Genomic DNA, 45446 nt, shown 5'->3' with positions numbered 1-45446 from the left:
CCCCCGTGGGGCCGCCACCCTCCTCGCTCGCCTGCCCGTATGTCTGCCAGTGGGCACGCCGTGCCGCCTTGCCCGGCGCAGGGTGTGCCGTGTCAGTCGTCGACGGCGTCGAGCACGTCACCCAGATCCACGAACTTGAAGTCCGTGGAAGGCCTTTCGGGATCGCCGGGCGCGTCGTGACCGTCCTGCACGACGAGCAGTCCGTGCGGGTACGTGGCGCCGAGCGGCTCGTTCAGTGCCGCGGCGCCGTCGCATTCCTCGGAGCCGTCGAGCGCGGAGGAGGCGGCGGTGACGCGGAAGCCGCCCTCGTACTCGTTGCGGTCGGACAGTTCACGGTCGTAGGCGGCGAAAGTGTTGTCACCCTGGCTGGAGGCCAGCAGATAGCCGTCGCCGTCGTCCTGGTTCAGCAGCGTCAGACCCTCGACGTCGGCCTTGAGATGCTTGCCGCCATAGCCGGGGTCGGCGCCCGCGACGCACTCCTCGGTCGATTCGTCGTACGTACCCGGCACGCCGAACTCGCGCACTTTGTCGGCCAGTTGTGGCTTGCCGGTCAGGTCGGCGCGGATCCGCCAGATGCCGACGTCCTCCTGGCCCGCGTACAGCGTGCCGTTGGCCGGATCCACGGCCATCCCCTCCACCTGCGGCAGTTCGCCGGGCTCGCCGCACGGCGACCACGAAGTGCCGTTCGGCAGGCGGAAGTCGGCGGGCAGGTCGAGCGTGCGGACCTTGCGGTAGCCGACCGTGCCGTTGCTCTTCGGGGTCAGCTCAAGAAGCGCTATGCGGGTCCGTTCCCGCTGGCTGACCAGGGCGTAGGACCGGCCCGTCGACGGGTCCGTCCACGTCGCGAGCCCGTACGCGGTGCGCTGTTCGTTGATCTCCTCCTGCGAGGACGAGAAGACGGGTGCCGCGGACGGGTCGGTGACATCGGCGAGCGGGCCGCCCGCGCGATTCCGGTCGATGCGGTAGACGCGCAGCCGGTCGCTGCCGCGGTCACTGGTCACCGCCAGGTCCGCGCGGCCCGACGGCAGGCGCAGACCGTGCACCAGGTCGACGTTGTTGAAGCGGCCTGGCGCGTCATCGGGGCCCGGCGCGGCTGGCGCCGGAACGGACTGCACCTCGCGCGCGTGGAGGTCGTACACGCGAAGGCCGCCCTGCTTGGCGGTGGCGACGACCAGGCTGCGGTCCGGGTCGGCGGGGTTGCGCCAGATCGCCGGATCGTCGGCGTCGGCGTCGCCGCCCGCTTCGTCGTCGTGCAGGGCGGGGGTCTCGGCGCGCGGCTCGACGGCGGGCAGTGCCGTGGCCGCGAGGGCGCCGGAGCTCAGGGGCACGGTCGCGGCGATGGCCGCGAGAGCCGTGACAAGGGCGAGTCGGCCGTAAGAGGGCCGTTTTCTGCGGGACTTGGCCATGGAGGGGATCCTCTCTGTCATGGGTCTGTCAGGTGCAGTGTTACGGGCGAGTAATGACAGAGAGCACTCTGTGATCTTGCCGTGAAGGGTTCCTGACCGGTATGGCGTCGCCCAGCGGGCCGCAAGGTGAACGGACGGTGTCGCCCCCTCACGGCTGTTTGCAGGCCGGGCGGCTGATTCGTTGCCCCGTCAACTGCCTGCTGCCGCGCCGCCGGGGTGACCGCCGCCACGGCCCGTTCGGGGGTGCCCGACCGCGTCCGCCCGAGTAGGGTCGGGGGCTGCGTGATGGCTGACGGCCGCACCCCGGCCTCCCGGCCCTTGTGAGGGCTCATGCGTACGTGGCTTTCCCGGCCCCACCCGGGAAGGGCGCACCGCATGCGCACGTACGGGAAATTCTCCGTACGCGCAGGGCACCGGGATGCGGCTCCGACGTCTCTCACGGGCAGTACGACCCACCAGCAGTGCAGTACGTCTCACCAGCAGTACAGCGGACCCCCGGGTCCGTACCCCCACACAAAGAGTCGCGCGTGCGCGGCCGCAGATCAGGAGCACCAGTGCAGGGCATCCCCCACATAGCCAGCACACCGCACGACGGGCGATTGTCGTCCACACCCCCGTGCCCGCCGAGCGCGCCCGGACGGGCACAGCACACGAGCCGGGACATGGCGCAGCGCATGCCGCACCGGGCGGCGGCGCCCCGCATGCCCCCGGTGGCACGGCGTCCCCGGCCCGCCGAACCCCAGATCCCGGTCTTCATCGATCATTCGGGCTGGCGCAGGCGGATGCTGCAAGGCATGGCACTGGTCGTCGGCGTCGCCTGCCTCGGGTATCTGGTGTTCGTCGGCACGCTGATCAGCGGACTGCAGCAGTCCGTGGGCACGCAGCCGCCGAGTACGAACGCACCTGCGCCTTCCGGCCCGGACGCCGGTCAGCCTCCGGCCGGCAGATCAGCCCCGCCGCCGGCCGGAGGCCTGAAGCAGTGAGCCGGCGCGCTGAGGGCGTCCGTCGCCCGCCGCGCGGACACTGGCTCGTGCTCCTCCTTGTCCTCCTGGTGGTCGCCGTCACCCTCCTCTTCGAGGGCTGGACGACCCACCAGGTCGACGCCGCACGCACCAAACCGCTCTGCACCCGGCCGATCCCGCGCCAGGCGGACGACGGGAAGCCGCTGCTGAGGTTCGGCCCGACGGGGGCGGCCGCCACCACGGCCATGCCGCCGAGGACCGTCGCGCTCACCTTCGACGGCGGGCCCGACCCCGAGTGGACGCCGCGCCTGCTCGACCTGCTGCGCAGGCACCACGCACGCGCGACCTTCTTCGTCTACGGGAAGGACGCGGCCCAGCACCCCAAGCTGTTGCGGCGGATCGTTCGCGAGGGCCACGAGATCGGCTCGTACACCTACAGCGGCGGCGACCTCGGTGTCGCGTCGCCGCTGCGCGCACGCCTCGAACTGTCGCTCACCCAGAGCGCTCTCGCGGGTGCGGCAGGCATCAACACCACCCTGCTGCGGCTGCCGCACACCACGGCCGCGGACACGCTCTGCGGCCCCGAGTGGACGGCCGCGCAGGACGCGGCGGGGCAGGGGTACCTGGTGGTCGCCTCCGACTACAAGGACCGCAAGCCGTGGCGTGGCCTCGTCTCGCAGCACAGCCAGACCGACCTGGGCTACCGCGAGGCCGAGGATCTGCTGCGGGACCGCAGCGTGAAGCGGTTCACCACCGTGAGCGGCGGCCTCGGCCGTCCCTCCTTCGTCGAGCAGGTCCCGGTCGCCCAGGAGGTCAAGGGCGTGGGCCTGCTCTGGTCGCAGCGGCTCGGGCAGGCCTTCCTCACCGTCATGGTGTGGACACTGACCCTCACCGGTGTGCTCGGCGTCCTGCGGATGCTCCTGTTCATGCTGTTCGCCCGGCTCCACGTGCGCAGGCTCCACCGGTACCGGCCCGGCGCACCACGCCTTCGCGAGGTGCGGGACCCGGTGACGGTCCTTGTGCCCGCGTACAACGAGGAGGCCGGCATCGCCTCCACCGTGTACTCGCTGCTCGCCTCCACCCACCCGCACTTTCAGATCATCGTGATCGACGACGGCTCGACCGACGCCACCGCCGACATCGCCGAGGGCATCGACGATCCGCGGGTGACGGTCATCCGGCAGCCCAACGGCGGCAAGCCGAGCGCCCTCAACACCGGTCTGGGGTACGCCAGGCACGACATCGTCGTCATGGTCGACGCGGACACCATCTTCGAGCCCGAGGCCCTTGCCCGCCTGATCCAGCCGCTCGCCCACCCGGCGGTCGGTGCCGTCAGCGGCAACACCAAGGTCGGCAACCGGCGCCGTCTGCTCGGCAAATGGCAGCACCTGGAGTACGTACTCGGCTTCAACCTCGACCGGCGGATGTTCGAGGTCCTTGAGTGCATGCCGACGGTGCCGGGGGCGATCGGCGCCTTCCGCAGGGACGCGCTGATGGGCGTCGGTGGGGTCAGCGACGAGACCCTGGCCGAGGACACCGACCTCACGATGGCGCTCTGGCGGGCAGGATGGCGCGTCGTCTACGCGGAGTCCGCGGTCGCCTGGACCGAAGTGCCCAGCTCGCTGCGGCAGTTGTGGCGTCAGCGCTACCGCTGGTGCTACGGCACCCTCCAGTCGATGTGGAAGCACCGTCACGCGGTGACGGAGGTCGGCCCCGCCGGACGCTTCGGCCGTCGCGTGCTGCTCTACGTCACGCTGTTCCAGATCGTTCTTCCGCTGTGCGCGCCGGTCGTGGACATGTTCGCCCTGTACGGGGCGCTGTTCCGTGACCCCTTGGAGGCAGGCCTCGTCTGGTTCGGTTTCCTCTCCGTCCAGTTGATCACCGCCGCGTACGCGCTGCGGCTCGACCGCGAGCGGCTGCGCGTGCTGTGGGTGCTGCCGCTCCAGCAGTTCGTCTACCGGCAGTTGATGTACCTGGTGGTCATCCACTCCGTGACCACGGCGCTGCTCGGCACCCGCCTGAAGTGGCACAGCATGCACCGCACCGGAACCGCCGATCCGTATCTGCTCGAAGCGCCGTCCGGAGAGATGTCCGGAGAGGCGTCCGTAGAGACGCCTGCAGAGATGCCCGTGGAGACCAAGGGAGTTGACCATGTCGGACGCGCTTGACCAGCGGGCCGAAGAGGGCCTCTACGCGGAGGCCCCGGAAGGCTCCTCCACCGCGCGTGAGCGTTTCGCCGACCGCCCGAGCTCCCACTACGGGCCCCGGCGCGCCCACGCCCGGCAGTCGAAGAAGCGAAAGCGGCTACGACGGGTGGTGCTCGTCCTGCTGGCCTCCGTGGTCGTCGCGGCGGGCGGCACGTACGGCTGGGCCGAGACGCGGCTCGACCGTGACGTCGACCTGGGCGCGTACGGGGACCGTCCGCCGCCCGGCGAGGGCACCAACTACCTCGTCGTGGGCTCGGACAGCCGCGACGGGCTTTCCGACGGCGACGTACAGGACCTGCACGCCGGAGGGGGCGGCGGGCGGCGCACCGACTCGATGATGCTGCTGCACACCGGGGCGAACGGAAGCAGCATGGTCAGCCTGCCGCGCGACTCCTGGGTCACTCTGCCCGGCCGCCTCGACACGACGACGGGCAAGACGAAGCGGCCCGAGGGAGACAAACTGAACGCCGCTTTCTCCTACGGCGGACCCGAACTCCTCGTGCACACCGTGGAGCAGAACACCGGCCTTCGCATCGACCACTACGCGGAGATCGGCTTCGCCGGGTTCGTGAACATCGTCGATGCCATCGGCGGCGTCCGGATGTGCCTGGACCGGGACATCAAGGACGAGAAGTCGGGCGCCGACCTGCGCAAGGGCTGTCACACCCTGAGCGGTAAGCAGGCGCTGGCCTTCGTCCGCCAGCGGCACCAGGAGAGGGAGGGCGATCTGGGCCGGTCGAAGAACCAGCAGAAGTTCCTGTCGACCCTCGCCCACCAGGCCGCCAGGCCAGGCACCCTCTTCGACCCGACGGAGATCGGCCCGGCCATGCAGGCCGGTCTTGACACGCTCATCGTCGACAAGGACATGAGCCTGCGCGATCTCAGCGAGATGTTCCGCGCCGTGCAGAGCGTCTCGGGCGGAGCCGGCAAGCGGATCAACGTGCCCGTGTCCGGCTTCGGCGTCCCCACCTCCAAGGGCAACGTACTGAAGTGGGACGCCAAGAGGTCGACCCGCCTCTTCGACGAGCTGCGGCACGATCGCCCCGTGACGGAGACGGGGAAGTCGGCCCGCTAGCGGCGATGGTGGACGAGTTCGCCCCGTTCAACCTCAAGTCCCGGCGGTCTTGGTCTCCGTCCCGTTCATGGCCTGGGTCTTGATGAGCGGCGCGTGGTGCCGCGGTCTTCCCTGTGCAGGCCTGACAGGCCTGCACAGGCGCGGTCTTCACCAGCTGATTCCGGCCGCCACCGGCCGGTGATCGCTGCCGGTGGCCGGCAGTACCCACGAGCTGTCCGGCTCCACGCCCCGGACCAGGATCTGGTCGATCCGCGCCACCGGGAACTTCGCCGGCCAGCTGAAGCCGAAGCCGTCCCCGGCCGAGTCCTGGGCCGAGCGCAGGTGCGAGGTGATACCGGCGAACGCGCGGTCGTCCATGGTGCCGTTGAGGTCACCGAGCAACACCACCCGCTCGTTGTGCTCGGCGGCGACGGCCTTGGCGAGCGCCTGCGCGCCGCGGTTCCGGTCGTCCGTCTCAAAGCCGTTTCTGGGAAACACCCGCACGGACCCCAGGTGGGCCACGTACACCGCCAGCGGACCCCGGTCCGTGGCCACCGTGGTGCGCAGCGCCCGGTTGCCGGCCATCTTGGCCTCGGTCGGCTTGGTGTCACCCAGCGGTCCGACGTCCTGCCCGGTGTCGACCGGCCGGGTGTCCGACAGCGGCAGCTTGCTCCACAGTCCGACCGTGCCCTGCACCGTGTGGTGCGGATACGCCTTCGCCAGTTCCTTCTCGTACAGCGGCTTCGCCTGCGGGGTGACCTCCTCCAGGCCCAGCACGTCCGCGCCGGACGCGGCCAGGTCGCGGGCGGTGCCTGCCGGGTCGGGGTTGTCGGCGTCGACGTTGTGACCGGCCACGGTGAGATCGCTGCCCGTGGAGTGGGACTTGTCGATGAGCAGCCCGCCGAAGAGGCTCAGCCACGCGACGACCGGTAGCAGCAGCGCGAGAACCGCGGAGGCGGAGCGGCGCCACAGAGCCCCGGCGAGCAGCACCGGGATGAACAGGCCGAACCACGGCAGGAAGGTCTCCACCAGGCTGCCGAGGCCCCCGCGGTCCGTGAACTGTGCGTGCAGCAGCATGAGCAGGCCGAGCAGCAGCGCAAGCGCCGCGAGCACCAGGCCGCGTTTCCAGGGCCCGGGACGGGCGGAGGCGCGGAGCGCCCGGCGGTCGGCGTCCTCCTGCCCGGTCTGCTCCGCCGTGTCGACCTGCACGATCGTCTGTCCTGGCTCACTACCGCTCACTTCTGCATCCTCGGGTCCTGGGTGGGGTCGGCGTACGTCTGCGGGCAGCCGTCATCGATCGCCTCGGAGCGCAGCTCGTAGTGCCAGGGTTCGTTCCGGTAGATCTGGCAGAGCCCGTGCTCGGTGCCGTGTTCGGAGAGCCACGCCGTCGCGTTGGAGCGCCCGATGTCGACCGCCTTCCCCGACACGTGAGGAGACGTCTTGGCGGTGGCCACCCACCGGGCTGCCTCGGCTTCGGACCCGTACTTGGAGACCGCCTCGCGAAGAAGCCGGCCCTGGTATTCCGGGGAACGCCAGCCGCTGTTGACGTAGAGGGGAAGCCCGTCGCCCTCGGCGTCCTTCGCAGCCTCGCGGAGGGCCTCGAGTAAATCCGGATCGAGGTTGGCGACAGCCGGAATGTCTTCGTCGAAGACTGTCGTGCCGTCGGGGACGGCACCGTCGGCCTTGCCCAGCGATGCGGCAGGGGAAGACGAGGAAGAAGAGGAGAACGAGGAAGACGGGGAATTCTGCGCCTGATAGCCGAGGGTCGCGGCCGTCGCCGCTGCGGCGGCCATGAGGCCGACAACGAGACGCCGTTGAATACGGGAAGTCGTTGTTCGCGCAGATGACAGGGTGGCAGATGACAGGGTGTTGGTGTGATTCATGCCGCCAGTCAAGGCAGCGCGGCGTTGCCGGCACGTATGGGAATTTCGATATGCCGACGATATGTGCAGGCTCGTAGCATCGAGAGCATGCGTGTGCTGATCGTCGAGGACGAGCCCTTTCTGGCAGAAGCAATTCGCGACGGTCTGCGCCTGGAAGCGATCGCGGCCGACATCGCGGGTGACGGCGACACCGCCTGGGAACTCCTGAGCGTCAACGCCTACGACATCGCCGTCCTCGACCGCGACGTCCCGGGGCCGTCCGGTGACGAGATCGCCCAACGCATCGTCGCCTCCGGCAGCGGCATGCCGATCCTCATGCTCACCGCGGCCGACCGTATCGACGACAAGGCGTCCGGGTTCGAACTCGGCGCCGACGACTACCTCACGAAGCCCTTCGAACTCCAAGAACTCGCGCTCAGGCTCAGAGCACTCGACCGCAGACGCGCCCACCACAGGCCGCCCGTACGAGAGATCGCGGGTCTGCGGCTCGACCCGTTCCGCCGCGAGGTCTACCGGGACGGCCGCTTTGTCGCGCTGACCAGGAAGCAGTTCGCCGTGCTGGAAGTCCTCGTCGCCGCCGAAGGCGGTGTCGTCAGCGCCGAGGAACTCCTGGAACGCGCGTGGGACGCGAACGCCGACCCGTTCACCAACGCCGTGCGCATCACCGTCTCGGCACTGCGCAAACGGCTCGGCGAGCCCTGGACCATCGCCACCGTGCCGGGCGTCGGCTACCGCATCGACTCCGGATGTGAGGGAGAGGAACGTGGATGAGCAGCCTGGTGTGAGCGTCCGCGTCAAACTGACCCTCAGCTACGCCGGATTTCTCATGCTGGCCGGCGCGCTGCTATTGGCGGCGGTATGGGTGTTCCTCCTGCGGTACGTCCCCGACCGGGCCATGCTCATCAACCCCGACGACAACCCCGACGGCGTCTTTCCCGTCAGGTACCAACTCCTGCGCGTCTTCGCCCCGAGGGCGGCCGGGGTCATGGCGATCCTGCTGGTTTTCGGCCTAGGGGGAGGGTGGCTCCTCGCCGGCCGCATGCTCGCCCCGCTGACCCGCATCACACACGCCACCCGCATGGCCACCGCCGGATCACTCTCGCACCGCATCCGTCTCGCCGACAGGAACGATGAGTTCCGAGAACTCGCCGACGCCTTTGACGCGATGCTCGCCCGGCTCGAATCGCACGTCGCAGGACAGCAGCGATTCGCAGCCAACGCCTCTCACGAGTTGCGCACCCCGCTGGCGATCTCGAAGGCCCTGCTCGACGTGGCCCGCACCGATCCGCACCACGACACCGGTGAACTCCTCGACCGCCTCCACGCCGTCAACACCCGGGCCATCGACCTCACCGAGGCGCTGCTCCTGCTCAGCCGCGCCGACCAGCGGTCCTTCACCCGCGAAGACGTCGACCTGTCCCTCATGGCGGAAGAAGCCACCGAGACACTCCTGCCCCTCGCGGAACAACACGGCGTAACCCTCGACACCAGCGGTGACATCGCCCCCACGAGCGGATCGCAGGCGCTCCTGCGGCAGCTGACCACGAACCTCGTGCACAACGCGATCATCCACAACCTGCCTGAACGGGGCGGCGTATGGATTCATACGGGCGTCCATACGGGCGTCCATACCGGCGTCCATATCGGCGTCCGCCCCAGGACAGTGGTGCTCACTGTCGAGAACACCGGCGAGAAGATCACCCCGGAGATGGCATCGACGCTCGCCGAACCGTTCAGGCGCGGCACCGAACGTCTCCACGCCGATCACGTGGGCGTCGGCCTCGGCCTGGCGATCGTCCAGACCATCACGCGAGCACACGACGGAACGCTCACCCTCACCCCGCGCCCCGCCGGCGGGCTCCGTATCACTGTGGAACTGCCCGCGACGGCCCCGCAGCGTTGAGGTCGTCCGTCCACCGGGCCGGGTCATAGTACTCCGCCGGTGGATGGCCGAAGTTGCCCCCTGTGAAGCCACGACTCCCGAGCGGCATGTTTGCATATGTCCATGATCATTAGCCCACAGCAAACATCCGAGCCGCAGACGTACCTGGACCGCATCCTGGAGCGCTGGCACAAGGACGAGGACGCCGAGGCGCTCGTCCAGGGTGCACAGCGGCTGACCCGGGGGGAGGCTCGGCGGCGGCTGTTCAGGTTGGGGCACGCACTGCGCGGACAGGGGCTCGAACCCGGCGACGGCGTGGGGCTGTTCCTGGCCAACCGTGTGGACTCCGTCCTGGTGCAGCTCGCTGTCCATCTCATCGGCTGCCGCGTCGTGTTCCTGCCGCCCGAGCCGGGACCCGGCGAGCTCGCCGCGCTGGTCGAGCAGTCCCGGGCGCGCGCCGTGGTCACCGACCCGCTCTTCGCCCAGCGGGCCGCCGACGCGGCCGGCCGCAGCGTCCACGCGCCTGTGCTGCTCAGCCTCGGGCCCTGCGAGCAGGCGTGCACGGACCTGCTGGCCCTGGAGGCCGAGTTCCCTGCGGTGCGCCCCGAGGGTGTGCCCGCCCCGGGAGCTGACGAGGCCGTCACCGTTCTCTACACCGGCGGCACCCTGGGCCGCCCCAAGCTGGCCGCGCACAGCCACCGGCTCTACGACGCGCTGGTGGACCTGGCGGAGAACGCCCCGCAGGACTCCCGCCCCGCCGTCTTCCCGACCATGAACCCGGGCACGGACAGGGTGCTCGCCTCCACGCTGCTCACTCACGGCAGCGGCCATCTCACCTCGGTCCAGGCCCTGGTGACAGGGGCCGTCCTCGTCGTGCTGCCCGAGTTCGAGGCGAGCGCGGCCCTTGCGGTGCTGCGCGAGGAGCGGATCACCGCCACCATGTTCGTACCGCCGATGCTGTACGCGCTTCTCGACCACCCGGAGTGCGTGCCGGGCGCCCTCCCCGCGCTGCGGCGGATCGTCGTCGGCGGCGCGGCCTCGTCGCCCAGCCGGCTGCAGCAGGCGGTCGAGGTCTTCGGGCCGGTGCTCAGTCAGGGCTACGGCCAGTCGGAGGCACTCGGTATCGCCGCGTTCGGCGCGGACGACCTCGCCTCCAAGGGGGCCCGGCGTCCCGAACTGTGGCGCAGCTGCGGCCGCGCGATATCCGACACCGAGATCGAGATCCGCGGCGAGGACAGCACGGCGGCGCTGCCCGCAAGGCAGGTCGGCGAGGTGTGTGTCCGGGGCGAGACGGTGATGCTCGGCTACTACGAGGACCCGGAGCGCACCGCGCAGGCGCTGCACGAGGGCTGGCTGCGCACCGGCGACATGGGCTATCTCGACGCCGAGGGGTACCTCTATCTCGTCGACCGGGCCAAGGACATCATCGTCACCGGCAGCACCAGCGACAACGTCTACTCCAGGGTCCTCGAGGACTTCCTGCTCACGCTGCCCGGTGTGCGCAACGCGGCGGCACTTGGCGTGCCGGACGAGGAGTTCGGGGAGGCCGTACAGATCTTCCTGGCCACGGCCGAGGGCACGGACGTGGACCCGGACACGGTCGGCGCGGCGGTGACCGCCGAGTTGGGAGAGCTGTACACGCCCCGCAAGACGGTGCTCCTCGACCGGCTGCCGACGACCAAGGTCGGCAAGGTGGACAAGAAGGCACTGCGCGCCGCGTGGACGAGCGAGGCTCTGGCCACGCCGTAAGCGCCGCTGTCGCCGCTACAGCCAGTCCCGCCGCTTGATGCCGTAGATCGTTCCCACCAGCGTGGGTGCAAGTGGGTGCAAAGGGAGTCTCCGCCCACGAGGAGATCTTCTTGAATTTGACGCCCTCCGTCGGGCTCCGCGCACCGTTTCCCTCGGGCGCTTTGGCTGATGGGCCAAACCCGTCCCCCGCTTTCTGGCGGATATTCTCACCCTCTTGCGATCGGCACTCAGCATCATCAGGTCGAACGAAAGCGTGTAGTGAGGGGAGCGGTGCCTTGAATGCGGTCCGAACAGTGCCGGGCGGCGGCCCCGGCACCGGCCCCGGCGGTGGCCTGAAGCACCGCCTGACCCGACGGCAGGACGTGTCCGCCGCGGAGCCGGCCGGCAGTGCGCTGCGGCGCACGATGGGCATGTGGCAGCTGACCCTGCTGTCCGTCGGCGCCACCCTCGGCACCGGCATCTTCGTCGTCCTCGGCGAGGCGGTGCCCGAGGCGGGCCCCGCGATCATCGTGTCCTTCGTCCTCGCCGGGGTCACCGCGCTCTTCTCGGCCCTGTCGTACGCCGAGCTCGCGGGCATGATCCCGCGCTCCGGGTCCTCGTACAGCTACGCGTACGCCACACTCGGAGAGCTCGTCGCCTGGGTGTGCGGCTGGTGCCTCATCCTGGAGTACGGGGTGTCGGTCGCGGCGGTCGCCGTCGGTTGGGGCCAGTACGTCAACGAGCTGCTCGACCTGGTCTTCGGCGTCACCCTGCCCGACACGCTCAGCGCCCCGCCCGGCGCAGGCGGGGTCGTCAACGTCCCCGCCGCGGTCATCGTCGTCCTCTCCATGATCGTGCTGCTGCGCGGCGCCAAGGAGAGCGCGGTCGCCAACGCCGTCATGGTCGGCGTGAAGGTGGCCGCCCTGGTGATGTTCTGCGCCGTCGCCTTCACCGCGTTCCGCGCGGGCAACTTCCAGCCGCTGTTTCCGCTCGGCGCGGCGGGGATGAGTGCGGGCGCCGCCTCGCTCTTCTTCTCGTACATCGGCTTCGACGCCGCCTCCACGGCGGGCGAAGAGGCGAAGAACCCGCAGCGGGACCTGCCGCGCGCCATCATCCTCTCGCTCGTCCTGGTCACCGTGCTGTACGTCCTGGTCGCCGTGGCCGCGCTCGGCGCCATGCCCTGGGGCGACTTCGAGGGGACCGAGGCCACGCTCAGCGAGGTCCTCGTGCGGGCCGTGGGCGGCGGCAGCCTCTGGCCGATCCTGCTGTCGATCGGCGCGGTCGTCGCGACCACCAGCGTCGTGCTCACCGTCCAGTACGGGCAGATCCGCATCCTGTTCGCCATGTCGCGCGACGGCCTGATGCCCGCCGTCTTCTCCAAGGTGCACGCGAAGAGCGGAGTGCCGCGCGCCAACACCGTGATCGTCTCCTCCTTCATCGCCGTGCTCGCCGCGCTCGTCCCGCTTGGCAGCCTCGCCGACGCCACCAGCATCGGCACCCTGTTCGCGTTCGCCCTGGTCAACATCGCCGTCATCCTGCTGCGCCGCCGCAACCCCGACGCGCCCCGCAGCTTCCGGGTACCGCTGTCGCCGCTGGTCCCGGTGCTCGGCGTGATCTGCTGCGTCTACATGCTCTTCAGCCTCGGCGCGGACACCTGGATCACGTTCGGCGTGTGGATGGCGGTCGGCCTCGCCGTGTACGCCCTGTACGGCATCAAGCACTCCCGGCTCGGCGCCACGAAGGAACACACGAAGAAGCACATGAACGACCACACGAAGGAGCAGCAGTCGTGACCCGCGTTCTCGATCTCGACGCCGACGTCGTCGAGCTGACCCGCGCACTCGTCGACATCCCCTCCGAGAGCGGGGAGGAGGGGCCCCTGGCGGACTCCGTCGAGGCGGCGCTGCGCGCCCTGCCGCACCTGACCGTCGAACGGATCGGCCACTCGGTCGTCGCCCGCACCATGCTCGGCCGCCCCGAGCGGGTCGTCGTCGCCGGCCACCTCGACACGGTGCCCGCCGCGGGCAACCTGCCCGCCCGGCTCGACGGCGAGCGGCTGTACGGCCTCGGCGCCTGCGACATGAAGGGCGGCGTCGCCGTGGCCCTGCGCCTGGCGGCGGCGCTCACCGGGCCCACCCGCGACGTCACGTACGTCTTCTACGAGTGCGAGGAGGTCGAGGGCGACCGCAACGGGCTGCACCGCATCGCCACCGAGCGGCCGGAGCTGCTGCTCGACGCAGGCCTCGCGATCCTGATGGAGCCGTCCGACGCGGGGGTCGAGGCCGGTTGCCAGGGCGTCCTGTGCGCCGACATCACGGTGCGCGGCGCCCGCGCCCACACCGCGCGGGCCTGGATGGGGACCAACGCCGTGCACCGCGCCGCCCCGGTGCTGCAACGGCTGGCCGACCACACGCCGGAGCGGGTCGTCATCGACGGTCTGGAGTACCGCGAAGGGCTGAGCGCCGTCTCCGTGCGCGCCGGGGTGGCCGGGAACGTCGTCCCCGACAGCTGCGTCATCTCCCTCAACGCCCGCTTCGCGCCCAGCCGTTCGCCGAAGGAAGCGGAGGAGTACGTGCGCGGCCTCTTCCCGGTGGAGCAGTTCCCGCCGGACGCGTACGAGTTCGCGGTCACGGAGGCCGTACCGGGTGCGCTGCCGGGCCTGGACCGGCCCGCGGTCGCCTCGCTGGTCGGTGTACTCGGCGCCGAACCCCGCCCCAAGCTGGGCTGGACCGACGTGGCCCGGTTCACCGGGCTGGGCGTGCCCGCACTCAACTTCGGTCCGGGCGACCCTTCCCTGGCGCACACACCGGGCGAGTTCGTCCCGGTGGCGCAGCTCGGCCGGTGCGAGGAGCAGCTCTCCGCCTGGCTGAGCTGAACCGCGCGCGGGTTTCAGACGCCGCCCGCCAGCCGGGCCTGGAGCCAGAGCACCAGCCGCTCGTCGGGATCGTCCAGCTCCAGTCCCACGTGTTCCCTGGCCTGCCGGAGGCGGTACCGGCAGGTGTTGGGATGCACCGCGAGCCGCTCCGCGGCACCCGCCATGTCGCAGCCCGCGTCGAGCCAGGCCCGTACCGTGCGGGCGTAGTCCGTGCCGTGCGCGGCGTCGTGCGTCAGAACCCGCGCCCAGGTTCCGCCCTCGAACTCCCTGCGCCCGGAGACCAGTTCACCCAGGCGCAGCAGGGCCACCCTGGCCTGGATGTCCTCCACGAGGGCGACCGGGCGCTCCGCGTCGACGCAGCGCAGGACCAGGTCGGCGTCGTCCCGGGAGTCCACCGCCCGCGCGAGTCCGGCGGCCAGCGCTCCGAGCCCGGCCCGCACGGGCACCCGCAGGGCCTGCCCGGCCCGGTCCACGATGTCCTGCGCGAGCTGCCGGTGCCGGGCCGCGCCGCGCTCGCCGACCGCCGGGAGCAGCGCGTACACGACCCCGTCGACGAGCACGCAGGCGTGGCGGCCGTAACGGGCATCGCACTGCAGACGTACCAGGTCGAGCAGGCGCAGTGCCGTCCGCTCGATGTCCGGCGCGGTGCTTGCGCCCGCCGGGACGAACGCCGCCACCCGCACCGGATCGGTGCCCGCGCCCAGTCCGAGGCGGTGCGCGGCGGTGGCCGGGTCGACCGTGCCGTCAAGGACCCGGCGCAGCAGGTCACCGCCGAGGTGCCGGCCCAGTTCCTGTGCGGCGCGGGACCGCAGCAGCAACAGGGCCGCCGTGGATGCGGCCTGGGCGAGGGCGTCCTCGGCGTCGGGGACAAGGCCGCCGTCGTCGACGACCCAGAGGGAACCGAGCGTCTCGCCGCCCGCACGCACGGCGACGGCGAGCCGGGGCAGGTTGTCGCCGTCGAGTGCGGGAAGCCGCAACGGCTCTCCGGCGGCGAACAGTGCCCGGTACTGCTCGGCGTTGTCCGGGCTTTCGGGGACCTGGAGGCCGAGAATGCCCTGCCTGCGGTCCTCGTCCACGGCCTGCCCGGGCACGGTCGAGTAGGCGAGGATGCGCTGACGCGGGTCCTCGATCGCGGTGGCCCCGCCGACCGCTGCGGCGATGGCGTCGGCAAGGGCGAAGAGGTCCCCGGCCGCGGAGGTCGCCGAGGAGGGGCCGCCGGCCCGCGCGCCGGCGGCCGAGGACAGCAGCAGGTGGACCCGGTGCCAGGCAGCGTCCTCGTCGACCGCGAGCAGCGCGATCCCGGCCTGCTCGGCTGCCGAGAGGGGCCCATCCGCACCGCGCACGACCACGGCCGCCATGCCGGCAGCGGCGGCGGCGTGCAGCAGGGGCCCCGCCGCCGGGGGACGTATCCCGACCGCGAGGAGCACCGCGCCCGGGGCGTTCGGCAGCGGAGCGTCGGCGTCGTACAGCAGTACCTCGCCGACCCGCACGCCGAGTCCGCCGGGCGAGGCGACGGCGCGCACGGACGACCCACCGAGTACGTCGAGCAGATCGCTGAGGGTGGGGGAGTCCATGGGACCTCTCGCTTCGCGGGTCGGGAACGGCCGACGGCGGGAACGGCCGACGGCGGGGGCGGTCAGCGTCCGCCGAACATCCGGCACGGCCCCTTTTGGTCGATCGTCACACGACTTTAGAACTCTCTTGTCCCGACGGACAACCGTTTCCAGGACCGGCCCGAAGAGACTCAAGGCATGACAGGAGCACCCTCTGTACGTGATCGCGCCGCGGCCGCCGCGCTCGCGGCCGGCGTCACCACCCGCACCGTCCACGACGTACCCGGCATCGCCGCCGTCACCGACTTCTTCAGCGACGTGTGGCAGACCCCGCACAGCACCCCGCCCTACCCGGCCGAGGTCCTGCACAGCCTCGTGCACGCGGGCGGCGCCGTGCACGCCGCGTACACCGGCCGGGGCGAGCTGTGCGGCGCGGCCGTCGCCGTGTTCGGGGAGCCCCGCGCCCAGGACGTGTACTCCTTCGTCGCCGCCGCCCGTACCAGCGACCGCGGAGTCGGGCTCGCCGTGAAGCAGGCGCAGCGGGTCTGGGCCCTCGACCGCGGGGCACGCGCCATGCGGTGGACGTTCGACCCTCTGGTGGGCCGCAACGCCCGTTTCAACCTGGTCAAGCTGGGGGCGGCCGGCACCGAGTACCTCGTCGACTTCTACGGGCCGATGACCGACGGCCTCAACGACGGTGACGAGAGCGACCGCCTCACCGTCACCTGGGACCTGGCCTCGGACCCGGCCCGCGACCGTACGCCCGCCCGGCCCGCCGAGCCCGCCGAACCTGTCGTGTCCTCCGCCGGTACGCCCCTTGCCACCGGCCCGGACGGCGCCCCGCTCGCCGTCCGGGCCGGGGACACCCTCCGCTGCCGCGTCCCCGATGACATCGTGGAGCTGCGCGCCACCGACCCCGCGCTCGCGCTGCGCTGGCGGCACGCCGTCCGCGAGGTCTTCACCCAAGCTTTCGCCGACGGATACACCGCCACGTCGATGTCCCGCGACGGCTGGTACACCCTCACCCCCGCCGACCCCGCGCCCCAGGAAGGCAACCCGGCATGAAGCTGGACCACGTCGAACTCCTCCACGTCGCCATCCCCCTGGTCACCCCGTTCCGTACCTCCTTCGGCACGATGACCACGAAGGACACCTTCCTGCTCCACGTCGTCACCGACGAGGCGGAGGGCTGGTCGGAGTTCGCCGCCGACCCCGAGCCCCTGTACTGCTCCGAGTACGTGTCGGGCGCGGAGACCGTGATCCGCGACTTCCTGCTGCCCCGCGTCACCGCCCTGCCGGAGCTGACGACGGCCGCCCTCGCCCCCGCCATGGCGAAGATCAAGGGCCACGAGCTGGCGAAGGCCGCGCTGGAGACGGCCGTCCTCGACGCCGAGCTGCGCGCCCACGAGATGTCCCTCGCCACCTACCTCGGCGCCGTCCGCGACCGGGTGCCCGCCGGGGTGTCCGTCGGCATCAAGGACTCGATCCCCGCCCTCCTGGACGACGTGGCGGGCTACCTCGCCGAGGGCTACGTCCGGATCAAGCTGAAGATCGAGCCCGGCTGGGACGTCGAGCCGGTCCGCGCCGTCCGCGAACGCTTCGGCGACGAACTGCCGCTCCAGGTGGACGCCAACACCGCCTACACCCTGGCCGACGCCGAACACCTGGGCCGCCTCGACGAGTTCGGCCTGCTGCTCATCGAGGAGCCGCTGGAGGAGAACAACCTCCACGCCCACGCCCTCCTCCAGCGCCGCATCGCCACCCCCGTCTGCCTCGACGAGTCGCTGCACAACGCCCGCGACACCGCCTCCGCCATCGCGATGGACGCCTGCCGCGTCGTCAACATCAAGCCCGCCCGGGTCGGTGGCTACCTGGAGGCCCGCCGCCTCCACGACGTCGCCGCCGCCCACGGCGTGCCCGCCTGGTGCGGCGGCATGCTGGAGACCGGCATCGGCCGTGCCCCCAACCTGGCCCTCGCCGCCCTCCCCGGCTGCACCCTCCCCGGTGACACATCCGCCTCCAGCCGCTACTTCGCCGAGGACATCACCGAACCGTTCGTCCTCCAGGACGGCCACCTCCCGGTCCCCCGCACTCCCGGCATCGGCATCACCCCCCTGCCCGAAGCCCTACGCCGCTTCACGACGGCCCGCCGGGACCTGTACGGGGGTGGGGCGGGGCGGTCGGCAGTGAGACCCGAGTAGGTGAGCCCGCCGTCGGGGTTGGGTGTCAGCCGGAGGTCGCCTCCGTGGACGTCGACGATGCTGGCGACGACGGAGAGTCCCGGTCAGCTGTGCGTGGCCCTGGCGGAGAGGGCCGGGCCGGGACGCCGTGGTTGATTGTTTCGATGACGGCGGTGAGGTCGGTCTTGCCGGCGCGGCGGTCAGGGTGTCGGCAGGCGGACACGATGCGCTGGTAGGTGCCCAGGTTGCCTCGGGCGCAACCGGCGGTCTTCCGGGAAACGGTGATCGTTGGTGGCGTTCGGCTTATCAGGCACGGTCGTGGAGAGTGACTTGGTAGCCGTCGGGGTCGGCGAAGGTGAATGTCCGGCCGAAGGGGCCGTCAATCGGTGCGGAGACGATGGTGTGACCGTCGGCGACGAGAGCATCGTGGATGGCCTGGACGTCGGTGGCGTGGAGCCAGATCGCGGCACCAATGCCGGGCTGGGCAATGGATGCGAGATCGGTGCCGGGAACGACGTCGCGGAGTGCGAACACGATCGGCTTCGTCTCGAAGACGACGGCGTGCGGAGGTCCGGCCTGCGAGCGGACGAGGCCGAGGTACTGCTCGTAGAACGCCTGCGAAGCGTCGAGGTCGCGCGCCTGGAGCGAGATGAAGTCGGGGCCGGTGGCGGGCATGATGATACTCCTTCTCTTCGTGTCAGATTCCTGACACGAGCCAATGTATGTCAGACTTCTGACATGAGTCAAAAAGGTGTCGGCGTCGACCTGGACAAATCACTGGGCTACCTGCTGAAAGAGGCTTCGAGCGCCCTGCGCGCAGCCATGGAGGAGGTGCTGCGGCCACTCGGGATGAGCGTGACGCACTACTCCTGCCTCGAGCTGCTGGCTCAACGGCCGGGCTTGTCGAACTCCGAGCTCGCGCGGGGCGCGTTCGTGACACGGCAGTCGATGAACGTGCTGCTCCAGGCCCTGGAACGAGACGGCTACGTGACCAGGCCCGCGGAGGCACCCGTCGGGAAGGTCCTTCCCACGCGGCTCACGCCCCGCGGCCGACGGAGCCTTGAGAAGGCGACCGTAGCGGTCCGGTCCGTCGAGGTCAGAATGCTGGCCGGCATGACCGAGACCGAGCAGTCAGGCGCGTTCCGAATCCTGCAGAGCATGATCCACTCTTTGCGCGATGGCAACGACGGTGCATAGCTCGTTCCTCGGCGCACGTCTCGCCGCGCCCGGACAGGAGTGCAGCCGCTATTCGTCGCCCGGCGCCGGGCGGCGAGGTAGGCACTCCAGTCGGGTGTGACTCGTCGGTGCCACTGTTCCGCCGTGATCACGTGCATGCCGGTGATGGAGGCCAGGACGGCCGGCGGCAGGTCCTGGGCGAGGTTCAGGCAGGCGGTGACTCGGGATGGTTTGGCTCTGATGCCATGGGAGTTGAGCCGTTGCTGGAGAGTGCTCACGGGTATGGTCCGGTCCGGGTAGCTGCCGCGGAAGAGCCATGTCGGTGTCGGCCCGGTTTCGGCCTTCTTGCCGTGCTCGGTGGCGAGCTGCTCGACAAGGGTGTCGAGCGGTGGGGGCAGAGGAACGGGCTGGCGGTCGAGGATCAGTCGGCGGCGATCCGGCTCAGCGGCTGGGCGTAGAGGTGGACCACGGCACCCGCGACTTTGACTTCGAGTGGCAGCTGGTCGTCGTGAAGGCACTGCTGGATGACGTCCCAGTGGACGTCTTCGCCGGGTTCAGCAGGATGAAGTGGGCGTGGCCCGTCGCAGCGCTCCAGGTGGCCGCGTCCGTGTGGCCTGAGGGGCGATTGCCGGACCCTAGAGCCAGTCCCGCCGCTTGAAAATCACATACAGACTGGCGCAAACAATCCCCATGAGGCCAACGGCGAAGGGGTATCCGAACCTCCAGTCCAGCTCCGGCATGCGGTCAAAGTTCATGCCGTAGATAGTTCCTACGAGTGTGGGAGCGAACAGAATTGCCGCCCAGGACGAGATCTTCTTGATCTCCTCGTTCTGCTCGAAGCCCGCCTCCGCGAGCGCCCGCATCTCCGCGTTCTGCTGCTGGGTGACCAGCGTGGAGTTGACCGTGAGGATGTCGGTGAGGGCCTGGCGGAAGCCGTCCACGCGTTCGCTGGTGTGCGTGACGTGGTCGGCGACGTCCCTCAGGTAACGCTGGAGTTCCTCGTCGGTGCGGTACTTCGCGAAGCCCGCCATCAGGGAGTGCAGCATGGCCACCAGAGGGCGGGTCGCGCGCTGGAACTCGACCATCTCGCGGGAGAGTTCGTAGATGCGGCGGGAGACCGCCGGGTCGCCGCTGAAGACTTCGGTCTCGATCTCGTCGATGTCGTTCTGGACGCCGGCCACGACCGGGGCGTACCCGTCGACCACCGCGTCCAGGATCGCGTAGAGGACCGCCTCCGGGCCGAGCTTGAGCAGCTCCGGGCTCTCCTCCATGCGGCGGCGCACGGCGGTCAGGTCCGGGGCGGCGGCGTGGCGCACCGTGATGACGAAGTCGGGCCCCACGAACACGTGCAGCTCGCCGAAGTCGACCTCCTCCGGGGCGTCCAGGTAGCGGGCCGCGCGCAGGACGACGAAGAGGGTCTCCCCGTAGCGCTCGAGCTTCGGCCTCTGGTGGGCCTCCATCGCGTCCTCGACGGCGAGCTCGTGCAGGTCGAACTCAGCCGCCAGCGTGAGCAGTTCGGCCTCCGTGGGGCGCGAGAGGCCGATCCACGCCATGCCGTCGTGCTGCTCGCGCAGCTCCCGGAACGTGTCGGCGAGGGAGGCGGGCGTCGCGACGCGGACTCCGTCCCGGTAGAGCGCGGCCTGTACGACGCTCACGGCGTCCGCCGGTGCGGGGGAGGGCGACGCGGGCGTGGCGTCAGGGTTGGCGGAGGTCCCGTTCCCCGAGGCCGAAGCGGTCCTGGCCGGGTCGGTGCGCCGCCAGCCGTGCCTTTTCGCGCCCAGTACGGGCCGGGTCCGGCGCTCCGCCATGCTGGCTGCCTCCGATGTCGAACGTGTGTCTCGGTTACCTCCGAAGCAGGATATACGTCCCAAAAGTTGCGAGCGTGCGACATCTCGACGGGCTTGCGGACAGTAGATGTCCGCAAGCCTCGCTAACGTGCGGAACATGACGAAGACGCCGAGCACGCCGAGCACGCCGAAGCCGACGAGCGTCCAGCCGAAGGCCAAGGCGCAAGCCGCCCCCGTGCTCAGCCGACGCGCCCTCAACCGCGCCACCCTCGACCGCCAACTCCTCCTGCGCCGCTCGGCTCACCTGTCCGTCGAGGGCGCCGTCGCCCACCTCCTCGGCCTCCAGGCGCAGAACGTGAAGCCGCCCTACTTCGCGCTCGCCGCCCGGCTCGAAGAGTTCGACCCGGAGGACCTGTCCGGGCTGCTGGCCGCGCGCGACCTCGTACGCATCGTCACCATGCGCTCCACCATCCACCTGCACACCGCCGACGACGCCCTCACCCTGCGCCCGCTGGTGCAAGGTGCGCGCGACCGCGAGCTGCACGCCTTCCGCAAAGGACTGACCGGCGTCGACCTGGGGGAGCTCGCCTCGCTCGCCCGCGCCGCCGTCGAGGAGGAGCCCCGGACGATGAAGCAGCTGCGGGAGGTCCTGCTGCCCCGCTGGCCCGACGCCGACCCGCAGTCGCTCGCCGTCGCCGCCCGCTGCTCACTGCCGCTGGTCCAGGTCACCCCGCGTGGTCTGTGGCGGCGCAGCGGGCAGGTCGCGCTCACCACCGCCGAGCACTGGCTCGGCCGCCCGAGCGAGCCGGTGCCCGCGCCCGACGCCACCGTCCTTCGCTACCTCGCCGCCTTCGGGCCCGCCTCCGTCAAGGACATGCAGATCTGGGCGGGCCTCACACGGCTGCGGGAGGTCTTCGAGCGGCTGCGGCCCCAACTGCGTACGTTCCGTGACGAGAGCGGCGTCGAGCTCTTCGACCTTCCCGACGCGTCCCGCCCCGACGCGGACACCCCGGCTCCGGCGCGCCTCCTTCCCGAGTACGACAACCTCCTCCTTTCGCACGCCGACCGCAGCCGGGTCGTGCCGCCCGACTACAAGGGCCGTACCTGGAAGGGGAACTTCTCCTACAGCGTCTTCCTGGTCGACGGCTTCCTCGCGGGCGTGTGGCGCGTCGAGGAGGGCGGGGGAGAAGGCGAGAAGGGCTCCGCCGTCCTCACCTTCGAGCCGTTCGGCACCCTCACCAAGGCGCAGCGCCACGAACTGACCGACGAGGCCGAGCGGCTGTTGCGCGGCCCGATGAGCCCGGCCACCACCACGTACGACATCCGCTTCGGCACGGTCATCGAGCGCTGAACGGTGTAGCGATTACTGCCGTGGCTACGGCAGAAGACCCGCCCTCCGCGCCGCCACCACCGCCTCCAGCCTCGTATGTGCCCCCAACTTCCGCATGGCCGCCCGCAGATACCCCTTCACCGTCTCCGGGCGCAGCCCGAGCCGCTCCGCCGTCACCGCGTTCGTCGCGCCCCCGGCCACGCACGCGAGAACGTCCACCTCGCGCGGTGCGAGGGACACCGAACGCTCCCGTGCCGGCGGCAGCGTGGCCGCCGAGGCCAACCGGCCGCACACCGCCAGAATCTCCGCACGCAGCGCCGGGTCGACGATCCGTGGGGCCAGCTCCCGTAGCGCTCCGTGCGCCTCGCGGACCTGCTCCCAGGCGGGCCCGGCCCCCGCCTGCGGCTCCCGCGCCGCCACGAGGAGCGCCTGCACCTCGTCACGTACGACAAGTGCCTGCTCCACGTCGCGCGCCGCCGCCACCGCGGCCGAGAGCGTCCGGTCGCCCAGCGGCTGGGCCGAGCGCAGGGCCCCGTACAGCACGCCTCGCACCCGTCGCCGTACCACCACCGGCACCGCGAGCACCGAGCGCAGACCCTCGGCGGCCACCGCGGAGTCGTACTCATGGCTGATGTGGCGCGAGTCGTGGTAATCCGTGACGGCGCAGGGGCGCGAGAGCGCGACCGCCTTGCCGCCCAGACCGTTTCCGGACGACACCGCGAGCCCGGACAGCGCACGCGTGCCCGTGCCCGTCAGCTCGCCGATCCGCACCTGCCGCTGCCCTTCGACCAGGCCCCCGAAGGCCACCGGCAGCCCCGTGCCGCGACGCAGCCGCAGCAGCGCGGCCCGCATCTCGACCGCCTCGCCTCCGTCAGCCGTCACGTGTCAGCCCTTTCACTTCGGGATTCTCACTCCGGGACACCCCCGTCCGGGGGTGGTGAGACCTGCATCACGAATTACACGATGTTACGTAGCGTCCGGCAATGACCCCGGCGAAGAGCCCGGCAAAGGCGCCGGGCAGCGGACCGGCGACGAGGAGAGCGCAATGACGACGACGGGCACCAGCGGCACGGACCAGTTCCGCACGGCGCGGGACTTCCTGCTGCGGCACCGTGAGGACTACGCCACCGCCTACGAGGGTTTCGCCTGGCCGCGGCCCGAACGGTTCAACTGGGCGCTCGACTGGTTCGATGTCATCGCCCGTGGCAACGACAGGACCGCGCTGCACATTGTCGACGAGGACGGGCCCACCACCCGCTTCTCCTTCGCACATCTGTCCAGCCGCTCCCACCAGGTCGCCAACTGGCTCCGCGGCCAAGGGGTCCGCGCCGGTGACCGCGTCGTCGTGATGCTCGGCAACCAGGTCGAGCTGTGGGAGATCGCCCTCGCCGCGATGAAGCTGCGCGCGGTCGTCATCCCGGCGACACCGCTGCTCGGCCCCGTCGACCTGCGCGACCGGATCGGGCGCGGACGCGCCCGCCATGTGGTCGTGCGCCCCGAGGACACGGCGAAGTTCGACGCCGTGCCCGGCGACTACACCCGCATCGTGGTGGGCGGGAACATCCCCGGCTGGATCTCGTACGACGGTGCCGCCGACGCCCCCGATGCCTTCGAGCCCGACGGCGTCACCCGCGCGGACGACCCGCTGATGCTCTACTTCACCTCGGGCACCACGGCCCGCCCGAAGCTGGTCGAGCACACCCATGTGTCGTATCCCGTGGGCCACTTGGCGACGATGTACTGGATCGGCCTCAAGCCCGGCGACGTCCACCTGAACATCTCATCGCCCGGCTGGGCCAAGCACGCCTGGTCCAACCTCTTCGCGCCCTGGAACGCGGAGGCGACCGTCTTCATCTACAACTACACACGCTTCGACGCGGGCCGGCTGATGGCCGAGATGGACCGGGCCGGGGTGACGTCCTTCTGCGCCCCGCCGACGGTGTGGCGCATGCTCATCCAGGCCGATCTGACCCAGCTGCGGACACCGCCGCGCGAGGTCGTGGCGGCCGGTGAGCCGCTGAATCCCGAGGTGATCGAGGCGGTGAACCGCGCCTGGGGCGTGGTGATCCGGGACGGCTTCGGCCAGACGGAGACCGCGGTCCAGGTGGCCAACTCGCCCGGTCAGAAGCTGAATCCAGGCTCCATGGGCAGGCCGAGCCCTGGCTACCGGGTCACGCTCCTTGATCCGGTCACCGGTGAACCGGGAGTGGCGGAGGGGGAGATCTCCCTGGATCTGTCGGCGAGGCCTGTCGGCCTGATGACCGGCTACCACGGCGACCCGGAGCGCACCGCCGAGGCGATGGCGGACGGCTACTACCGCACGGGTGACATCGGATCACTCGACGCCGATGGGTACCTCACCTATGTGGGTCGAAGTGATGACGTATTCAAGGCCTCCGACTACAAGATTTCGCCCTTCGAGCTGGAGAGCGTGCTCCTTGAGCATGAGGCGGTGGTGGAGGCCGCGGTGGTGCCCGCGCCGGACGCGGTGCGGCTCGCCGTCCCGAAGGCGTACGTCGTGCTGGCGAAGGGCTGGACGCCGGGAGAGGAAACGGCAGAGGCGATCTTCCAGTACACCCGGTCGGTGCTGGCTCCCTACAAGCGCATCCGGCGTATCGAGTTCACGGAGGAGCTGCCCAAGACGATCTCCGGCAAGATCCGGCGGGTTGACCTGCGGGAGCGCACGGCGGAGGGGTCGGCGGAGGAGTGGCTGGAGCGCGGCAGGCGGTGAGGGAGCGGGCTTGCTTGCGTGTGGCGTGGTGGCCTGGGGCTGGCGGAGTTACTGGGCCGCCACGGCGCAGGCGGGGTGAACAAGCCGATTCCCTCTGCTGAGGCCAGGCACGAAGCCTCCGCCCGGGCGGGCTGAGGCCCGTCACGGGACTCTCTGTCGTCTGGGCCACCATCGCGCGGACTGCGACTCCGGCATGAGCCGAGGCCGTCGACAGCCAGCACAGGGCGCTCTCGCCGCCCCCGATGTCGAGTCCGATGACATGGCGGGCCCCGATTCGTGAAGGCCTGACCGCGGTGGCGTGCATCGGCCAGCGGTCGGCAGGATCTGGCCAGTAGGCGACTGCTTCAGGGAAGTTGACGCATGACCCCGCGGTCAGTCACCGACAAACCACAGATATCGGTGTGACCCCTGCTCGACAACCTGGCACAACTCGCGGGCCTGCCCGACCCAGTCACCGTTGCAAGCGGCCGGGAGCCGGTCGAGTTCCGCCCGGAGCAGCGAAACCTGCCGCTGGTTGAAGACCGCATCCCCATAGGGAATCAGGCCCCAGAGCATCGGGAACAGCCCCGGATTCAGATCACCAAGAGCGGAAGTCCACTGCAACCCGTCCTCGGCCCGGGCCACGACGTCGCCGCTGTCACCGCGCACCTGCATATCGATCACCCGCCGAGCCTATCGGCGTCGGCCTCGACCGACGAAGGAATTCACCACCATGACGTTTCCCAGGACGCGGCTCTGCCCGAGGAGCTCGACAAGCTCATGCGCCGCATGCGCCTGCCCTATACGCGCAAAGCGGCGACGGCGACCTGGCCACCGCCCGAGCCCCGCGAGGCATCCAGTTGCGGCGGGGGAGCCGGCCACCACCCGTGTGTCGTCTCCCGCGAGACGGATGACCATAGCCGCCCCAGCCCCAGACGGAAACCGGCCACTACCGACGAGAAGCCGCAACCCACATAAAGATCACGATCTATAGCTGGAGTATTACGAACCCAGAAGGACGCCAAGCGCCGACGCTCACTCGAAGGTTAAAGATCAGGCCAAGGTTTCATCGAGAGGCCGCCATGGTCCGGAGGTGGGGGAATCGGCGAGATACGCCCCGAAGTAAAGACGCGGAGGATTCGCGACTGCTGGCACTTCTGCGCTGTCCGCGAGCGGCGCCCTGCGGCGTAACCCGGCCGGAAAGTAGGCGGCCTGTGGTGGGCTTCACCGGCCGCACCTCGCCCCTGACCTGGTACATCACCACCAGAACCGCAAGTGGGGGAGCTCCGCACCGATACGGACGTGGTGTTCAACGTTTTGTTGAAAAATGTCCGATCCCGCCTGGCGGGAAGCCCCTTGCACTCACAGATGCGAACGTCCCTAATGGCTCGAGCGAATGATCAAGTTCGACCGACGTGTCCATTCGCGCGTTAGCCCGACACCACAAAGGCGTGCTGTGGGCCCCTTCTCTAATTAGTTCAAACAGCAACCACGTGGGCGCGGGCAAAGGACCGTGCACGCAAGGTGCTGGGGGGTGTTGTGGTCATGTCCTTGAGTGAGACTTTGACGTTCCGGTTGCTTGGCGCGCTGGAGATTGCGGTGGGCGATCGGCAGCTGCAACTGGCAGCGCCTCGATTGCAGTCCGTCCTTGGCATGCTGCTGCTCCGGGCTGACAAGACGGTTCCCCTGCAGCTTCTGGCGGAGTGTGTGTGGGAGGACCGGCCCCCCGCGGACACCAACAACCAGATCGCTGTCTGCGTGTCACTGCTGCGACGCAAGTTGGCACGTGCGGGAGTCGAAGGAAATCTGATCACCACGGAGTCCCCCGGCTACCGGTTCCACACGCGCAACGTCCAGCTCGACACACATCAAGTCAAGCGGCTGCGCAAAGAGGCCACCGACTGTCTCACTGCGGGCAATAAGGAGGAGGCCGCAGGGTTGCTGCGGCAGGCCCTGTCCCTGTGGCGAGGTCCGCTGCTCGCGAGCATCTCCCGACGTGCGTGGGTGCCCGACGTCCGGGCCTGGGAGGAGGAGCAGATGGCTCTGCGTGAGATGTGCACGGGCATCGAGCTGGAACTGGGTCAGTACGACCGTTGCATCTCCGAACTGTCCGGGTTCATTCAGGAACACCCGCTCTTCGAGCGCCCCAGAGCCCAGCTGATGACGGCGCTCTACCACTCGGGACGGCAAGCGGACGCTCTACAGGTCTACCGGGACACGAGTGATCTCCTGAACTCCGAGCTGGCGGTGGCCCCCGGCCGTGAACTGCAGCAACTGCACCAGGACATCTTGCGCGGATCCTTGCCTACGGCGCGCGGGTCGGCGCACCTCGGGGCGTCCGCCGGTGCCACAAGCACAGCCGATCGTTTGGTCACGGGCGGATCCCCACCCCTCAGCTCCCCTGCCGTTGCCGCTGTTTCCTCAAGTCCGGCCGTCCCGGTGCCTGAAGACATGCCGGCCGACCCAATGCCACCGGTCGGGCCGTGTCTGTTGCCCGCAGATATAAGAGAGTTCGTCGGCCGCGAAGCCGAAGTCGCCGCAGTCCTCGACATTTTGGTCCCCAGTGAGGGCCCCGCACACATCGTCGGTGTCGTAGGCGCGGGCGGAACAGGAAAGACCACACTGGCGCTGCACGTCGCGCACCGGCTGCGGCCAGTGTTCGCCGAAGGCCAGCTCTACATCAACCTGCGTGGCATGGACCCAGATCCGGTGGCTCCCGAAGAAGCCTTGGCGCGGTTGCTGCGCGAACTGGGCGTCCCGGGGCCGGCCATCCCCGACGGCGTCGAGGAGCGCGCCGAGCGCTACCGCGCGCTCCTTGCCGATCAGCGTGTCCTGATCGTGCTCGACAACGCGGCAAGTGCGGAGCAGATCCGACCGCTCCTGCCCGGCACGGGCAGCTGCGGGGTGCTCATCACCAGCCGCACTCGGATCAGCTCGACCTTCACGCCGAACATCTTCGAACTCAGCCTGCTCACCCCGGAGCAGGCGGTCGACCTGCTCGGGCGTATCGCGGGCGCCGAGCGCCCGCGGGCCGACCCGGACGCCGCGAGACTGATCATTGAGCACTGCGGTCGGCTGCCGCTGGCGGTGAGCATCGTCGGAGCCAAGCTGGCCAGCAGACCGCACTGGTCCCTGGATCGGGCCTCGGCCCGCCTCGCGGACGAGCGCCGCCGGCTCGACGAACTGTCCCACGACCAGGTCACCGTACGCACCAGCCTCGGTCCCTCGTACCAGGGCGTGAGCCCGGGCGCCCGGCTGCTGCTTCGCAGGCTTACCCTCCCGTCCCTGCCTGATTTCGCGGAGTGGGTGGCCGCACCGCTCCTCGACCTGCCTGCCGTCAAGGCGGAGACCATCATCGAGGAGCTCATGGACGCCCGTCTCATCGAGGTGATGGGAACCGACAGGGCGGGTCAACTCCGCTATCGCATGCATGACTTGGTACGGCTGTACGCCTCCGAGCGGGCGATGGAGACCGAAGCGGAGTCGGAGCGGCGGGAGCCCGCCATCCGCGTCGCCCTTACTGCCCTCGCGATGGCGGTCCGAGCCCACCACGTCGTGTGCGGCGGCGAGTACACGGTCGTCCACAGCGGCAACGAACGGCAGGAAGCGGCCACCGTGCCCGAGGAGTTGGAGAGAGTGTCGCCACTGCGCTGGTACGAGGCAGAACGGGTCACGCTCACCACCCTCATCCTGCAGGCCGCCGAGTCCGGCGCGGACTCCGTCGCCTGGGACCTCGCCGCGGTCTGTCGCTGCCTGTTCAGTACCAGGGGGCACTACGACGACTGGCTCCTGACCCACGAAAGGGCGCTGCAGGCGGTGCGGGAGAAAGGGAACCGCAGGGGGGCCGCGGCCTTGCTCCTGGGCCTTGGCGACCTGCACTACACAAAGCGCCAGTTCGCCACCTGTGTTCCGCTGCTCAACGAGGCGAAGAGCCTCTTCGAGAGCGTTCAGGACGGCTACGGAGCCGCGCTCGTCCTGCGGAAGCTGGCTTGCGTCGACCGGATCAGCGGCCGATTCGAGCAGGCGCTGGCACGCTGGCAGGAGTGCCTGCCGGTATTGCGCGAGACAGGAGACCTGGAGGCGCAGACACAGGTCCTCCGCTGGAGCGCCCAGATGCTCCTGGAGCTGCGCCGACCGGACGACGCCGAGTGGTATCTGGGCAAGGCGCGCGAGATCACCCGCAGTTTCAACGGGCGCAGCTCCGGACAGGTGCGCTTCGCAATGGCCGACCTGTATCGCGTCCGAGGGCAGCTCGATCCGGCCGAGGCCGAGTACAGGGCGGGCCACAGCTCCGCTGCCGACCTCGGAGACCTGGTCGGGCAGAGCTACGCCCTGTTCGGCCTCGGAGCGACCGATCTGCACAGACACAGCTGGTCGCTCGCCGAGGAGCAGATGCAGGGGGCGCTCGCCTTGGCACGACAGGCGCGCGACCCGCTCCTGGAGTCGGTGATCCTTATGGGTCTCGCAGCGGCGCACCTGTCTGCCGGACGCAGCACACCCGCCGGCGAGGCGTTGTGCGAGACGGTGCTGATCCTCCGCAGACTCGGTGCGCCGGTGCGTCTGGCGCACTGCCTCAGAGCGTTGGCGAACGTGAAGGACGAGGAGAAGAACCACACCGAAGCCACCCGGCTGCGGGAGGAAGCGGCCGACCTCATCCGGGCTGTCGGCTCGAAGCTGGCGGCCGACAGCGTCCCTGCCCACCCGGGAGAGCTCTGCCCTGTCTCCATCTGACCGCTCACACCAGCGTGCGCACCCACCAGGAGGTGGTGTGAGCAGGCGGGCCCCTGGCGCAGCCTCAAGAGTGCTCAGCGCGGCCACTCGCCTACTTCCACCCGAAGAGCGTGTTCGTGAGGGCCATTTCTCACGCGGAGCAGGACGTGAGGTTGCACGCGGTCCGCGCGGACGATCTGGAGCGTTCGTTCATCGCTCCAGCCGCGTAGCCGGAACTCACCGTCACCGAGGTGGTCGAGGGCGTGTTCGATGCCCGGACCGATCGTCAGCAGAGGGCCGTCCGGCCCGAGGTGGATACGCGCGTCGGCCGAGTCCGGGAAGGGGTCGTGGAGGATCTCGCCCAGGGCCTCGCGGTTGGTAAAGGACTCAGGAATGCGGAAGCGGCACCCGTAAGGGAATGCGCCGTCGGGAGGGAGCGGGCGGACGGGGCGCAGGAAGAGCCCGAGCGGTTCCCAGACCTGCCTTCGCGCGTCCGGTGGGAAGAGCTGGGCGAGCTCCGGGGTATGCAGGACATCGATGACGAGGTGGATCTGCTCGTACGGCTCGTTGTTGGTCGTGATGTGCGGCTCCCAGAAAGAACCGAACCAAAGGACGCCTGCCGTCAAGTGCTGCGGCTCGCCGTCAGCGAACACCACCTCGGCTCGCGGCCCGGTGATGATCGGCAACCGTAGTCGGCACAATCCCCATCTCGGGCCGCACTTGGCAATGCGGTGCGGGCGCAGACTGGTCTGCGACGCCTGGGCGAGCAAACGCGCTCCGCGTAGCGGTGCAGGGATGCTCGCCAGTGCCTCGGCGACGTACGGAAGTCCGCGCAGCCACTCCGTTTCCTGGCCGCTGCCGCACTTCCCCGGAACACCTGGAGCAGCGACCTCTACCGTCGTCTGGCGCCACAGCGGCACGACCCGGCGCCCGCTCGCCGCCGACAGAACGGGCCGCGGGCCGCTGGTGAGGAGTTCAATGTCGGCGCGCAGCCTACGTATGTCGTAATCCAGGCGCAGGGGAATGGTCTTCGGCAACTCGCGGTCCACAGCTGGGCACTCAACCGTCTGTCGATTCGGCGAACTGCGCTCGGTTCTCCATCACGGCCTCGATCAGCCGGTCCTTCTGCCCCGCATCGGCCGCGAGGGCCGTGGCGGCGCCCAGTTGGGCTTCTTGTGGACAGGCGAATTCGTGCGCGAATTCGGGCATAGCTGCCTCCGGCGTCTGGTGGGCGGTGTTTTGCTGAGAACGCGGGCTGGAGTGAAAGGAAAGGCGAAGTTTTCCACCGTCGGGCTCCGCAGCGCGAAGTACGCCGTCATACCGTTGGGGGGTCGCGCCCACGCTAGGCGGGCGCTATGTCAGATCCCTGTCGGGTAACTGTTACCGAAGGAGCTCCGGGTGACGTCGGCTCCCGGATCCGGCGAGCGCAACAGGTCCTCCGGGGATAGCCGTATGACGTGCTGAACGGGGCTCGTGCTCGCCAACGCGAGAACGTGACCAGCGCGCCAACGCACGTCACGCAGATGAACCTTGTGGGGTGGCCAACTCGCAGGCAGCCGACCGGAGACGACCAGCTCGGGCCCATTCGCGTCCAGAGCGCTCAGCGCGGCGGCAAGGCCGTGGCCGGTCAATTTGACAGCCGCTTCCTTCCTCGTCCAAAGGCGGACGAACGCCGCCGGTCGCTGATCCTCGGGCAACCGGTCCCACACACCGCGCTCGTGAGGCGTCAACGCCTTGGTGGCAAGGCGATCGACAGTGTCTCTCCTGGGGACTGTGTCGACATCAACGCCGACAAGCCCCTCGGACACGACACCCACGACGACGTGGTCACGAGTGTGCGAGACCGAATAGTCGAGCTGCGCTCCGGCGAACCTGGGCCTCCCGTGCCCTGCCCCGCAGTATGCGCAGGTGCGGTCGATGCTCATCACCTGCGGACTCGCCCGCAAGTAGTGGCTGCCCAACATCCGTTGGAGCCCGCGCGACGTGAGGAAGGTGTCGCGTGCTGTGCCCTCCGGCAGATTGTCGGCCTGCCCCAGTTCTTCCGGGGTCAGCAGGCCCCACGAGCCGTACTGAGCGCCGATCGGCGCCGACCACAGGTGGCACTCTCCCGGGCGGGGCAATCGGCTGGTCACGGGGACACTCGCTGATCTGGCACGGCGACCGCACGGGTGTCCTCCCGGGCAGTCGGCTCCGTCACGGAGCGCCAACGACCCACCAGGGCACGCGAAGCCAGGTAGATCAGGACCCCGTCGAAGGTGTGCCAGAGAAAGTGGGTCCCCAGGGAGAATGCCCCGCAGACTTGATGGTCGACGGTGCGCGACAACAGGGCGGCCGCGAACACAAGGGCCGCCGTGAGCATTTCTTTCCAGTGCCGGACCCGTCCGGAGTCTCGGGAGGAGCGCAGTACGGCGGTAAGACCGACGATCAGGAGCAGGACCGGAACGTAGGTACCGGACCGATTGGGGACATAGCTGCCCACGAGAACGATGAAGACGGCGCCGCACCCGATGAACGCGGCCACGCCGAGCAGGCACCGCCGCCACGCCAGGCCATAGAACCAGCGCAAGTAGCTCGCCAGGTAGCAGAGCACGAAGAGACCGATCGGGGCGACGTCGAGCACCTGGGCCCAGCGGGTGGCCAGGGTGTGGAACGCAAAGCTGCCGACACCGATGAGAGTCGCGAGCGGAGCCATGAAGGCGATGCTCCGAGGCGAACGGGGGTGGAGGCTGAGCAAGCGCCAGATCGCCCACGCTGCGACGATGAACGACAGGTTGCTCAGCGCATTGACCGGCTCGGCCCAGATGGCCTGCGATCCGCGCTCGCAGTAGTGGTCGACGTGCTCGTACCAATTCATCTAGCTTGTCCTCTCCGGGGACCATAGGTGGGGGCGGCTCTCACCGCAGCGATGTATGCGGCCGGTCGTACGCTCAGGTGTGCTGTGTGAGCCTGGCTGGGGCGTCCGCACTCGGCTGCGGCGCAGGGCTCGCGGCCAGGGGAGGCGTGGGGTGTACACGGGCCGCGGAGAGCAGGGGCCCAACCATGGCGGTGGTCACCACCGCCATCACGACCATCATCGAGTAGATGCGGCCGTTGATCAGGTGCAGTTCAAGTCCGACGGACAGCAGGACGATCTCGGTCAGGCCCCGGACGTTCATCAGCGCCGAGATCGGCAGAGCGACCTCCCGCGGGAGCCCTGCGAACCGGGCGCCTGAGTAGGCGCCGACGGTTTTGGTGATCGACGCGACCGCGATGAGGACCACGAGCGTGACGAGCCCTGCCCCGGTGAAGCCCGCCAGGCTCACCTTGGAGCCGGCCACGACGAAGTACAGCGGCAGGAGCAGCGCCCCCGCCTGGTCGACGCCCTGAATCACCTGGGTCCGTAGCCGTTCGAGCCCGGCCCGCGGCATCGCGGCTCCGAACGCGAAGGCGCCGAAGATGTAGTGCACGCCCAGCCACTCTGTCGCGGCACAGGACAGCAGCAGGCCCGAGGCGAGCAACGGCAACAGGGACGGCGGGAGGCTCTCGTTCTGGACGTGCTTGCGCAACAGCCGTCCCAGCAGGGGCCGTACGGCCACGACCAGCAAGAGAAAGTAGACCGGCAACAAGCCGACCCGCCACTGATCGGCGCTGCCGCAGAGAGCCGCCACGACGGCGAGTGCAACCCAGGCCACCAGGTCTCCGACGGCTGCGGCGGCCAGCGCCACCCCACCGAGCGGCTGCCGGTTGAGGCCCCGGTCGGCCAGAATGCGGGCGAGTACGGGGAACGCGGTGACCGACATGGCGATGCCCATGAACACGACGAATCCCCACTGTGAACCCGGCGCGTAGTGCTCGGAGAGCGGCAGGGCCATCAGCGCACCGGCCAGCAGCGGCAGGAGCATCGATCCTCCGGCCACGCCCAGCGCCGAACGCGCCCTGCCACGCAGCAGCGCATGGTCTAGTTCGTACCCGACGACGAACATGAACAGGGCTAGACCCATCGCGGCGAGTGCGGAGAGCAGCGGCATCACGGACTGCGGAAACAGGACCGCACGCACGGACTCGGGCAGCAACAGTGGGCCGAGCGCGATGCCGGCCACGATCTCGCCGACTACCGCGGGCTGGCCTACGCGACGCGCGACGGCACCGAAAAGCTTGGCCACGGCCAGCAGGGCGGCCACGCTGAGGAAGAGGTGAACTGTGGTCTCACCGTTCAACGGTTCGCTCCCGACAGGGTGGAGGGTGCAGGCAGGGTTCCGGAGGCGGACCGCCCTGCGGCGCGGACGAGAAACACGGCCATGACGCCGCCGACGGCGAGGAACACGACCGGAAGGTACAGAGACTCCCCGAGGGCCGAGCCGAAGGCGCCTCGGGATGTAACCGGAACCGCGCCCGGCGCCGTACCGCCCTCGCCGACGGAGGCATCCACCCCGTGGGCGGCCATCCGGTCCACGAGCACGGTGCTGATCGCGGCGCTGCCGAGCACCGAACCGAACTGCCGGACAGCGTTATAGGCACCCGCGCCCGCACCGGCCCCATCGAGGGGCAATCTGAGCGTGGCGGTGACCGCGAGTGCGGGCCAGATGCAGGCATTCGCAACACCGGCGAGCGCGGCCCCGGCGTAGAACACCCCTAGTTCCGCCGTGGGCGTCATGTGCGCCGCGAACCAGGCGAGAGTGACCGCGAAGAGCGCAAAGCCTGCCACGGGAATCGCCCTCGGATGAATCCGGTCGCCGAACTTGCCGATGACAGGAACGAACACCATGGCCAGGACTGCCATGGGGGCAAGTACGGACCCGGCCCTGGTCCCCGGCATGACACGCACCGCTTCCAGATAGAAGTACAGCGGCACCATGAGCGCGGCGACGGCCCCGGCCGCGACGGCGACGGCTGCACTCGACAGTGCGAAGTTGCGGTCCCGGAAGATCTCCAAAGGCAGCAGAGGCACACCCTTCATGCGGGCCTGATGGGTGAGGAACACCGCGAGTACACCGACCCCGGCCGCCACCGCCCAGCACACCTGCGCGTCCCAGCTCCGGCTCCCGCCTTCCTGAATGCCGTACACGAGCAGGACCATTCCGACACCGCTGAGCACGCTTCCGGTGACGTCGAACCGGTGCGGGCTTGTCGGCAGGACAGGCACGTGGCGGGCGGCGAGTACGCAACCGGCCACACCGATCGGGACGTTGACGAAGAAGATCCACTCCCAGCCGAGACGGTCGACCAGAGCACCTCCGAGGAGCGGCCCAAGGAGGTTGGCCAGGCCCGCAACGCCGCCCCAGAGGCTCATCGCCGCGCTGCGCCGATCCGCCGGGAAGGTACGCGTGATCACTGCCATGGTCTGGGGCGCCACGAGGGCGGCGCCCACACCCTGCAGGGCGCGGGCCGCGATCAGCACGCCGATGGACGACGCCAGACCGCACCCCAGCGACGCCACCGTGAACACGGCGAGCCCACAGAGATAGACGTTCTTGGGACCGAACCGGTCGCCGAGCCTGCCGCCAGGGAGGAGCAGCGCCGCGAAGCTGAGCAGGTAAGCGCTCGTCACCCAGACGAGAGACCCCACGTCGGCATGCAAACTCGTCATGATCTTCGGGCCTGCGACCGCGACGATCGTCATGTCCAGGATGACCATGAAGTAGCCGACGATCAGCGCGGTGAGCGTCACCCACGGATTCGGCCTGGTGGTCACGGATTTCCTCCTTTCTGAAAGATGGCGCTGCGGTCGAGCTCACTGGACACGGCTCAGGGCCCGTTTCAACGCGAAGGGCAAGACGCCGAGGCCTCGAACGAACCTGGTGAGGGCATGCGGTGAGGCGGTGTCGAGGTGGTGTCGCACGGGCGGCCCGAAGACGTACTGCCAGGACAGCCACTTCCGGTCGAGGCGCCCCAACTGCTCGGCGATGTCCACGGCCATCACCCGCACTGTCTCCTTGCTGTACGGGTGGGTCTTACTGATGGGCAGCCGCTGTGCGCCGATCTTCTGGTAAACGGGGACGAGCTTCTCGATGGCGTCGAGTACGAGATAGCGGCAGTCGAGGTGGAAGGCGAGTCGGGCCACCTCCCGGAAGAGGGCGACGACCACACCGGCACCGCGGTAGTCGGGGTGGATCGCGAGCCGTGACACCTCGACGAACCCGCCGCGCCAGATGTGCACAGGCAGGCCCGTCGTCTCGTTCTCTATCTCGCTCAGCGCGCGGCTGCCGGAGTTGACGACCACCCGGCCGGTGCCCAACGCCTTGTCCCCGAGCAGGCAGATGAAATTGACCGCGTGCGGGTCCAGGTGATCCGCGACCTCTGTGCCGTCGTCCACATCTGCCAAGCGGCCGAAGCGACGGTTGCCGACGAGCCGTACGTCGAGGGCCTGCCGGAACGACGCGGTGTCGGAAACGGTCTGCACCGTCAGGTACTTGGTCACCCGGGACGGCCGAACTCCCGCATCCCGCAGGTCGCCGAATCCGAACCCGTCCGAGGTGCCGGTCAGGACGATCGCGGCCGTCCGCACCGAGCCCCGGTCGGCCAAGGCGAACTGGAAGTGGACACCGTCGAGCTGTTCTTGACAGCCCGTCAACTGCGCGCGCAGCCGCAGGTGGCCCAGCCACGGCAGCCACGAGTCGATGTCCACCGACATCCCGGGTGACAGACAGCGCCCGGGGTCCTCGGTCACGAACTCCCCTCCATAGGTGGAAAGGCGGACCAGACTGATACGCCGGAGGCGTTGGTAGAGCACGGCGCTCTTGAGGCTCGCGGCGATCGGGGTCACCAGTGGATGGGCCCGGCCTGTGCGCTTTTGGACGGGGAAGCGGGCTTCGACAACGGCCCGGTTCCTGTCCACGGCATACTCCCGTGTGTGCACGGGGGCCAGTTTCCGCTTCCGGTATCGGGAGCGGTCCGCGCGGAAGAGCACGGCAAGCCGGCCGTCCGGCGCGAGTTCGTCGATCTCACGTGGGTCCACGACGGAGAAGACCGTCGTGCCGTCCCCTCGGCGCTCTTCCAGGACTGCCCGGACCTGCTGTCGTCCCGACCGGAGCAGTACCTCCGGCCTGTGCAGGTCAGTCTTCCAGTGCCGGTATGTGACGTCGGTGCCGAGGTCTTTGGCGTATATGAGTTCCATAGCTGCTTCCCTTTCGGCTCGCCTCGCCCTGGGGCCCTGATTCACCGTTCGCCGATGCGGTCATTCCGCGAAGTGGTCCTGGAAGAAGGCCTGTCCCTCGTGCCAGGAACCGAGGCCGGAAGCTGCGTTGATATGGCCCTTGAGCCCGACGTTCACCAGGCGGGACCCCAGGCCTTCCGCGAGCACCGTGGAGTGGTCGAGGGTGCCGTAGGGATCGTCCTCGCTGGCGACGAGAACAGTCGGGAAGGGCAGTGGCGTGTGTGCCGGGGCGCTGAACCCCTGGGCGGCAGCCGGGAAGTTCTTACCCTCGACGTCAGGTACCGCGACGAGCAGGGCGCCGGTGATGCCGGTGTCCTTTCGCTCTCGGGCCCACTCGGTCAGGAGCAGACAGCCGAGGCTGTGCGCGACGAGCACCTTGGGCCCGTCGATCGAGGTGAGGACGTCGTCGAGGTCCTTCACCCACAGGTCGCGGACAGGGGCGTCCCACGAGGCGTGCTCCACCCAGACTCCGCTGCCCCGCCGCTGATGCCAGTGACGCTGCCAGTGGTCCGGCCCGGAGTTGCCGATGCCGGCGAGGAAGACATGAGTCGTCTGCTGCTGCATGCTCACACCTCGTACTCGACGCCGACGCCGTCGAAGCGCAGCCGGTCCTGGATGACGACCCGCTCGCCGTTCTTGTCGTAGCCCTTGAGCAGACCCGCCTCCATCAGCCGGATGACGATCTGCGAACTGAGCTCCTGCCGGCCCGTCTCGCTCAGCCGGCGCACGAGCGTCTTGTAGTCGACGTCTTCTTTCAGAACGGTCTTGAAGATGTCCAAGTGGACCTCCTCAAGGGGCCACTTGACCATGTCGCGGCCGTCCTCGTTGGCGAGTACCTGCTTCGGTTCGAGCCGGAAGCTCAGCGGCTCCACCTTGTAGTGGGGTTCGAGCCGGACCTCGCTGCCGTTCCATTCGAGTCGCTTGATGCGGTTCAGCTGCTTGGTCAGCTCACTGATCCAGCGCACGCGCGCGGCGTTGAGCTCATCGTCGGTGAACTCGTCCGTCAGCTCCATGCGCTGGTGACTGCCGATGGCGATCATGGTGGAGGCGCGGTCACGGAAGTCGCCTATCGACCACGACGCGTCGTCGCGGTCGGCCTTCACGAGCCGGTCGAACCACTCCTGGCGCTCCAGGCGCTCGTCGTCCGACTCGCTGATCCGACGCTTGCGCCAGAACTCGGAGTCCGGCTCGGTGAAGGAGGCGAAGGTGTAGAAGGAGGCCAGGAACTCGTGATACTGCTCGTAGGTCTCGCGGTAGGTGCGGTTGTACCAGGCGTGCACCGCTTCTTGCTCGTCCTCGTTCTGCGTGATCCGGTCGATCGCCGCAGCCGCCGATACGGCCGACTGCGTGGCGAGGTGAACGCCCTGCGAGAACAGCGGGTCGGTGAAGCAGGCGGCGTCGCCGCACAGGAAGTAGCGGTCAGCGGAGAAGTGCGCGGAGTCGTAGGACCAGTCGTGGACGATCCGGACCTCGTCGACCATCTCCGCGTCGCCCAGGATCTCCGTGGCCCGGGTGGCCTTGGCCAGGGTCTCGCGATAGAACCGCTCGGGTCCCAACTCCTTTACCTGCGCCGCCTTGGAACGGTCCACGACGAGGCCGACGCTGTAGAGGTCGTCCTTGACAGGGATCATCCATACCCAGCCGTCCTCGAAGGTGATGGAGTAGGTCGTGCCCTTGAGGCCGTTCTCGAAGGGGTCCTCGAGGTTGAAGTACGACCACACAGCGAAGTTCTTGTAGAACTCGTCGTAACGGCGGACCTTCAGCCGGCGGGCGAGCGGGCTGTTGGAACCGCCCGCGTCAATGACGAAGTCGCTCTGCACCGCGCGCTTGACGCCGTCCTGGCGGACAGTCATCGTGACCCGGTCCTCGGCGGAGATGTCGACGTCCGCCACCGGGGTGCCCTCGTGCACGGCGATGCCGCGTTCCCTGACCTCGTCGAGCAGCAGCTGGTCGAAGTCCTCGCGCTTGACCTGGATGGCGTGATCGAAGATCCACGGCGCTGTCTTCGGGGTGCTGAAGGAGAAGGTCCACGGCGCCTGGTCCTGGCCCCAGAGGAAGGTCGCGGAAGGCTTCTTCACGTAGTTCTTGGAGTCGATCTTCTCTTGCATGCCGAGCCGATTGAGGATCGACATCGTGCCCGGCAGGAAGGACTCCCCGACGCGATAGCGGGGGAAGTGATCCCGCTCGAAGACCTCGACCTCGTGGCCCAGCTTGTCGAGGGTCAGAGCCGCCACACAGCCTGCGGGCCCTGCCCCGATGATGGAAATCTTCGAACGCTTCATTGAAGGGACTCCTTAGAGAGACTTGATGGATTTGATGCGGCTGGGCGACAGGTAGGAGAACCCGCTGCTTGCGTTGTCGAAGAGGCTGAGGCCTGCCTGGAATCTGCAGTCGCTGCCGATGACGACGTCCGGCGCTACCGTGCAGCTCAGGCCGAAGAAGTTGTCGTCGCCGATCTCGGCGCTGTTGCCGCAGTGGAAGTTCGGGGCGAGGAAGTTGTTCTCACCGAGCCGTGAGTGGTGCCCGATCGTGCAGTGGTAGTTCACGACGTTGTAGCTGCCGAGCGTCACGTCGGCGCCCACGTAGTTGTCCGGGCCGATGACGATGCCCGTACCGGCGAGCGCCCCCGCGGCCACCTTGGACGAGGGATGGATGATGTTCTCCGCCACCAGTTCGTGCCGGGTCATGAAGCCATCGATCACGGCGCGCCGACGAGCGATGTCCGAGAGGGCCAGGACGACGTGGTCACCGGGCGACGGCTCATACCCCTCGAGTGGGGCGCAGAGTTCGGCCGGCGCGTATGTCTGCTCCCCGGCCACTGCCAGATGGCGCGTGATGCGGTACTGCTCGGTCCCGGAGGCCGTGATGTCGTCGATGTAGTGGGCAACCTCGACGGCGAACTTCCCGGCGCCGATGACGAGGAGATCCGTCATGCGCGGAGCCTCTTCTTCTTGAACCTCTCCGAGACGGAGACCGCGTCGATCACGGTGACCTTCGAGGGAACCTTGAACGGCTCGACCTTCCCCGCCAGGAATTCACCGAGGTGCCTGCGGGCCTCGGCGCGGCTCATCGCTCCGCGCGGCTTGATGTCCACGCACACGGACTGGCCGGTGATGCCGTTCGGCTTGCCGTAGACCACGCAGTCGTCGATCAGCGGGCTGCCGAGCAGGATCGACTCCACCTCTAGCGGCAGCACCTTCTCCCCACCGACATTGATGACTTCCTTGGCCCGGCCCTTGATCTTGATGAAGCCGTCCGCGTTCTCCTCGGCGAGGTCCCCGGTACGAAACCACTGGTCCTCGGTCAGCGAGTCGCTGGGGTAGTTGAGATAACCCATGAACTGGGTACTGCTCTTGATCTGCAACTCGCCGTCCACGATGCGGTATTGCACGTTCGCATCGGAGATCTTGAAGTAGGTGCTGCTGGACGACTCGCTCATCGTTGTCGAAATACCGGTTTCGCTGGTCCCGAAGGTCTGCAGCAGCTTCGTCCTGGGGAAGACCGCGTGGACGCGCTTCAGCAGTTCCTCCGGCATCGGCTCGGTGCCGTATGTGATGAGCCGCAGACTGCTGAGGTCGTACTCCCGGTGATAGCCGCCGATCAGGATGAGATTGAGGAAGGTCGGGCTGGTGGGCAGCAGCCGTATCCCGTGCCTCTCGATCAGGGCGCAGATCTCGTCCGGCGTCCGGTGCCGCGGAATGACGGCCGCCCCGCCGATACGTACCGCGCCCAGCAGCGAATTGATGCCGCCGATGTGGTCGAACAGCAGGAACATGAGGATGTTCGGTACTTTCACCCCCACCCGCGTGCGCCGGCCCAGCTTCTCCTCGACGAGTGCGTCGAGGTTGTGCAGGATCGCCTTGGGCGCCCCCGTGCTTCCGCTGCTGAGCAGTACGAGTCCGGCCGTACCCTCATCCACGAGGCGACCGTAGGTCTCGTGCGCCACCTTCCCGCCCCTGGCCATGGGCTGGATGTCGAGGTCGTCGCCCACCTTGGCGAAGTGCTGGGGGGCGCAGGATTCCTCGATCGTGCTCAGCGCACCCTCGGTAGGCGTCACCAGGGGCACGACGACGTTCTTGTTGAGGTACAGCGCGAGAAACGCCGCGATCGACTGGAACGAGAAGTCGCCGTTCAGGACGACTACGTCATGGGGACGCACCCCGCCCTCGCACAGGACGTCGCCAAGCCTCCGCACCTCCTGCGCCAGTTCGCTGTACGTGTAGGACGTGTCCCGGTCGACGACAGCAGTCCGGGACCCCAGATCCGCGAGCCTCTCGACGAGTTCATCTCTCATTCAGTGAACACCACCCAGAAATATCGTCTCGCCGGTCACGAATCGCGATTCCTTGGAGAGCAGGAACTCGACGGGGCCGACGAGGTCATCCATCGTGCACAAGCGTTTGATCGTTTGCCGCTCGATCAGATCGTCGAGCATTCCCTCCGGGAGCGTTCGGGTGAGAATGGTGCGAACTGGTGGCAGCCCGATGCCATTGACCCGAATATTGAAATCGGCCAACTCCTTGCTCATCACTCGGGTCAGCTGTTCGACCGCGCTCTTGCTGGCGGAATAGACGAGTTGGCCGGCCAGGGACCACGGCACCGCGACGGTCGACACGTTCAGGATCGCCGGGGCGGGCCCGGTGCTCCGCTGGAGCAGCTTGGCAGCCTCTCGGCAGCAATTGAGGACGGCGAAGAAGTTGAGATCGAAGATGTCTCGGGAGACGCTGTCGGGTGTCATCATGAAGTGATTCATGTTCGATGTGCCCGCATTGTTCACCAAGGCATCGATATATCCGTGCTCCTGTCTTACCCTGCGGAACATCGACCTGATCTGCCGAGCGTCGGTGAGGTCTACTTCGTGATGCCGGTAACTGGGGTGGTCGATCGTCGACGGCTTTCTGCTGCAGCCGACGACCTCATGACCTGCCTCCAAGAAATGCATCGCCAGTGACTTCCCGATGCCGGTCCTGGTACCTGTGATGAGGATTATCATGATTCAGTGCAGCCGATACCCGATCAACAGGGGCAGGGTGTAGAGCTGCGGTCCGATATCCGCGGGCTTCAGATCCTTGGATTTGTAGAGCGACGGAACCTCCCTGGCTATCGTTTTGGTGAAGGGAAGTTTCCGCGACCCGGACATCTCGTCCCGGTCCATCACGACGAAGGCGAGGCGGAGCCGTAGGCACCAGCGCAGCTTGAGATGGTCGATGTGCTTGAGCAGCAGGTCCTTGTTGCTTGCGTAAAGGATTCTGCCGAACGGGCGGAAGCGCCCGAGCCGCAACTTCTTGAGGATGACGTACGCGTAATCGGTGGATCCCTTTTCACGGATCAGGAAGTGCCTGCACTCCACATTCTCGTGGTCGAAGAAGATCTTCCGGTCCGCGTCGTCCAGGTACGGCAGGATCGCGTGCTTCCGGGCCTCGACAAGGACGCCTGTGCCGAGGCTTCGTGCTGTCGGAACGGGCAGAAAGAGCAGCAGCTTCCTCTCCAGGTCCTGCCAGCCGAACTTCTTGCTGATGTCGTAGACGGCCTGAGTCGGTGTGTAGTTGAGCAGGGTCGCCTTGCGTAGCGACATGATGGGCAAGAAGAGCTTCATGCTCTCCTTGCGATACGCCTCTTTCACATACCAGCTGTGTATTTCGCAGAACTTGCGGAGCTCGCCATCGACTTCTCGCTCCGTGAACAGCGTTCCGAGAAATCCGACTACCTCGTCGTCATCCTCCATGACGTATCCGTAGTAGCCCTCGTCGCCGCCCCAGACGGGACGGAACATGCGACTTCTCGCATCGAAGGGGATCCAGGCGGAATTGAGTGTGGAGTCACGAAGGAGCGGATACACCTGTTGCAGATCGTCCCCACGGGCTTTCCTGACCGTAACCGTCATCAGGGTGCCTCGTCACACCGACGCGACGGCCACGCCGTCATCGGACAGGGCGAGATCGATCTCTTCCTCGATGTACTCGACCAGACGGTCGACCCCGCTGAACGGGCTCACGCGTCGAGAGACGGCCTTCTCCGAGGTGAGTGAGATTTCCACGTCGAACTCGTCCTCGATGGCTTCTTCCACCTGCACCAGGAAGTTGACCAAATGCATCGAGTCGAAGACGCCGGCATCGCCGTACAGGCTGACCTTCTGCAGGTTCTCGGTGGGGATCTTTTCGTCCCGGGTGGTGTTGAGCTCCTCGATGACGTTCGAGAGCAGCTGGAGAATCTGGTCCTGCATGGCTGAGGCCCTTCTCTCTGGACGTTGATGCTCGCAGTGTTCCGGCGCCTCATTGCGCGGGGAATTAACTGAAGAACAGGAATCCGGGAATGTGTGTGAGGCGCAGTCCGAAGCTGTTCCCTTGGGGCCCGTTTCCGCTTGTGCGGCGCGATCCCCGGGTATACGCCAACTCGCCCACCGCCGACCACTCCTGCGGCTCGATGAAGTTAGGTGCAGTTGCGTGACAGAGTCAAGCATTCACTGAAACAGGCCGCTGACATCGGTTTGAAAAGGATGTGACATCGCCGCTGTGTAGATTTTCTGGCCGAAGCGGGACAACGCTTTTCCGATGCAGTGGGGAGTGCAATCGATGAGTACGGCAACGTTGCAACGAGCAGAGATACGTGTCTCGGCCGTGGACGCGCAGCGCATGTGGGACCTGTCGGGTAAGGCCGCGGAGCAGCCCGCAGCGACGCCGACGGACCTCGCGGACTTGCTTCTCGCTGTGCCCGAGTCGGTCCGCGAGGGACTCCTGGCTTTCGCGGACGGCACGTCACACACGGGCTACGTCCTGTTGCGCGGCCTGACGTTGGGCGTCCTTCCGCCCACTCCGAACGAGCACGGCTCGCTCCTGCTCGACCAGCACCCCACGTCTGGCACGCTGCGTCTGGTGGCGGACCTCGTCGGTTCTCTGATCGGGTACGCGGACGAGAAGAACGGCGCGCTGCTTCACGACGTGCACCCCGTCAAGGGAGAAGAGACCCGCATCGAGAACAGCGGTTCTGTCGCCTTCGACTTCCACACCGAGAACGTGCACCACCCTCTGCGTCCGGACTTCCTGGGGTTGCTGTGCCTGCGGCAGGATCACGAGGGGGTGGGCGCCACACGAGTGGCCTCGGTGCGCCAGGCGTTGCCATTGCTGGCGCCACGACACCAGGAAATACTTCGCCGCCCCGTGTTCACCAGCGCCTACCCGACCTCGTTCGCCCGCAACATCGCAGGGCCGCGCCCGTCGGCCGGGCCGCACCCGGTGCTGTTCGGCCCAGTCAACGAGCCCTTCATGCGCTTCAATTCCCACAACACCACCGCTGACGACACCGAGGGCACTGAAGCGCTCCAAGCCCTGTCGAAGGCACTGGAGGTGGTCTGCAAGGACGTCGTGCTCGAGCCCGGCGACCTTGTGCTGGTGGACAACCACATCGCGGCCCACGGACGTTCGTCATTCACGCCTCGCTTCGACGGCACCGACCGGTGGCTGCGCCGCTGCTACTCGCTGCGCGGCGTGCCGCGTTGGGCAGAACTGATGATGCCGAAGCAGCGGGTGGTTCCCGAGCTCGCAGACATCAACGGGATCTTCTGACGGTTCCCGCACCGGCAGGAAAATTCGTCAGCCCTAAGCGGGGCAGCGCATCCAAGCAGAGAAGGCAAAGCGGTAGTGGATGTCATAGATATGGGTGGCCTCATGGCCGTGGCCGGCGCTGCCGGCTGGGTGGATGCAGTGGTCGGGGGCGGTGGGCTGCTGCTGATCCCCACGCTGCTCCTGGCCTTCCCACAGCTGTCCCCGGCTGTCGCCCTGGGCACCAATAAGCTGACCGCTGTCACGGGTACGGCGGTGGCCGCGGTCACGTTCGCGAGACGAACGAAGCTCGACAGATCGGTGGCCCTGTCCGCCGGGCTTCTCGCCCTGCCGTCCGCGGGCCTCGGCGCCCTGTCGGCCTCCCAGTTGCCGACAGCTTGGTTCCGACCCGTGATCATGGCGCTGCTTGTCGGCGTTGCCGTGTTCGTCGCGCTACGGCCGACCTTCGGTGCCGTGGAGGGGGCGGAGGCCGTCACGAGGCGGCGTCGCCTCCTCGCCATCGCCGTGGCGGGCTGCGGCATCGGCTTCTACGACGGCGTCTTCGGCCCTGGCACCGGCACATTCCTCATCCTGGTCTTCACCGGCTTGCTCAGTTTGGAGTTCGTGCAGAGCTCAGCCCTGGCGAAGATCGTGAACGTGGGGACGAATCTTGGCGCGCTGTGCGTATTCGCCCTCCAAGGGCAGGTGCTGTGGCTGCTCGGTGCCTGCATGGCTGTCTGCAACATCGCCGGAGCAGCACTGGGGGCTCGCACAGCCCTGAAGCGAGGCTCCGGCTTCGTACGAGCCGTGCTGATCGTGGCCGTGACCGGCATGGTCGTGAAGCTGGCCATCGACCAGTTCGGCTGACCGCAGCTCCGCTCCCGTGGTCACGGCTACCAAGATTTCATGCCTGACGACGTAGAAAACTGGATCAAGAAGGAGAAATTGAAGTATGCGCAAGGCGGCAAGGAACACCATGATGGCCGGCATGACCACGGTCATGGCCTTCAGTTGCATCCCGCTCTTCCTTACTACGGCTCATGCGGGAGAGAACGCCACTAGGGATCCCAACTGTGCAGTCAACACTTCCGGATCTCCAGGTCGTGAGTCGTTGACCATCAACGTCACCAAGAATCCGTGCGGGCACCAGGTGCGCTCCTATACCAAGTGCATTACCAGCACAGGCGTTTCCAGCACTAAGACGGGGTCCGTGGTGAAGACCGGTAAGAGCAAAGTCGACTGTGGCACCGCCATGGTCGACGGCCGTAGCGGGACGTGGGGCCACGATGTGAACGTGCCAGGACAGGGATGGACAAGGTACCCCGAATAGGCT

The 45446-nt window shown here is 68.4% G+C and carries 39 protein-coding genes; 17 read left to right on the top strand and 22 right to left on the bottom strand.

Going from position 1 to position 45446, the window contains the following annotated elements; genetic code table 11:
• Positions 1–92: 92 nt before the first annotated feature.
• Positions 93–1406, bottom strand: coding sequence for a phytase (locus tag ACFQ7F_RS25395; RefSeq protein ID WP_383274260.1), 1314 nt, complete (start codon positions 1404–1406; stop codon positions 93–95).
• 662 nt (positions 1407–2068) lie between these two features.
• On the opposite strand from ACFQ7F_RS25395, the gene ACFQ7F_RS25390 reads away from it, so the two are divergent.
• Genes ACFQ7F_RS25390 through ACFQ7F_RS25380 form a run of 3 tightly spaced genes read left to right on the top strand, consistent with a single transcriptional unit; the run spans position 2069 to position 5650 of the window.
• Positions 2069–2389: a hypothetical protein gene (locus ACFQ7F_RS25390; protein ID WP_383274257.1), complete on the top strand. Its 321-nt coding sequence runs from the start codon at positions 2069–2071 to the stop codon at positions 2387–2389.
• A complete protein-coding gene (locus tag ACFQ7F_RS25385) occupies positions 2386–4536 on the top strand; it encodes a bifunctional polysaccharide deacetylase/glycosyltransferase family 2 protein (RefSeq protein WP_383274255.1) in 2151 nt (716 codons plus the stop codon). Before ACFQ7F_RS25390 ends, ACFQ7F_RS25385 begins: the two co-directional genes overlap by 4 nt.
• Positions 4520–5650 (top strand): LCP family protein, encoded by a 1131-nt coding sequence (locus ACFQ7F_RS25380; RefSeq protein ID WP_383274252.1) that lies wholly within the window; start codon positions 4520–4522, stop codon positions 5648–5650. The genes ACFQ7F_RS25385 and ACFQ7F_RS25380 overlap by 17 nt, the downstream gene beginning before the upstream one ends.
• Before the next feature lie 147 nt (positions 5651–5797).
• Here ACFQ7F_RS25380 and ACFQ7F_RS25375 read toward each other — a convergent pair whose 3' ends face one another.
• Positions 5798–6838 carry an endonuclease/exonuclease/phosphatase family protein gene (locus ACFQ7F_RS25375; protein WP_383274269.1) on the bottom strand — a complete coding sequence of 347 codons (1041 nt, stop codon included), beginning with the start codon at positions 6836–6838 and terminating at the stop codon, positions 5798–5800.
• Between the two features lie 26 nt (positions 6839–6864).
• On the bottom strand, positions 6865–7422 hold the full coding sequence (locus tag ACFQ7F_RS25370) for a M15 family metallopeptidase (protein WP_383274249.1): 558 nt from the start codon (positions 7420–7422) through the stop codon (positions 6865–6867).
• Between the two features lie 177 nt (positions 7423–7599).
• Between ACFQ7F_RS25370 and ACFQ7F_RS25365 the strand changes: the two genes are divergently transcribed.
• The 5 genes from ACFQ7F_RS25365 (at position 7600) to dapE (ending at position 13997) form a co-directional block, all read left to right on the top strand.
• Complete coding sequence (locus ACFQ7F_RS25365) at positions 7600–8283, top strand: response regulator transcription factor (RefSeq protein WP_383274246.1); 684 nt, start codon at positions 7600–7602, stop codon at positions 8281–8283.
• Positions 8276–9415, top strand: a complete 1140-nt coding sequence (locus tag ACFQ7F_RS25360; RefSeq protein WP_383274243.1) for a sensor histidine kinase — start codon at positions 8276–8278, stop codon at positions 9413–9415. The genes ACFQ7F_RS25365 and ACFQ7F_RS25360 overlap by 8 nt, the downstream gene beginning before the upstream one ends.
• A 102-nt stretch (positions 9416–9517) precedes the next feature.
• Positions 9518–11143 carry a class I adenylate-forming enzyme family protein gene (locus tag ACFQ7F_RS25355; protein WP_383274240.1) on the top strand — a complete coding sequence of 542 codons (1626 nt, stop codon included), beginning with the start codon at positions 9518–9520 and terminating at the stop codon, positions 11141–11143.
• Between the two features lie 275 nt (positions 11144–11418).
• Positions 11419–12915 (top strand): amino acid permease, encoded by a 1497-nt coding sequence (locus ACFQ7F_RS25350; RefSeq protein WP_383274238.1) that lies wholly within the window; start codon positions 11419–11421, stop codon positions 12913–12915.
• A complete protein-coding gene (gene dapE, locus ACFQ7F_RS25345) occupies positions 12912–13997 on the top strand; it encodes a succinyl-diaminopimelate desuccinylase (protein ID WP_383274235.1) in 1086 nt (361 codons plus the stop codon). Before ACFQ7F_RS25350 ends, dapE begins: the two co-directional genes overlap by 4 nt.
• Before the next feature lie 14 nt (positions 13998–14011).
• Here dapE and ACFQ7F_RS25340 read toward each other — a convergent pair whose 3' ends face one another.
• Positions 14012–15571, bottom strand: coding sequence for a PucR family transcriptional regulator (locus tag ACFQ7F_RS25340; protein WP_383274232.1), 1560 nt, complete (start codon positions 15569–15571; stop codon positions 14012–14014).
• A gap of 177 nt (positions 15572–15748) precedes the next feature.
• On the opposite strand from ACFQ7F_RS25340, the gene ACFQ7F_RS25335 reads away from it, so the two are divergent.
• The gene (locus ACFQ7F_RS25335; protein ID WP_383274229.1) at positions 15749–16615 is read left to right on the top strand and encodes a chorismate synthase; all 867 of its coding nucleotides are present in this window, start codon (positions 15749–15751) and stop codon (positions 16613–16615) included.
• Positions 16612–17751 carry an o-succinylbenzoate synthase gene (gene menC / locus ACFQ7F_RS25330; protein WP_383274226.1) on the top strand — a complete coding sequence of 380 codons (1140 nt, stop codon included), beginning with the start codon at positions 16612–16614 and terminating at the stop codon, positions 17749–17751. Before ACFQ7F_RS25335 ends, menC begins: the two co-directional genes overlap by 4 nt.
• Before the next feature lie 285 nt (positions 17752–18036).
• Here the strand turns inward: menC and ACFQ7F_RS25325 are convergent, their stop codons facing one another.
• On the bottom strand, positions 18037–18405 hold the full coding sequence (locus tag ACFQ7F_RS25325) for a VOC family protein (protein WP_383274224.1): 369 nt from the start codon (positions 18403–18405) through the stop codon (positions 18037–18039).
• A gap of 63 nt (positions 18406–18468) precedes the next feature.
• On the opposite strand from ACFQ7F_RS25325, the gene ACFQ7F_RS25320 reads away from it, so the two are divergent.
• Positions 18469–18927 (top strand): MarR family transcriptional regulator, encoded by a 459-nt coding sequence (locus ACFQ7F_RS25320; RefSeq protein ID WP_351130531.1) that lies wholly within the window; start codon positions 18469–18471, stop codon positions 18925–18927.
• A gap of 614 nt (positions 18928–19541) precedes the next feature.
• Here the strand turns inward: ACFQ7F_RS25320 and ACFQ7F_RS25315 are convergent.
• A complete protein-coding gene (locus ACFQ7F_RS25315) occupies positions 19542–20714 on the bottom strand; it encodes a CorA family divalent cation transporter (protein ID WP_383274220.1) in 1173 nt (390 codons plus the stop codon).
• Positions 20715–20850: 136 nt separating this feature from the next.
• Between ACFQ7F_RS25315 and ACFQ7F_RS25310 the strand changes: the two genes are divergently transcribed.
• The gene (locus ACFQ7F_RS25310; RefSeq protein ID WP_383274217.1) at positions 20851–22044 is read left to right on the top strand and encodes a winged helix DNA-binding domain-containing protein; all 1194 of its coding nucleotides are present in this window, start codon (positions 20851–20853) and stop codon (positions 22042–22044) included.
• A 24-nt stretch (positions 22045–22068) separates the two neighbouring features.
• On the opposite strand, the gene ACFQ7F_RS25305 is transcribed toward ACFQ7F_RS25310, so the two are convergent.
• Positions 22069–22875, bottom strand: coding sequence for a response regulator transcription factor (locus ACFQ7F_RS25305; RefSeq protein ID WP_383274267.1), 807 nt, complete (start codon positions 22873–22875; stop codon positions 22069–22071).
• A gap of 193 nt (positions 22876–23068) precedes the next feature.
• On the opposite strand from ACFQ7F_RS25305, the gene ACFQ7F_RS25300 reads away from it, so the two are divergent.
• Positions 23069–24754 (top strand): AMP-binding protein, encoded by a 1686-nt coding sequence (locus tag ACFQ7F_RS25300; protein WP_383274214.1) that lies wholly within the window; start codon positions 23069–23071, stop codon positions 24752–24754.
• Between the two features lie 372 nt (positions 24755–25126).
• Here ACFQ7F_RS25300 and ACFQ7F_RS25295 read toward each other — a convergent pair whose 3' ends face one another.
• Positions 25127–25408 (bottom strand): hypothetical protein, encoded by a 282-nt coding sequence (locus tag ACFQ7F_RS25295; RefSeq protein WP_383274265.1) that lies wholly within the window; start codon positions 25406–25408, stop codon positions 25127–25129.
• 876 nt (positions 25409–26284) lie between these two features.
• Between ACFQ7F_RS25295 and ACFQ7F_RS25290 the strand changes: the two genes are divergently transcribed.
• Complete coding sequence (locus ACFQ7F_RS25290) at positions 26285–29464, top strand: BTAD domain-containing putative transcriptional regulator (RefSeq protein ID WP_383274211.1); 3180 nt, start codon at positions 26285–26287, stop codon at positions 29462–29464.
• Between the two features lie 74 nt (positions 29465–29538).
• Here the strand turns inward: ACFQ7F_RS25290 and ACFQ7F_RS25285 are convergent, their stop codons facing one another.
• The 14 genes from ACFQ7F_RS25285 to ACFQ7F_RS25220 form a co-directional block, all read right to left on the bottom strand.
• A complete protein-coding gene (locus ACFQ7F_RS25285; RefSeq protein ID WP_383274208.1) occupies positions 29539–30480 on the bottom strand; it encodes a hypothetical protein in 942 nt (313 codons plus the stop codon).
• 22 nt (positions 30481–30502) lie between these two features.
• Positions 30503–30652, bottom strand: a complete 150-nt coding sequence (locus tag ACFQ7F_RS25280) for a hypothetical protein (protein ID WP_383274205.1) — start codon at positions 30650–30652, stop codon at positions 30503–30505.
• A 149-nt stretch (positions 30653–30801) separates the two neighbouring features.
• The gene (locus tag ACFQ7F_RS25275; RefSeq protein WP_383274263.1) at positions 30802–31368 is read right to left on the bottom strand and encodes a 4'-phosphopantetheinyl transferase family protein; all 567 of its coding nucleotides are present in this window, start codon (positions 31366–31368) and stop codon (positions 30802–30804) included.
• 203 nt (positions 31369–31571) lie between these two features.
• A complete protein-coding gene (locus ACFQ7F_RS25270; protein ID WP_383274202.1) occupies positions 31572–32297 on the bottom strand; it encodes a ceramidase domain-containing protein in 726 nt (241 codons plus the stop codon).
• Between the two features lie 73 nt (positions 32298–32370).
• Positions 32371–33639 (bottom strand): cation:proton antiporter, encoded by a 1269-nt coding sequence (locus tag ACFQ7F_RS25265; RefSeq protein WP_383274199.1) that lies wholly within the window; start codon positions 33637–33639, stop codon positions 32371–32373.
• Positions 33636–35114 carry a DHA2 family efflux MFS transporter permease subunit gene (locus ACFQ7F_RS25260; RefSeq protein ID WP_383274196.1) on the bottom strand — a complete coding sequence of 493 codons (1479 nt, stop codon included), beginning with the start codon at positions 35112–35114 and terminating at the stop codon, positions 33636–33638. Before ACFQ7F_RS25260 ends, ACFQ7F_RS25265 begins: the two co-directional genes overlap by 4 nt.
• 39 nt (positions 35115–35153) lie before the next feature.
• A complete protein-coding gene (locus ACFQ7F_RS25255) occupies positions 35154–36536 on the bottom strand; it encodes a GNAT family N-acetyltransferase (RefSeq protein WP_383274193.1) in 1383 nt (460 codons plus the stop codon).
• 60 nt (positions 36537–36596) lie between these two features.
• Entirely contained in the window at positions 36597–37139 is a 543-nt protein-coding gene (locus ACFQ7F_RS25250; protein ID WP_383274190.1) for an RBBP9/YdeN family alpha/beta hydrolase, read from the bottom strand.
• Positions 37140–37141: 2 nt separating this feature from the next.
• Entirely contained in the window at positions 37142–38857 is a 1716-nt protein-coding gene (gene cmlS, locus ACFQ7F_RS25245) for a chloramphenicol-biosynthetic FADH2-dependent halogenase CmlS (protein ID WP_383274187.1), read from the bottom strand.
• Between the two features lie 12 nt (positions 38858–38869).
• The gene (locus ACFQ7F_RS25240; RefSeq protein WP_383274184.1) at positions 38870–39508 is read right to left on the bottom strand and encodes a hypothetical protein; all 639 of its coding nucleotides are present in this window, start codon (positions 39506–39508) and stop codon (positions 38870–38872) included.
• Complete coding sequence (locus tag ACFQ7F_RS25235) at positions 39505–40869, bottom strand: long-chain fatty acid--CoA ligase (protein WP_383274181.1); 1365 nt, start codon at positions 40867–40869, stop codon at positions 39505–39507. The genes ACFQ7F_RS25240 and ACFQ7F_RS25235 overlap by 4 nt, the downstream gene beginning before the upstream one ends.
• Positions 40870–41568 (bottom strand): SDR family NAD(P)-dependent oxidoreductase, encoded by a 699-nt coding sequence (locus tag ACFQ7F_RS25230; RefSeq protein WP_383274178.1) that lies wholly within the window; start codon positions 41566–41568, stop codon positions 40870–40872. It abuts the gene before it with no gap.
• Positions 41569–41571: 3 nt separating this feature from the next.
• Complete coding sequence (locus ACFQ7F_RS25225; protein ID WP_383274176.1) at positions 41572–42348, bottom strand: hypothetical protein; 777 nt, start codon at positions 42346–42348, stop codon at positions 41572–41574.
• Between the two features lie 123 nt (positions 42349–42471).
• Positions 42472–42798 carry a hypothetical protein gene (locus ACFQ7F_RS25220; protein WP_383274173.1) on the bottom strand — a complete coding sequence of 109 codons (327 nt, stop codon included), beginning with the start codon at positions 42796–42798 and terminating at the stop codon, positions 42472–42474.
• Between the two features lie 349 nt (positions 42799–43147).
• Here ACFQ7F_RS25220 and ACFQ7F_RS25215 point away from each other — a divergent pair, with 349 nt between their 5' ends.
• The 3 genes from ACFQ7F_RS25215 to ACFQ7F_RS25205 all read left to right on the top strand — a co-directional run bounded on the left by ACFQ7F_RS25215 (position 43148) and on the right by ACFQ7F_RS25205 (position 45175).
• Entirely contained in the window at positions 43148–44137 is a 990-nt protein-coding gene (locus ACFQ7F_RS25215; RefSeq protein ID WP_383274170.1) for a TauD/TfdA family dioxygenase, read from the top strand.
• A 102-nt stretch (positions 44138–44239) separates the two neighbouring features.
• On the top strand, positions 44240–44980 hold the full coding sequence (locus tag ACFQ7F_RS25210) for a TSUP family transporter (protein ID WP_383274167.1): 741 nt from the start codon (positions 44240–44242) through the stop codon (positions 44978–44980).
• Between the two features lie 39 nt (positions 44981–45019).
• A complete protein-coding gene (locus tag ACFQ7F_RS25205; protein WP_383274164.1) occupies positions 45020–45175 on the top strand; it encodes a hypothetical protein in 156 nt (51 codons plus the stop codon).
• Positions 45176–45446: the final 271 nt, after the last annotated feature.

It is taken from the genome of Streptomyces sp. NPDC056486, assembly GCF_042795295.1.
In the GTDB taxonomy this organism is placed as follows: domain Bacteria; phylum Actinomycetota; class Actinomycetes; order Streptomycetales; family Streptomycetaceae; genus Streptomyces.
Note: the sequence above shows the minus strand (reverse complement) of the source record. Positions and strands in the feature narration are given on the sequence as shown.

What these genes read in the sequence shown, in the direction of transcription:
- cmlS (WP_383274187.1), bottom strand. Translation starts at nt 38,857, where the DNA reads ATGAAGCGTTCGAAGATTTCCATCATCGGGGCAGGGCCCGCAGGCTGT.
- ACFQ7F_RS25220 (WP_383274173.1), bottom strand. Translation starts at nt 42,798, where the DNA reads ATGCAGGACCAGATTCTCCAGCTGCTCTCGAACGTCATCGAGGAGCTC.
- ACFQ7F_RS25210 (WP_383274167.1), top strand. Translation starts at nt 44,240, where the DNA reads ATGGCCGTGGCCGGCGCTGCCGGCTGGGTGGATGCAGTGGTCGGGGGC.
- ACFQ7F_RS25355 (WP_383274240.1), top strand. Translation starts at nt 9,518, where the DNA reads ATGATCATTAGCCCACAGCAAACATCCGAGCCGCAGACGTACCTGGAC.
- ACFQ7F_RS25280 (WP_383274205.1), bottom strand. Translation starts at nt 30,652, where the DNA reads ATGCCCGAATTCGCGCACGAATTCGCCTGTCCACAAGAAGCCCAACTG.
- ACFQ7F_RS25255 (WP_383274193.1), bottom strand. Translation starts at nt 36,536, where the DNA reads ATGGAACTCATATACGCCAAAGACCTCGGCACCGACGTCACATACCGG.
- ACFQ7F_RS25305 (WP_383274267.1), bottom strand. Translation starts at nt 22,875, where the DNA reads ATGCGGGCCGCGCTGCTGCGGCTGCGTCGCGGCACGGGGCTGCCGGTG.
- ACFQ7F_RS25310 (WP_383274217.1), top strand. Translation starts at nt 20,851, where the DNA reads ATGACGAAGACGCCGAGCACGCCGAGCACGCCGAAGCCGACGAGCGTC.
- ACFQ7F_RS25275 (WP_383274263.1), bottom strand. Translation starts at nt 31,368, where the DNA reads ATGAGCATCGACCGCACCTGCGCATACTGCGGGGCAGGGCACGGGAGG.
- ACFQ7F_RS25250 (WP_383274190.1), bottom strand. Translation starts at nt 37,139, where the DNA reads ATGCAGCAGCAGACGACTCATGTCTTCCTCGCCGGCATCGGCAACTCC.
- ACFQ7F_RS25325 (WP_383274224.1), bottom strand. Translation starts at nt 18,405, where the DNA reads ATGCCCGCCACCGGCCCCGACTTCATCTCGCTCCAGGCGCGCGACCTC.
- ACFQ7F_RS25300 (WP_383274214.1), top strand. Translation starts at nt 23,069, where the DNA reads ATGACGACGACGGGCACCAGCGGCACGGACCAGTTCCGCACGGCGCGG.
- ACFQ7F_RS25380 (WP_383274252.1), top strand. Translation starts at nt 4,520, where the DNA reads ATGTCGGACGCGCTTGACCAGCGGGCCGAAGAGGGCCTCTACGCGGAG.
- ACFQ7F_RS25370 (WP_383274249.1), bottom strand. Translation starts at nt 7,422, where the DNA reads ATGGCCGCCGCAGCGGCGACGGCCGCGACCCTCGGCTATCAGGCGCAG.
- ACFQ7F_RS25240 (WP_383274184.1), bottom strand. Translation starts at nt 39,508, where the DNA reads ATGACGGATCTCCTCGTCATCGGCGCCGGGAAGTTCGCCGTCGAGGTT.
- ACFQ7F_RS25365 (WP_383274246.1), top strand. Translation starts at nt 7,600, where the DNA reads ATGCGTGTGCTGATCGTCGAGGACGAGCCCTTTCTGGCAGAAGCAATT.
- ACFQ7F_RS25205 (WP_383274164.1), top strand. Translation starts at nt 45,020, where the DNA reads ATGCCTGACGACGTAGAAAACTGGATCAAGAAGGAGAAATTGAAGTAT.
- ACFQ7F_RS25320 (WP_351130531.1), top strand. Translation starts at nt 18,469, where the DNA reads ATGAGTCAAAAAGGTGTCGGCGTCGACCTGGACAAATCACTGGGCTAC.
- ACFQ7F_RS25395 (WP_383274260.1), bottom strand. Translation starts at nt 1,406, where the DNA reads ATGGCCAAGTCCCGCAGAAAACGGCCCTCTTACGGCCGACTCGCCCTT.
- menC (WP_383274226.1), top strand. Translation starts at nt 16,612, where the DNA reads ATGAAGCTGGACCACGTCGAACTCCTCCACGTCGCCATCCCCCTGGTC.
- ACFQ7F_RS25225 (WP_383274176.1), bottom strand. Translation starts at nt 42,348, where the DNA reads ATGTTCCGTCCCGTCTGGGGCGGCGACGAGGGCTACTACGGATACGTC.
- ACFQ7F_RS25340 (WP_383274232.1), bottom strand. Translation starts at nt 15,571, where the DNA reads ATGGACTCCCCCACCCTCAGCGATCTGCTCGACGTACTCGGTGGGTCG.
- ACFQ7F_RS25295 (WP_383274265.1), bottom strand. Translation starts at nt 25,408, where the DNA reads ATGCAGGTGCGCGGTGACAGCGGCGACGTCGTGGCCCGGGCCGAGGAC.
- ACFQ7F_RS25335 (WP_383274229.1), top strand. Translation starts at nt 15,749, where the DNA reads ATGACAGGAGCACCCTCTGTACGTGATCGCGCCGCGGCCGCCGCGCTC.
- ACFQ7F_RS25215 (WP_383274170.1), top strand. Translation starts at nt 43,148, where the DNA reads ATGAGTACGGCAACGTTGCAACGAGCAGAGATACGTGTCTCGGCCGTG.
- ACFQ7F_RS25390 (WP_383274257.1), top strand. Translation starts at nt 2,069, where the DNA reads ATGGCGCAGCGCATGCCGCACCGGGCGGCGGCGCCCCGCATGCCCCCG.
- ACFQ7F_RS25235 (WP_383274181.1), bottom strand. Translation starts at nt 40,869, where the DNA reads ATGAGAGATGAACTCGTCGAGAGGCTCGCGGATCTGGGGTCCCGGACT.
- ACFQ7F_RS25230 (WP_383274178.1), bottom strand. Translation starts at nt 41,568, where the DNA reads ATGATAATCCTCATCACAGGTACCAGGACCGGCATCGGGAAGTCACTG.
- ACFQ7F_RS25270 (WP_383274202.1), bottom strand. Translation starts at nt 32,297, where the DNA reads ATGAATTGGTACGAGCACGTCGACCACTACTGCGAGCGCGGATCGCAG.
- ACFQ7F_RS25315 (WP_383274220.1), bottom strand. Translation starts at nt 20,714, where the DNA reads ATGGCGGAGCGCCGGACCCGGCCCGTACTGGGCGCGAAAAGGCACGGC.